Source organism: Candidatus Hydrogenedentota bacterium (assembly GCA_016791475.1).
Lineage (GTDB): Bacteria > Hydrogenedentota > Hydrogenedentia > Hydrogenedentales > JAEUWI01 > JAEUWI01.
In genome coordinates this window covers 57672-107858 of sequence record JAEUWI010000022.1, presented here as the reverse complement: position 1 = coordinate 107858, position 50187 = coordinate 57672, and the positions used below count along the sequence as shown (strand labels likewise).

General features: G+C 61.2%; 36 protein-coding genes (1 of these 36 cut by a window edge). 18 read left to right on the top strand and 18 right to left on the bottom strand.

The annotated features are described in order from the left end of the window. Window positions 1-781: PKD domain-containing protein (locus JNK74_13695; GenBank protein ID MBL7647236.1), on the top strand; the 781-nt coding region annotated here is incomplete at its 5' end. A gap of 83 nt (window positions 782-864) precedes the next feature. Here JNK74_13695 and JNK74_13690 read toward each other — a convergent pair. Both JNK74_13690 and JNK74_13685 read right to left on the bottom strand, forming a co-directional pair. Then, entirely contained in the window at window positions 865-2253 is a 1389-nt protein-coding gene (locus tag JNK74_13690; GenBank protein ID MBL7647235.1) for an RtcB family protein, read from the bottom strand. Window positions 2254-2329: 76 nt separating this feature from the next. Continuing rightward, the gene (locus JNK74_13685) at window positions 2330-3361 is read right to left on the bottom strand and encodes an RNA 3'-terminal phosphate cyclase (protein MBL7647234.1); all 1032 of its coding nucleotides are present in this window, start codon (window positions 3359-3361) and stop codon (window positions 2330-2332) included. 643 nt (window positions 3362-4004) lie between these two features. On the opposite strand from JNK74_13685, the gene JNK74_13680 reads away from it, so the two are divergent. Next, the gene (locus tag JNK74_13680; protein MBL7647233.1) at window positions 4005-5084 is read left to right on the top strand and encodes an SMP-30/gluconolactonase/LRE family protein; all 1080 of its coding nucleotides are present in this window, start codon (window positions 4005-4007) and stop codon (window positions 5082-5084) included. Beyond that, the gene (locus JNK74_13675; GenBank protein MBL7647232.1) at window positions 5084-6403 is read left to right on the top strand and encodes an HAD family phosphatase; all 1320 of its coding nucleotides are present in this window, start codon (window positions 5084-5086) and stop codon (window positions 6401-6403) included. Before JNK74_13680 ends, JNK74_13675 begins: the two co-directional genes overlap by 1 nt. A 6-nt stretch (window positions 6404-6409) precedes the next feature. Here JNK74_13675 and JNK74_13670 read toward each other — a convergent pair whose 3' ends face one another. Next, window positions 6410-7030: a hypothetical protein gene (locus tag JNK74_13670; protein MBL7647231.1), complete on the bottom strand. Its 621-nt coding sequence runs from the start codon at window positions 7028-7030 to the stop codon at window positions 6410-6412. A 289-nt stretch (window positions 7031-7319) separates the two neighbouring features. Beyond that, window positions 7320-7973 (bottom strand): MOSC domain-containing protein, encoded by a 654-nt coding sequence (locus JNK74_13665; protein ID MBL7647230.1) that lies wholly within the window; start codon window positions 7971-7973, stop codon window positions 7320-7322. Between the two features lie 295 nt (window positions 7974-8268). Between JNK74_13665 and JNK74_13660 the strand changes: the two genes are divergently transcribed. Beyond that, the gene (locus JNK74_13660; GenBank protein ID MBL7647229.1) at window positions 8269-8760 is read left to right on the top strand and encodes a hypothetical protein; all 492 of its coding nucleotides are present in this window, start codon (window positions 8269-8271) and stop codon (window positions 8758-8760) included. Window positions 8761-8942: 182 nt separating this feature from the next. Here JNK74_13660 and JNK74_13655 read toward each other — a convergent pair whose 3' ends face one another. After that, on the bottom strand, window positions 8943-10418 hold the full coding sequence (locus JNK74_13655) for an FHA domain-containing protein (protein MBL7647228.1): 1476 nt from the start codon (window positions 10416-10418) through the stop codon (window positions 8943-8945). Between the two features lie 108 nt (window positions 10419-10526). After that, entirely contained in the window at window positions 10527-13328 is a 2802-nt protein-coding gene (locus JNK74_13650) for a hypothetical protein (protein MBL7647227.1), read from the bottom strand. 186 nt (window positions 13329-13514) lie between these two features. Here JNK74_13650 and JNK74_13645 point away from each other — a divergent pair, with 186 nt between their 5' ends. From JNK74_13645 to JNK74_13635, 3 genes are all read left to right on the top strand, one after another. Then, on the top strand, window positions 13515-14069 hold the full coding sequence (locus tag JNK74_13645) for a hypothetical protein (protein MBL7647226.1): 555 nt from the start codon (window positions 13515-13517) through the stop codon (window positions 14067-14069). A gap of 57 nt (window positions 14070-14126) precedes the next feature. After that, a complete protein-coding gene (locus tag JNK74_13640) occupies window positions 14127-14987 on the top strand; it encodes a sugar phosphate isomerase/epimerase (GenBank protein MBL7647225.1) in 861 nt (286 codons plus the stop codon). Between the two features lie 114 nt (window positions 14988-15101). Next, window positions 15102-15641, top strand: a complete 540-nt coding sequence (locus JNK74_13635) for a hypothetical protein (GenBank protein ID MBL7647224.1) — start codon at window positions 15102-15104, stop codon at window positions 15639-15641. Between the two features lie 52 nt (window positions 15642-15693). Here the strand turns inward: JNK74_13635 and JNK74_13630 are convergent, their stop codons facing one another. Next, a complete protein-coding gene (locus JNK74_13630) occupies window positions 15694-17205 on the bottom strand; it encodes a hypothetical protein (protein ID MBL7647223.1) in 1512 nt (503 codons plus the stop codon). Window positions 17206-17473: 268 nt separating this feature from the next. On the opposite strand from JNK74_13630, the gene JNK74_13625 reads away from it, so the two are divergent. The 3 genes from JNK74_13625 (at window position 17474) to JNK74_13615 (ending at window position 24123) form a co-directional block, all read left to right on the top strand. Next, window positions 17474-18166, top strand: a complete 693-nt coding sequence (locus tag JNK74_13625) for a site-2 protease family protein (GenBank protein ID MBL7647222.1) — start codon at window positions 17474-17476, stop codon at window positions 18164-18166. A gap of 175 nt (window positions 18167-18341) precedes the next feature. Next, a complete protein-coding gene (locus JNK74_13620; GenBank protein MBL7647221.1) occupies window positions 18342-21053 on the top strand; it encodes a valine--tRNA ligase in 2712 nt (903 codons plus the stop codon). A 550-nt stretch (window positions 21054-21603) separates the two neighbouring features. Next, window positions 21604-24123 carry an SMP-30/gluconolactonase/LRE family protein gene (locus JNK74_13615; protein ID MBL7647220.1) on the top strand — a complete coding sequence of 840 codons (2520 nt, stop codon included), beginning with the start codon at window positions 21604-21606 and terminating at the stop codon, window positions 24121-24123. A 122-nt stretch (window positions 24124-24245) separates the two neighbouring features. Here JNK74_13615 and JNK74_13610 read toward each other — a convergent pair whose 3' ends face one another. Continuing rightward, window positions 24246-26285: a hypothetical protein gene (locus JNK74_13610; GenBank protein ID MBL7647219.1), complete on the bottom strand. Its 2040-nt coding sequence runs from the start codon at window positions 26283-26285 to the stop codon at window positions 24246-24248. 215 nt (window positions 26286-26500) lie between these two features. Between JNK74_13610 and JNK74_13605 the strand changes: the two genes are divergently transcribed. Beyond that, a complete protein-coding gene (locus JNK74_13605) occupies window positions 26501-26728 on the top strand; it encodes a hypothetical protein (GenBank protein ID MBL7647218.1) in 228 nt (75 codons plus the stop codon). Window positions 26729-27004: 276 nt separating this feature from the next. Here JNK74_13605 and JNK74_13600 read toward each other — a convergent pair whose 3' ends face one another. From JNK74_13600 to JNK74_13585, 4 genes are all read right to left on the bottom strand, one after another. After that, complete coding sequence (locus tag JNK74_13600) at window positions 27005-28471, bottom strand: DUF1501 domain-containing protein (protein MBL7647217.1); 1467 nt, start codon at window positions 28469-28471, stop codon at window positions 27005-27007. Between the two features lie 4 nt (window positions 28472-28475). Continuing rightward, entirely contained in the window at window positions 28476-30995 is a 2520-nt protein-coding gene (locus JNK74_13595; GenBank protein ID MBL7647216.1) for a PSD1 domain-containing protein, read from the bottom strand. A gap of 207 nt (window positions 30996-31202) precedes the next feature. Beyond that, window positions 31203-32147, bottom strand: coding sequence for a DUF1559 domain-containing protein (locus tag JNK74_13590; protein ID MBL7647215.1), 945 nt, complete (start codon window positions 32145-32147; stop codon window positions 31203-31205). Window positions 32148-32287: 140 nt separating this feature from the next. Then, complete coding sequence (locus JNK74_13585) at window positions 32288-32707, bottom strand: hypothetical protein (protein MBL7647214.1); 420 nt, start codon at window positions 32705-32707, stop codon at window positions 32288-32290. A 553-nt stretch (window positions 32708-33260) separates the two neighbouring features. Between JNK74_13585 and JNK74_13580 the strand changes: the two genes are divergently transcribed. Continuing rightward, entirely contained in the window at window positions 33261-35435 is a 2175-nt protein-coding gene (locus JNK74_13580) for a glutamine synthetase III (GenBank protein MBL7647213.1), read from the top strand. 268 nt (window positions 35436-35703) lie between these two features. Next, a complete protein-coding gene (locus JNK74_13575) occupies window positions 35704-36219 on the top strand; it encodes a hypothetical protein (protein MBL7647212.1) in 516 nt (171 codons plus the stop codon). 9 nt (window positions 36220-36228) lie between these two features. Here the strand turns inward: JNK74_13575 and JNK74_13570 are convergent, their stop codons facing one another. Together JNK74_13570 and solA are read right to left on the bottom strand one after the other, a co-directional pair. Beyond that, window positions 36229-36687 (bottom strand): TerB family tellurite resistance protein, encoded by a 459-nt coding sequence (locus JNK74_13570; protein MBL7647211.1) that lies wholly within the window; start codon window positions 36685-36687, stop codon window positions 36229-36231. A gap of 130 nt (window positions 36688-36817) precedes the next feature. After that, window positions 36818-37945, bottom strand: a complete 1128-nt coding sequence (solA, locus tag JNK74_13565) for an N-methyl-L-tryptophan oxidase (protein MBL7647210.1) — start codon at window positions 37943-37945, stop codon at window positions 36818-36820. A gap of 211 nt (window positions 37946-38156) precedes the next feature. Between solA and JNK74_13560 the strand changes: the two genes are divergently transcribed. Next, on the top strand, window positions 38157-38627 hold the full coding sequence (locus tag JNK74_13560; protein MBL7647209.1) for a hypothetical protein: 471 nt from the start codon (window positions 38157-38159) through the stop codon (window positions 38625-38627). On the opposite strand, the gene JNK74_13555 is transcribed toward JNK74_13560, so the two are convergent. The 4 genes from JNK74_13555 to JNK74_13540 form a co-directional block, all read right to left on the bottom strand. Then, window positions 38573-39367, bottom strand: coding sequence for a rhamnogalacturonan acetylesterase (locus JNK74_13555; protein ID MBL7647208.1), 795 nt, complete (start codon window positions 39365-39367; stop codon window positions 38573-38575). The genes JNK74_13560 and JNK74_13555 overlap by 55 nt on opposite strands. Before the next feature lie 197 nt (window positions 39368-39564). Continuing rightward, entirely contained in the window at window positions 39565-40320 is a 756-nt protein-coding gene (locus JNK74_13550) for an SGNH/GDSL hydrolase family protein (protein MBL7647207.1), read from the bottom strand. A gap of 139 nt (window positions 40321-40459) precedes the next feature. Then, window positions 40460-41407, bottom strand: coding sequence for a fumarylacetoacetate hydrolase family protein (locus JNK74_13545; protein ID MBL7647206.1), 948 nt, complete (start codon window positions 41405-41407; stop codon window positions 40460-40462). 10 nt (window positions 41408-41417) lie between these two features. Continuing rightward, window positions 41418-44123, bottom strand: coding sequence for a heparinase II/III family protein (locus JNK74_13540; GenBank protein ID MBL7647205.1), 2706 nt, complete (start codon window positions 44121-44123; stop codon window positions 41418-41420). A 277-nt stretch (window positions 44124-44400) separates the two neighbouring features. On the opposite strand from JNK74_13540, the gene JNK74_13535 reads away from it, so the two are divergent. The 4 genes from JNK74_13535 to JNK74_13520 all read left to right on the top strand — a co-directional run. Next, window positions 44401-46116, top strand: a complete 1716-nt coding sequence (locus tag JNK74_13535; protein ID MBL7647204.1) for a hypothetical protein — start codon at window positions 44401-44403, stop codon at window positions 46114-46116. A 111-nt stretch (window positions 46117-46227) separates the two neighbouring features. Continuing rightward, complete coding sequence (locus JNK74_13530; GenBank protein ID MBL7647203.1) at window positions 46228-47544, top strand: aspartate aminotransferase family protein; 1317 nt, start codon at window positions 46228-46230, stop codon at window positions 47542-47544. Next, the gene (locus JNK74_13525; GenBank protein ID MBL7647202.1) at window positions 47541-49016 is read left to right on the top strand and encodes a M81 family metallopeptidase; all 1476 of its coding nucleotides are present in this window, start codon (window positions 47541-47543) and stop codon (window positions 49014-49016) included. Before JNK74_13530 ends, JNK74_13525 begins: the two co-directional genes overlap by 4 nt. Window positions 49017-49321: 305 nt before the next feature. After that, window positions 49322-50187, top strand: partial view of a glycoside hydrolase family 99-like domain-containing protein gene (locus JNK74_13520; protein MBL7647201.1) — the 5' portion only. 331 nt of this gene lie beyond the right edge of the window; only the first 866 of its 1197 coding nucleotides appear in the window; it begins with the start codon at window positions 49322-49324; its stop codon lies beyond the right edge, outside the window.

Genomic DNA, 50187 nt, shown 5'->3' with positions numbered 1-50187 from the left:
CGAAGGCGAAGGCGAAGGCGAAGGCGAAATTCCTTTTATCGCGGAGTTTATTGCGGACGTCACCGAAGGTGACGCTCCGCTCACGGTACAGTTCACTGACTTGTCACAGGGCGGTGCCGAAGGTGTCCTCGGTTGGTTCTGGTCCTTTGGAGACGGCACCTTCAGCAGCGATCAGAATCCCATCCACACCTATGAATTTCCCGGTCGCTACACGGTGGCGCTGAGTATTTTGGGAGTGGGCGACCTGGACGATGTTGAGATAAAGTCGCGTTACATCGACGTGGGCGGCGATGGCGGTGAAGGGGAGGGCGAAGTTGAAATCGAGGAGGTCCTGGAAGTGTTGCTGGATCTCTTTGATCTGCTTGATGTCGATGAAAATGGCGTACTTTCATTCACTGAGGCTCTGACCGCGTTTCCCAGTTTGTCCGGCGTCGCCTTCAACGAGCTGGATACGGACAACGATGGGTTCCTGTCGGACGGGGAGCTCGAGGAGCAGGTCGATGGCGGTGAAGGTGAAGGCGAAGGCGAAGGCGAAGGCGAAGGCGAAGGCGAAGGTGAAGGTGAAGGTGAAGGTGAAGGTGAAGGTGAAGGTGAAGGTGAAGGTGAAGGCGAAGGCGAAGGCGAAGGCGAAGGTGAAGGTGAAGGTGAAGGTGAAGGTGAAGGGTGCAACTTCACGGTCACCGGTACGATAGGCAAGGTCCAGTCACGCATTGGAGACTTGTTCCTGCTGGGAATTGCGGCACTGACCCTCTCCGGGTGGAGCGCCCTCCGCAGGGAGTAGTCCTGCCGTGTAGATAAGCAGCGGGCCTGCGCGACGAACGATGTCGCGCAGGCCCTTTTCGTATTGTCCCTCGGCAAGTACCTTCAGTCTTCCGCAGGACCATCCTTGGCCATGCGCACCAGTTTGGGCTGAAACTGCGCCACCGGCTCCACCAGATCCGCCTGGGCGCGCATTACGCTTTGGATGTCCTTATACACTGCGGGGACCTCATCAATTCCCGCCGAGAGCAGGGTCACGCCCCGCTCGGCGAGAAAGGCGTGGGCGTCTTTCCATTTCAGCGTCTTGGCTGCCTGGGTCCGACTCATTACGCGACCCGCACCATGGGCCGCACTGTTAAGCGACTCCGGATGACCAAGACCGCGCACCACGTAGGCGGGCGTAGCCATGGAGCCCGGGATGATGCCCAGCACGCCCTTACCCGCGGGCGTCGCACCCTTGCGGTGAACAATAAGCTCCTCGCCATCGTGTACTTCTTTCCAGGCAAAGTTATGGTGATTCTCCACATCCAGCAACACTTGTGCGCCCAGCGCCGACACCAGGTGCCGGTGGATGCACGCGTGGTTTGCGGCGGCGTATTCGCCCATCAGATTCATCGCCGCCCAGTACTCCTGGCCGTCGTCCGTGTCCAGGTCCAGCCACGCGAGGTTCTTCAGTTCGCCCGGTAATTCAGGACGCCGTGCTTTGGCCCGCTTGCTGTATTCGTCGCAGACGGATGCGCCCGTACCCCGGCTTCCACTGTGGCTCAGGATGGCGAGATATTTGCCCGCCGGGATCCCGAGCGTGTCGTCACCGATACTAAAGATGCCGTACTCGACGAAATGGTTGCCTCCACCGCTGGTACCCAACTGGGACCAGGCCTTGTCCTTGTTGCGTTCTGTTATAACGGTTACGGACCAGTCGCGGTCCATCACATCGTGTTCCCGGCGTTTATCGAACTTGGCGCCGATCCCGAATTGCGTCTCGCGGAGGAGGACGTTTTTCAATTGTTCCTGCTTTGTATCCAGGCTGTCCACGGGCATGTCCAGCACGCTCAGCTTCACGCGGCAGGCAATATCCACGCCCACGGCATAGGGAATGACGGCGTTCCGTGTACCCAGCACGCCGCCGATGGGCAGCCCGTAACCCAGATGGGCATCCGGCATGAGCGCGCCGCGCACCGCCACGGGCAGCGCGCAGGCATTCCGCAACTGCTGCACCGACTGCGGTTCCAGATCATCGCCCCATTGACGCCACGGCGCGGGCTCATCCCGCGCTTCGAAGCGGTTCGACTCCCGGTACTGGATCAGGCCACAGGCCAGCGCGCCGCCCTGCGGATCGTTGCGGTGGCTTTCCGGGCTTTCCAGGATCGCTTTGATAAACTCTGGCAATGCTCGCTTCTTGATGCCGCCGGCAATCGCGGCACGCACCGCAAGCTGCGCCTCTTTCAACAGGGCTCTCGGTACCCCGAGTTCCAGAATTTCACGTGATTTCATGATTTCTTCCTCTTATGAGTTCCGCCAGTAGTCACAGCACTCATCGTCATCCGCAATAGTATGCTCATCAAGTTGCTCATTTCCCGGCCTGCATCCGCGTCACCGCTATCTCCCACACGTGCGCATCCACCTGTGTCGTCTCAAACTTCGCATCCACAAAAGCCTCAATCGTCCGCATGTTGGTCCGCGTATGTTCCGTCAGCGGCCCGGTGCGAAAGCGCCCGCCGCCGCCCACGGCCATGGGCAACAGCAACTGATCCGCCAGGTGCTCGCCCACGGGCGCGCCATGCTGGAGATAGCCTTGTGCTTCCCGCGCCGCACCCGTCGCGACGCGCTCCGCCGACACCGACTTCTCGCCGACGGCCGTGACCACTTCGACGATGTGCTCATGTTCGATTGTGATCAGCACGGCATTGCCCGGACCCTTTGCGGTATCGATCCGAGTGATTTGCCCGTCCTCGGGCAGCTTCAGCTTTCGGCGCACCACGGCCAGTTCACGTTCTGCAATCACATCGGGCAGCAAGGAGAGCAGACTCGCCGCCGTGACGCGAATCAAGGCACCACGGTCCAGCATTTCATAGGCTTTCAGCGCACGCGCAGGGGTTATCTCAACCGACAAACGCCCACCGCCCGCAGGGTAAAAGCCGGGTCGTTCACACGTAACCTCGACCCGCGCGCCCATGGCGCGCAACTGGGGCAGAAACGTATCCCTGATAAACTCAAACGGAGGCGCCATGGGATTGTGGGTTCCGCCCTCGATAGTCAGGAGCGACCCTTCGTCCGCCAGCAACAGCGGCATCAACAGCGTTTGGAGCACCAGCGTTGTGCTGCCCGCCGTTCCGATATCGAAGTGAAAGTCACCCGGTTGCACCGTGCCGGGCTGGAAGCGAAGTGACTGTGAGCCAAGCCCATTGCCCTCAACTTCGGCACCGCTGATGGCCGCCGCCGCCTCCACGCACATCATGTGCTGCCGCGCGAGTCCCGGCTTCTTCCGGCCCGCCCGAATCCGTTCCATGACGAAGGGTTTTCCGGTCAGGACCGACAGCGCGAGACTCGTGCGCAGCACCTGTCCACCGCCCTCACCCTGGGATCCGTCGATGTGGACCACCATGTCATCTTTTACGTCCATGTTCTTCTGCTTTCTTTCGAGAGACCGGAACCCTGATCGGGTTTCCCATTGGTCTTGGGTTGTCTGACTGAGAGCCAGAAGGGTGCCAACGCGCCCGTACCTTTCTAAGTGTCCGATTAAGGGGACCTTAGAGAGCGTGGGCGCGTTGCACATGTGGGGTTGATTTATCCAGGAAGATAGCAAATTATTCAACAGGATAGTTCGGGAAGCGTGTATGGGCAAGTGGTTTCAAGCGCAATGGCCTGGGTATCAACTGAAATTGAAAACACGCCTTCGGCTTGATTGCGTGAGGCATACTAACGTCGCGATGTGTCGCACGCAAAGGCGCTAAGGCGCAAAGGAAGTTGTAATGCAAGCTCAATCGGAACCTGCCTTGATTGCAGGGAGGAATCTCAGTCGCAGAACGCTACTTTCCCGCTCTCTTGTTAGTTCGCTTCACGGTCATCGTGGAAGAACGATTAAGTGCGGCCCGACGGCGTCCCACTTCTAAAGGCCGCCAACTTCATGCAACCTCCATGCCCAGGCTATCCCGTCTCGGACTTCCGATGTGCTACACTGCGCCTCGCCCCGCATCCCCTCTCGCGAGGCATTTTCTGTGTCTGTAATCATCCCCGAGATCACCATGAAGAAGTTCATCCAAGCCTGTGCACTGTTGCTTGTGCTCCTTCTCCTGTACCTCCTCCTGTGGCCCGTGCCCATCGATCCCGTCGCATGGGAACCGCCCGCAGCACCGGCCCTTGAAGGGGCCTACGCCGTCAATTCATCCCTTGCGTCCGTCGAGCGGCTCGGCGAGGGCGTGGGACCGAAACCCGAAGATATCGCCGTTGACAGCCAGGGCCGCATCTATGGCGGCTTCGAAGACGGCCGTATCATGCGCTGGGACGCCGACGCGCAGAATCCAGAGGTCTTTGCCAACACGGGAGGACGTCCCCTCGGTCTGCACTTCGATGCGAGTGAAAATCTCATCGTGTGCGACTCCTACAAAGGCCTTCTCCGCATTGATCCGGCTGGAATCATTGAAGTATTGGCAACGGAGCATGGCGGCGTGCCTTTCGGTTTCACCAACGACGTCGAAGTTGCCGCCGACGGCACGATCTACTTTTCCGATGCCTCGTCGAAATTCGGCCAGACGCAGTACATGGAAGATCTCATCGAGCACGGCGCCCATGGGCGGCTTCTGGCCTGGCACCCCGACACGAAGAGGACAGAATTGCTGCTCGATGGCCTCCATTTCGCCAACGGCGTCGCCGTGGATCCCGGCCAGCAGTTTGTCCTGGTGAATGAGACAGGTTCCTACCTTGTGCGCAAATACTGGATAGCAGGGGAGAAGAAGGGGCAGGACGAAGTTCTCATCGACAACCTCCCCGGATTCCCGGATGGAATCTCCACGGGCGCCAACGGCGTTTACTGGATTGCCATCGCCTCGCCGCGCAATCCCCTGATGGACAAGCTGGGTTCCAAGCCCTTCTTGCGCAAGGTGGTCATGCGCCTGCCCGCCTTTCTTCGCCCGAAGCCCTTGCGCCATGCCTTCGTTCTGGGTATCGATGCGGAGGGCAAGGTCGTCCACAACCTCCAGGATCCCGATGGTGCCTTCGCACCCATCACCAGCGTGCAGGAGCACGACGGCAAACTGTACTTCGGCAGTATTCTTGAATCCGCCTTCGGGCGCATCAACGTTCCCACCGTGAAGGATTCCGCCTGATGGGTCTCCTGCGTTATCTCTCCGAGGCCCAGGCCGAGCTGACCGCCATGGGCGAAGAATTCGCCTGCATCGAGAATGCGCCGGGTGTATTTCCGCCCCGCGAGATCGTGCCCCTCGGCGCGAAATTTTCCCACCTCGACGGGCCGCCCGCCGCGATCTTTCTGGACATGGACGGCACGACCACCTACACCGAGCCGCTCTTTCTCCACGATGTGGAAGAGGTCGTGCGTCGTGGCACCGGCTGGAAGACCAAAGCAGCGTGGGCGGGCATCAATCCCGAGCGGGACTATCCCAACATCGTGGGCTACAGTACCCAGCGCAATCTGGAGTACCTTTACGCGTCGGTGGGCCATGCCATTCGCCCCGACCTCTTTTTCGATGAGACGATGAAGGCGTTGGTTTTCCTGGCCGAGCGCGATGTGCCCGAGGATATTCGCACCCGCGTGGATACGATGACGCGCACCTTCGGCATGGAGACCTGGCCCCGCCATGCCGGCGATCCCGCGAGGCGCGCCGCCGAGGGCGACGCACTCATTCGCGAAGCGATGCTGCGTTATCCGAGTGTAGGCCAGGAAATGTTCGCCCAGTTCGGCCTGATGATTTTCTACGCGGATTACATCGATATCCTTGAGCGGGTGAACAGGGGAGAGGGTGCCGCCGTCTCGGAAATGATTTATGGCGACCCCGCCGTGCCCGCCATAAACGCCATGCCGGGCGTGGCCCTGCTGTGCGCCCTTGCCAAGGGCTGGCTGCCGGAATCCTGCGCCCCGGAACTCGCGCGCGCGGTGCGCAATGCCCACCCCGACATGTCTCTGGCGGACGAGCTCCCGGAGACGCTGGCCACACTTTGCCGCGCCTTTCGCGACAACCCCGTGCCCGTCGCCCTGGTTACCTCGTCAGGTTCATTCGAGACCAATCTCGTGCTTCAGGCGGTCTTCCGTGCTCTGCGCGAGGAAGTGGCTGGATGGGAAATCGACGGGGACGCGCGCGGCAGGATACGGGCTGGTTTTGAGTGCCATCGACGCTTCTTCGATACCATTGTCACGTGCGACGATGTTATCGAGGGCCGCACCAAGCCCTATCGCGATCCCTATACGCTGGCTCTGGCCCGACTCGGACTGGATGGTCGCCACGCGCCCCGCGTAATCGGGTTTGAAGATACGGAAGCCGGCATAACGGCGCAGCGGGGAGCGGGGATTGGCATTCCCTGTGCCGTACCCATCGAACACACCCTGAGTCAGGATTTCAGTGGCGCCGCATACGTCCTCAAGAACGGCGTGATCGAAGCTATCGTCCGGCACGGCCTTTTCATGCGCTGACGAGCTTTACTTGCCGCCGCAGGCCGTGCACTCCGTGTAGTGCGCTTCCTTTGCGTCACTGTAGGTGAGCCGCGTCGGTTTCACATTCTTGAGCATGGCGCAGTCCTCAGTCCAGTGGAATTCCATCAGGCGCTTCGAGCAGAAAACCATCTGGTCGGGGTCGATACTGCGCGATGGAAGCAATTGCGGGGTCGTTTCTTCGATAACCACGTCCACCGCTTCGGTGGTCTGGACACCTTCGCCGGATTCCGAAGCTTCCCCTTCCGGGGCCACGATGTCCATGGAGTCTTCCAGTTCGATTTCGGTGCGTTCCCCCTGGAGTGTGACGCTTCTGTCTTTGGCCCGCCGGCTTTCCTGGCTGTCATCCTTGGGATCGCCCTCCTGGGAGACGACATACCGCACATCGGTGCCCGCTCGCGAATTCGCGCTGCGCTTCACCTTGTAGATGTTCAGGCGCTCTTTCGTCGTGTTGTTGAAATTGCGCTTCGGTTGCTCTCGCCGACTGGGTTTAATGTAGTTTCCGTCCATTCGGTCGTAGCCGGTGCCCGCGTTCTGTGCCAGGCACGGAACGCCAATCACAAGACAGACAATCAGCACCGTCGCTCGAATCCACTTCAACGTGAACATCGCATCGCTCCTCAGCTTGCGGCCCCGGCAAACAGCCCCCCAACCCTGCAATTCGCTTGCACCGCGTTCCGGTTCAGCACATATCGTGCAAAAATCATGACAGAAGTACAACACCATTCTAGGTCTACAACCGCAGTATTGTCAATGGTTTTCCTCGCCAGCGCCGGAAAATATGCGCTTATCGCACGCGCCACCGCCTCAAGTGTTCGAAATGTGGACAGCTCTGCGGGCGCCTCCGCGCCGCGTGCCTGTCGACTCCACCGAAGCGCCGCGCGTCGGTGCCCTACGGTCACAGAGAGCTTTCCGCCCTCGCGGCGAGCGCCTCCAAGTCGTGTCGCCATACGGCGGCCAGCGCCGGATTGCTCAGGAGGCGTCGAATCGCCTGGACGTTTCTGTTGTCGAAGAAACGCGTATGGACCGCCTCCATGATCGTGATCCGTTCATGTCCGGTCGCTTCGATTTTGATCACGTCGCCCGCCTCGACTTCACCGGCTTCGAGCACGCGAAAATAGAAGCCCACCCGTCCGCTCTTGAGAAAGATTTTTGAAAAGCCGGGGTGCTTCATTCGCAGGTTCAACTTGAAGCAGGGAACCCGGGGCTGGCTCACTTCGAGCAGCACCGTGCCCACGCGCAGCCGGTCGCCGATACTCAGTTCGGACTCGAGGATTCCTTCGGTAGTAAGATTTTCGCCGAATTGCCCCGGCTCAAAATCATCGCGACCCAGCTCGCCCGACCAATGGGCATAGTGCTCCCAGGGATAGCCATAAACGGCTTTGTCTTCGCCGCCGTGATTGACCAGATCGGCCTGCCGGTCACCCGCGATCTGGACTGTCCCCACGGTCACGGGGCCCGCCACGGGCCGCTTGAAGATGCCCGTCTGAACCAGTTCGCCCTGATGCACGACTTGCGTGAGGCCCGACACATTTACCGATCGAAGTTTCATCTGCTGCATTCCTTACCTGAGCCACGGGCCATGCGCATCGCGCCCGCCACCTTAGCAAGTCGCCCCCGCATGGCGCAATTGCCCGCAACCGCTGTGGACGCCGCTGTCAACCCGCGATCTGGAATCTCCGTTCTTATGGCATAGGATGGGGCATATCGGGAGTTGGGCTGCGGCCAGTGTGATGTTTTTGCGTTCGGGTTGTAGGCTGAGCAGGCTGTGCTATGGCGCGAGTTCGCGCCGGAACTGGGAAGTAAAGGAAGCAATGAAACCACTTGGGAAGCGGATGCTCTCCGCTATGGGTTGTCTGTTACTCCTGGCGGGATGCCCGGAGTTCCTTTCCTCATTCGATATGACGGGAAGCTATGCTGGAAAGTGGGTGCTGCCCGGCGAGGGGGACGCCGCCGACGAAAAATGCCCCATCACACTCGACCTTGTGCATTATGCCCTTGCCGAAGACCCCGTCGACGCCACCGAAGTTGAGGGTTACGTCAATCTGGATTTTACCTGCTTCGAGACCCTCCAGACCTTGCTCAATCTCCAGGAGATCGAAGTCGGCGAAATTCGCGTGGTCGGTCGCATCGTCGTCGGCGGTAATTTCCTGCTTCGGTCGGAAGATATAATCGGCGGGTGCAATAGCGACCTCTGCATCAGCCTCGTGCTTACGGGCCAGGCCAAAGACATCGATGACGATGGTCAGGCCGACACACTTGCGGGAGAATGGACCGCCGTATTTCCCGTGCAGCTTTCCGGCACTTTCTCGGCGACCCTCGTCGAGGAGGACGAGTAGCGTCTCACCCCAGTTACCCCGTGTTTGTTCCGCATGACGCGAACAAAACGAGGAGGCAGCGTACCGCTCGCGGCGCGCTGCCTCCTTCCTAACTTTTCGGCGCAACCAGACAAGAACAGACACAACTGAACGGGGGCATCGGCGTTCATCGCCAGCATGAAAGTGTTGTTGCTTTGCGTCGGTTAGTGCTGTATTTCTATTCTGTTGCGACCGTACTCGATCGCGGATGCCAGCCCCTTCTCCAATTTCCCGTAGAGGGCCTTGCCGTCCGCACATCCCTCGGTCGTTGCCAGGCCGATACTGAGCGTGCTGCGGAATCGGGCTTCCTTGTGGGTGAACACATGGGCCTCCACACAGCGCCGGAGGTCCTCCAGAAGCAAATAGGCGGGTTCTGTTTGTTTTGATTCAAACAGCACGCCAATTCGTCCGTTTCCGAGATCGCCTGGAAGGTCTCCACGCCCGAGAGAGCGACCAAGAATGTCGCTCGCATCGCTCAAGACAATCACACTCGCGATCTGTCCATGACTCTGCTCTACTGCGGGCAAATGGTCAATTTCAATCAGGCACGCGGTGCGCAGGGGGGCCTCAGAGCCACCCACCGCGCGATCAAGCGCCTTAAACCAGCCATCGGCGGGCAGCAGTCCCGTACCCTTCTGGATACTGTAGAGTCGGTGCACATCCTGGTGGAATCGCGCCTCAACTTCGTCCAGCAGCACGAATTTGAAAAGCACATTGCCCAGTAGAATTCGGTCTCCGTGCCGCAGGATGGTCGTCGTCACCGGCACGTTGTTCACGAAAGTCCCGTTACTGCTTTTCAGATCGGTGATGACGAAGGTTTCCTGGCCGTATTCTTCATTTCGCGTGATGCGGGCGTGCTCCCTCGAAATAAGGGGTGAGGCGATGGTGGTATCGGCATCGGCCGAACGACCAAGAAGATACTCGTGGCCCTGGATTTCAATTTCCCGGCCCAACTCCCAGCCGTCGAGGCAGATCAGACTGGACCGCAGCGGTCCGGTAGAACGACGGGGCATGATGGCGGGGCCATCGAAGAGCTTGGTCGCGGTGGGATCGTCTTCTACCTCGGGCGGTGCCTCCGGACGGGACAGGCCCGCAGGCACTTCGGTCTTTCGGGCGGGTCCCGTGATGCCCAGGCTCTTCAGGCTGATTTCGGAGTTGCTCTTCTGTTCCTGCTCGCTTCGCAAAAGGCGACTGGCCACCAGGTCAAAGTCGGAAAGTGAACATAGAAAGGGCTTTAGCCGAAAGTCTGGACAGGCCTGCTGCACCGCCGCGAGCGCGGCATCATCCAATGGATTCACCATTGCGAGGGTCAGGTTTTTGCCGAGAATGTCGATGGGCATCAGACGGTGGCGCAGGCACAACTCGCGCGGTACGGTCTTGAGCACATCCTGGCTCACGTTGTAATCCGCCAGGTTGAGACGGGGCAGCTTGAGGTGCTTCACCAGGAAATTGGTCAGGTCGGTCTCCTTGAGAAAGCCGAGGCTGACGAGGCCCTTCACGAGGTGGCTGTTTTCATTTTCCTGAAGGGCGAGTGCGGCATGGATTTGTCCTGCGGACACAATGCCCTGCTTTACCAGCAACTGACCAAGTCGGCCGGCGCTCGGCGTGTCGTTCACGGGTACATTGGATGGTTCGGTCATGGATAGCAGAATTCGGGTGTCAAAGCTTCGCGCACACCGGGCGTGGCAGGTGAATCCGCCGCCCGGATCAGCGATTATAGTATCACTCAACGGGCCGGATGTACGAATTCAGCGCGCCACATCGGTGCGCGCCGCCGCGTCGGTGTCCAGGCTTCCGAGCAGGGTGGTCGCCTCCCAGCCCGCCTGGGCCGCCGCAAACTGCCCGCCCGCATCGCCCGGCACCGGATAGTGAAGTACGCCTCGGAAGCGCTGGGGATGCTCTCTTTTCATCGCGGCGTAGCGGGCCGCCGCCAGCGGGTCGGAGCGGACCACGCCCAGCGTGTCCACACCAAACTGGTCAAAAAAGCTGAGGCCCTCATCGATCCGCCAGAGGTCATACCACGACGCCCCCTCGATGTGAAGGTCCACCACCGTAATGTCCTTCGGAAGCTGCTGCGCGCCTTTCACCCCATCCAGTTCGATGGCCCGATCCAGCGGATTGAAGTGCTCGCCCCAGATGAAAACATCCGCCTTACGATCCAGATTGCGGACGATGTCCGTACCCTTTTGAACGGCGTCCGCGAGGATAAGGTCATTGGGCATGCCCCGCTCGATACAGCGGCTGTCCCGATTGAGATATCCCGCGCCGGAGTGCCCCAGGTGAATCGCCCTGGGTTTCAAATGGGTGTAGACCTCCGCCATCAGTTTCTCCAGCAGGAGCCAGGTGTTCGTATCCGACGGGCAGCACGCGGGCGTGTTGGCCTGGGAGAGATCCACCAGATCCGCCGTGATGAGCAGGGTATCCCCGGTCTGTACCGGCGCCTGGCCTTTGAGCTGCAGGACCGGGGGCGCGTAGGACTCAAAGACATAGTCACGGTCCTGGCGCAACACCGCATACCCCTTGGCCGTGCGCACGCGCGGTCGGCTCGACGCGCAGTCCAGAATGCGGTCATAGGGGAGATGGACCCGCCGGAGTTCGTCCACCACCGCGGGAAACTCCTCCACGTAGGTGCCCTCCAGCAAATTGGGATCGAGCCCCGCGACAACGCTGTCGGCCCCGAAGCTTTCGATCAGCGGAACAGGCTCTACGAAGCGCGCCCGGCAATAGGCGTAAGCGTCCACGAGCGTGGCCCGGACTTCGGCATCGTCCAGCGCCGTATAGTGGGAAGACGGCAGAAACACGTGATTGAAGCGGAGCTCCGCCAGGCCGTCAATCGCCGACTTGAACCCGTCGTCGAACTGTTCCAGCGGCAGCAGGGAGGCCCGGGTGCGATAGACCGGCGCATCGATGATTGTGCCGCCATCCAGTATCAGCGTCCGCTCTTCCGATTTCGAGGCGCCGGAAAGAAGTTGCAGCAGGGTGTCCAGGCCGTAATTCGCCCCGGCCGCCGTGCGCCCGGCGACGATGATGCCGTCCGCGGTCACTAGAATCGCATAGCCCTCGGGATCGGCGGGTACAGATTCCCGAATCGCCGCGGCCGCCTCCACAAACGCCGTTGCGCCACTCTCCAATTCCGGCGCGGGAACATTGAGAAATCCGGATTCCAGGGCCATCACCCGGACGCTTCCCTCGGCCTCGCCGCCCAAATCGGAAGTGAGCTCGGTCCAGCGCCGGATGAAGTGCGCGTCCAACGCGTCATCAAATATCGACTCGGCACAGTCAAGCGTCCAATGTCCCGTGATCGTTACAGGCGCGTGGCCACTTCTGCCCGCTTGACGTGGCCGCGGGAAAATTCGATCATAGGGCGATGCATTGTTCTGAAGGTTGATGGCAAACTGCAGCGCCTGGGTCAGGCCCGCTTTCAAGCGGTAATACGCGTAAGGCTCGCCGGCGAATCCGTTGAACTGGTCCCGTTGATGGACGCTGTCCAGAAGATTGCGGTAGGCCTCCGCGGCGAGCCCCGGGGGAAGGTCGGGTGGTTCTCCTGCGACCATGGCCTGCACGTCGGCCCGCAAGTTTCCCCGGTGAATCATGCCGGGAATAAGTATACGCCCGCGATAGGGCCAGAGCACCTTGGCCTCGAGCAGGTAGACTTCTTCGGAAAAATCCGCATAGGGCAGCAGGACCGGACGGCATAAGGGCGTCGTGAATGTGTGAACCGTGTCCCCATTGCGGTTCATGACCCGGATCTCCCCTTCGGGAAGGTCCCACAAATTGCCGAGGGTCAGCGGATCGCCCAGGGTTAACTCGAAGCCTTGTTCTCCCAAGCGAAAGTCAAAGCGCAATACCTTGCGAAGCCGGTCTATCGTTTCCTTTACCGCGCTGGCGTTGTCCACCGGGCGGATTGAGAAGCCCCAGCGGCCGGTGCCGTTGTCCAGTTTGATCAGAACCAGATTGCGGCCGGCTTTCAGCGGAAAACGAATGTAATGCTCGTCCGGGGTGAGGATTCTGGACGCGTGATAGCGAAAGATTTCTTCCCCATTGACCCAGATTCGCATACCATCGTCGCCTCCAACGCCGAAGAGGCGGTCCTCATCCTTCGTGGCGTTAATCCAGCACGCGGCGTAGCCCGTCTGAAATTCCGAGGGCGAAAGGTACTCGTCAAAATATACCCGCCCGCCCAACGTACTCACCGCATTCCAACGGCGCGTCTTCTGATCCGGACCGAGGACCTGCAGGTCCGCCTGGGGGGCAATCGCGGACTCGCCTCCGGATGGGGCGAGAAAATCCGTGAAAAAGCCGACGCAGGATCCATCATGAACACAGGCGCCCGTGCTGTCGGTATTGCCGGGATTGGGAAAGGGACCGCAGATGAGCCAGCCCCGAAGGAAGGCCCCGTCGTTCAGGTGATCCGCATCGTAAACCGGCGCTACGTCCGATCTTAACGGTACTCCAACCTCGTTCTCCGGTTCCGCCGCCATCGCCGGAATTGTGTACGCCAGAAGCAGCGCCAGTGCCGCAACGGTAGAGCTGGTTCGGCCGAAATGCATGGATGAAGGGTCTTCCCCATGGGGCTAAGGTTGCGTGGAGGCTCTCAGGGCTATATGATTGACTCACTGTATAGCGCGTGCCGTGGCCGCGTCAAGCAAAGTAAGGCCCGTGCTTCGCCCGATGGGCGTGGCAACGGGGAAGTTGCGCGTGCCCCCCTGCGCATCGGGGTCTGGTTGGGAGTCGTCATGATATTCATCTGTCCACATTGCGAGCAATCGCTCCAGATTCGCCCGCAGTTTGTCGGATTCCGGGGCTACTGCAAGAAGTGTGGCGGTCGAATTGCCCTCATCGGAGAACGGAACATGCTCACGGCCCAGCGGGCCCAGGCGCTGGAGCCTCGGGTGGTGGAAGTGGCCCATCCCATCGAAGGTCTGCCCCATTTGGTCGCGTCTTCGCTCGATGCCGCCCTGGAAAGCATTTCGGGCTGGGACGACGAAGTTGTGACCGACTTCGAGAGTGATTCGGAAATTGAAGCGCCTCCCACGGACGATCAGCTCAGGCGCCTCCGCGAACTCGGCGCGACCGAGGGGCAACTGCAACGGTTGAAGACCAAGGGCGACGCCATCCGCCTGATCGAAGTGCTCCAGCCGCCGCCGACGGAAGAACAGTTGGCAATTTTGCGGTCTTACGGCGTGTCGGAGGAAGAATTGAGCTACCTCACGACGCAGGGCGTGGCCCAGGCGATGATTGATGAGTACGAATCGGAAAACGACGCGGAAGAATACGAAAGTGACTATTGAGAACGCTCCGGCACGGCCCGGAGAATTGCAGCCTCGATTTGAAGGAGGAGTCTTTCCATGAATCCCTTGCGGTATGCGGTTCACGCCTATGCGTGGACGAATAGCTGGAGCAACGACACACTCGATATCATCGACCGCGCCCGATCGCTGGGCTTTGATCTGGTCGAAGTGCCGCTCATGGAAATTGAGAAGGTGGACGCGGCGGCCATCCGGGCCCGCGCGGCGGAGGCCGGCATGGCCCTGTGCACTTCCACGGCCTGCGCGGAGCATACCGACCCCACATCGGACGACCCCGCCGTCCGCGCAGCCGGGCTCGATTACCTTAAGAAATGCATCAAGGCCACGGCGGACATGGGAGGGACCGTGTTCACGGGCGTCACCTATTCCGCCATTGGCAGAAAGATCACGGGACGCCCCAACGAGGCCCATTGGGACCACGCGGCAACGGTGATGCGCGAAGCCGCGCGCTACGCCTCGGACCACGGTGTCACCCTGGGCATTGAAGCGATCAATCGTTACGAGACCTTTCTCATCAATACCGCCGAGCAGGCACTCGCCCTGCGGGACCGCATCGGCGAACCCAACGTCAAGGTACACCTCGACGCCTATCACATGAACATTGAGGAGCGTAACTTTTACGAACCCACCCGATTGGCGGTACCCCATCTCTGCCACTTCCACCTCAGCGAAAGCCATCGCGGCACGCCGGGGACGGGTACGGTGAACTGGGACGAGATCTACCGGGCCCTCGGCGAGTCTCGCTACGAAGGCATCGTGGGACTTGAGTCCTTCGAAAGCGTCTCACCCGCCATGGCTGCGGCGACCTGCATGTGGCGTTCCCTGGCCGAGTCCAGTGATCAACTCCTCGGCGATGGATTGAAATACCTCAAAACCCTCGAAGCCAGATATTATTCTTGAAACCAGACGCCCGCGGTCGGTCCTCTTTGGGAGCGGTCGTGTGGCAGGCCCCGGCGAAGGAGCCGTGGCGTATAGCATGCGTGGCCACGCCACGCCGGAAAGAGTGCGAAAAACATGCTTCAGTTCATATGTCCAGCGTGCAGGCAGGTGCTGCGCGTTGCGCCCAGGCATCTCGGCCAGCGCGGCCAGTGCAATAAGTGCGGCGTCAAGATTGCCCTCATCGGCGCGGCGAACGATCCCGCGCCTCAAATGGCGAGCCTTGTGGCCGAACTGCCCCAGGGCCCTTCCGGCACGCCGGCGACCGAGGCGCAGAAGGAATACCTGCGGCGCCTTGGCGATACGGAGTCCGACATTATTGGACTGGACAAGGATGCCGCCGCGGATCGGATCGACGCCCTGCGGACGCAGCATCGTAAACTTTCCCCGCCCACGCCCAAGCAACTGGCCCACTTGATTCGTCTTGGCGCATCCCACGATCAGATCGCCCAACTCATCAGCCAGGCCGATGCCTCCGCCCTCATCGAAGCCATGCACCTCCGTCCCACGCAGATGCAGATTGAACTGCTGCACAAACTCGGGGCGAACGGGGCGCAGATTGCACGTCTGAAAACCAAGGCGGACGCCTCGGAGCTGATCGAGCAACTGGGCCACTGACGGTGGGACAGGAGCGGTTCACTGGCTCGGCGGACGCTTACACTGAAGGGCATCAACGCCGCGTGTGGAGCAGGGCGAGCAGCACCAGACAGGCCCGCCCATCCACCGGCTTCGACAGGAGCCCTTCGCATAGCTGTTGCAATTCTTCATCGGTGAGCACCTCGGTGCCCAGGGCGTAGCGCTGGCGCGGATCGCCCCGGAAGGCCCAGAGCAGTTCCCCCGCGTACTGCGGCTGGCAGATCTCTTTCTTCGGCTTACCGCGCCCCACCTGATCGAGGGCCTTCTGCATACGCTCCTTGATGCTGCCCTTGAGACCTTCATTACGAAAGGTCCCGTCCTTCGCAAGGTTGACCGCCACCGGCTCCGCCAGGCGCGGCAGGAGCCAGTTCTCCAGCTCCTGCTCCAGAATACCGCCCAGAATAAAGTCCTCCGGCGGGGCCTGGGCACCGCTCTTGAGCAGACGGAGGTATTTGCGCGATTCCGGCCCAAAGGCATCCCAACCGGGGAGCCAGGCATCCAGCGTCTTTCCAACGCCATCCGCCAGCGTGAACGTGATGGCGGCCTCCGTTGGCGCGAGATCCATATCCACACCGCCGCCATGATGGCGGATCGCCCGCTTCATCACGGAAAGGTGAAAGCTTTCCTTAATCGTTGGCGCGGTCGTGTTGAAGGTGATCATCCCCGCCGCCTCCCGCTTCGACTCGTCGTACTCCACCAGCGTCTCCAAAACCCCGCCTTCGGGAGCCACCGCCACCGCCCAGTGAAAGAGTCCTCCGAAAAAAGCACCCATGCGCGCGCGGTTCAGCGGCAGGGGAGGGAAGCTGCCCTCGAACCCGTTTTTCTCCAGAATCCCGCCCTGGTGCAGCAGCGACTTGTGGGCCTCCACAGCCTCGCCGTAGACCCGGGCCAGGTCGGCCAGTTCCAGCGGCCCCCGATCTTCAATCAGCGAAAGCGCCCGCTCGGCGTCCTCCACCTGCGGTGATCGCCCCAGAAAAGCCGACAATCGTTCCGCGAGCTCCAGCGGCTCCGGCGGCATCCGCATGCCGTCGAGACGCAGCACCACCCCGTCTTCCGTCAAATCAATGCGCCCGCCCGAGGTCGCCAGCGTCCAGCAGTGGCTCAGCTCCGTCAAGGTCATGGGGAAGCGCCCGGCAAAGAGAAAGTGCTCGGGGATGCGTCCGGGGCCGTTGAAGGCGATGGCCATGCGCGACACCATGACGCTGTGTTCTTCCTGCTCGAAGATTTCCACCTCCAGCGTGGTGCCGGGCGCGCGCTCCATCGCTTTAAGCAGCGCACCGACACAAGCCGACATCCGCGCGGCGTCGCCCACGCGCTCATCCCGCACATGGGCCACATTAACCGAAAAGCTGCTCGGCGGAAAATGCATCACGAAGGACTGGAAGATATTCTCCAGCTTGTACAGCTCCAGGTTCGCGGGGGTAAAGAGGGTGGCGTAGTCGCGAAGCGCGGCAAGACTTAGCGTGTTCCGCCGCTCTACCGCATCGGCCAGGACCGGCTCGGCGGCGGCCTTGAATGCGTCAATCGAAAAGGCTGGGGTGGCCATGGGGTACTCCTTCTGCGCCAGCAGTGTACGAAAGCCGAAGGGAGGGGTCAACTGCCCGACGGACGGACCCGCGGTTCAAAAGCATACCCTGGGTGCCACCGCAATCGAGCGTTGCTCGATTGAGGTGGCACCCGGAGGTCGCCCAATGACAAAAGTGGTCGCCTTTTGATAATTTGGCCCTTTATTTTCTATACTATGGCCCCGGTTCCTGCAGGGCAGGATACAGGCAATGCCCAGGCGAAGACCGGCAATAGGAATTCCTCCCCCCATGAACAATATCGATTTCGGCATGGTGCTGATGCAGTATTTCTGCCTGCTCTTTTCCCTCTGCGCCCACGAAGCCGCCCACGCCGCCATGGCCAACTGGTGCGGCGATCCCTCCGCCCGCCTGCTGGGCCGCATGACCCTCGACCCGCGCAAGCATATCGACCCCATGGGAACGGTGGTCATGCCACTGCTCATGATGTTTTCCGGTATACCCTACCTCTTCGGATGGGCAAAGCCCGTGCCCTTCAATCCCCGCAACCTGCGTAATTATCGGCGTGATCCCGTGCTGATTGCCCTGGCCGGACCCGTTTCCAATGTGATCATTGCCGTCACCTGCGCGGTCCTATTGCGCATCATCTTTCTCCTGCTTACCAATAGTATTCAGGTTCCCGTCCTGGGAACGCTCCTGCTTATCGCGTTCTACATGATGACCGTCAATGTGGTCCTGGCCCTTTTCAACATGATCCCCCTGCCTCCCCTCGATGGGCATCATGTCCTCTACTACTTTTTGCCGCCCCGCGGCAAAGCCGTCCTCGAAAGCATCGGCCCATTCGGCATCATCATTGCCGTGATTTTCGTTTCCCAGTTCTGGCTCGGTGCGACGATGCCCGTGGCCATGGGCTTCCTCGTGAAGATCGCCGCCGCAGGCGTCCTTTCCGAGGCCGAGATTCAGAATATCCTCGCTTCCGTCTAGCTCGGCAACGGCTTTCCGGATCGAATAGTTCGCCGCCGCTTTGCTATAATCCCCCCTCCCCGAGCGCGCCGCCCCGCACGTCGAATGTCCGCGCGTGCACCCGCCCGGGAATCCCCAATGCGCATTGTCTAGCGTCTTGCACCGGCCTTCGCCGGGTGCGGAACAGGAGCCTTTCATGGAGTTGTCGAAGAACTATAAGCCCGAAGATGTCGAAACCCAGTGGCTCAAGGCCTGGGAAGACGAGGGCCTCTACAAATGGGACCCCACCCGGAGCCGCGAGGAGACCTTCGTGGTCGATACCCCGCCGCCCACGGTGAGCGGCTCCCTCCACGTCGGCCACCTCTTCAGCTACTCCCACCAGGACTTCATCGTGCGTTTCCAGCGGATGATGGGCAAGAACATTTTCTTTCCCATCGGCTGGGACGACAACGGCCTGCCCACCGAACGACGCGTGCAGAACCTGCTCAACGTGAAGTGCGAAGCCCACCTGCCCTACGACCCGGACTTCAAGGCGGAGCGCGGAAAAAAGGGCGACCCGAAGCCCATCAGCCGCAAGAATTTCGTTGAGCTGTGCGACGAAGTCATCGTGGACGACGAGAAGGCCTTCAAGCAGCTCTGGACGCGCCTCGGCATGAGCTACGACTGGGCGCAGGAATATGCGACCATCAACGAGCACTCCCGCCGCATTTCCCAGCTCAGTTTCCTCGAACTGCTGGCCTCTGGCGAGATCTATCAGGACGAGCGGCCCGTCATGTGGGACGTGGACTTCCAGACCGCTATCGCCCAGGCGGAACTGGAAGACAAAGAACGCCCCAGCGCCTACAACTTCCTCCGCTTCGGTGTGGAAGGCAGCGACGAGAAGCTGGTCATCGCCACCACGCGGCCGGAACTGCTCCCTGCGTGCGTCGCGGTGCTGGTCCACCCGGACGACGAGCGCTATGCCAGCTTCGTCGGCAAGAACGCCATTACGCCCCTTTTCGAAGTGCCCGTGCCCATCATGGCCGATCCGAAGGCGAACCCGGAAAAGGGCACCGGGGTGGTCATGGTCTGTACCTTCGGCGATCAGACCGACGTGGAGTGGTGGCGCGCCTACAGCCTGCCCACGCGCCAGATCATCGGGCGCGACGGTCACCTCATGTCCATGGAATTCGTTCATGTGGAAGGTGAGCCGTTGGAAGGGGTATTTCATCGGGAGACGCTTCGGGACGGGCGCGAATTGATTATCTGCTTCGGTGCGGAGCTGGAGAATTCAAAGCCGATGCATCCCCGCACGGTGCCCAGCCTCAATCCGGAGGCGGCCAATGCGGTCTACGCCGAAATGCAGGGCAAGTACACCAAACAGGCCCAGAAGCGCATCATCGAGATTGCCGAGGAGCGCGGCAATGTCCTCGACCGTCCCGCCGAGGCCATTACCCACGCGGTGAAGTTCTTCGAAAAGGGCGACCGCCCGCTGGAGCTCGTCCCCACGCGCCAGTGGTACACGAAAATCATGGATAAAAAGGACGCCCTCATCGCCCAGGGTCAGAAGATCCAGTGGCACCCGGACTACATGGCCAAGCGCTACGCCCACTGGGTCGAAGGCCTGAACCAGGATTGGTGCCTCAGCCGCCAGCGTTATTTCGGCGTGCCCATTCCCGTTTGGTACCGCATCGACGAGCACGGCGAAGTGCGCTATGACCAGCGCCTCCTGCCCGCCGCGGACCTGCTGCCCATCGACCCGCTGTCCGACACCCCCGCGGGCTTCACCGAGGCCCAGCGCAACCAGCCCGGCGGATTTACGGGCGATCCGGACGTACTCGACACCTGGGCCACCAGCTCGCTGTCGCCCCAGATTGCCTCCAAGTGGCTCCTCGATAAGGACCGCCACCAGAAGCTCTTCCCCATGGACATGCGGCCCCAGGGCCACGACATCATCCGCACCTGGGCCTTCTACACCATCGTGAAGGCCTACCTGCACGAAAAGGAAGTTCCCTGGCACAACGTCGTGCTCAGTGGCTGGATCCTCGATCCCGACCGCAAGAAAATGTCCAAGAGTCAGGGCAACGTCGTCACGCCCGAGCCCCTCATTGACCAGTTCGGCGCCGACGCCGTCCGCTACTGGGCCGCCCGCGCGCGACTCGGCGTGGACACGTCTTACGACGAGCAAGTCTTCAAGGTCGGTAAGAAGTTGGTCACCAAGCTCTTCAATGCGAGCAAATTCGTGCTTCAGCGCATCGAGGGTGTCGACGCGTCGCTCCTGACCGCCGACAAGGTCATCACGGAGCTGGACCGTGCCGTCATCGCCGAGTTGCGCCCCGTCATCGAAAAAGCCACGAAGGCCTTCGCCGAATTCGATTACGCCCAGGCCCTCAGCCTCGTGGAGGATTACTTCTGGCGGGTCTATTGCGATAACTACGTGGAAATGGCCAAGTCCCGTACCTACGACGAAGAGCTCACCCCCGAACGCCTCTCCGCCTGCGCGACGCTGCGCCTGACCCACCGCGCCCTCGTGCGCCTCTTCGCGCCCTTCGTCCCTTATATCACCGACGAAGTCTGGCACTGGGCCTACAGCGAAGACGCGGGCATGAACCGCTTCGTCCACAAAAGCCCCTGGCCGAGTTTGGACGAATTCAGCGCCATCCCCGCGCCGAAAGCGGCCAACACCTACGACGCAACCGTCGCCGCCGCCGACGCCGTCCGCAAGGCCAAAGCCGATGCCAACGTCAGCATGGCCGCGCCCGTGCAGAAGGCCAACTTCACCGTGGTTGCGGATGCCGTTGCGGCGGTCGAAGCGACGTTGGACGACATCCAGCGCATGCTGAAGATCGAGAGCGTGACCGTGAAGGCGGGCGAGGTGGAGAACGCGCTGGTTTCGGTCGAAACCACCATTCATCCGCCCGCGGAGTAAAACCGGAATTCCGTAGTATCGCATGCGTGCCGCCAACCCTTCGCGGGGTTGGCTGCACGTTTTTCTTTGGTCACTCGATCCTGCCTCTCCCAGATTTCTCTTCATGCGCTAAAGCTCTGGCCACCCATGAAGCACATGACGAGGACTCAGGTGTCCATGGCTGAATTGTAGTATGGGTTGGGCTGTTTTTTGGGAATCTACTCTGGAATGGTTGGGTGAAATCTAACAATTAGCATTAAACTTGAAAATTCGATTGACCAACGTGAAATTGCAGTGGTAAAATTTGGTCGCTCAAGTTGTTGAATTGGATTGCTTTGCAGTTATCCGGGGGGATGGCTGCGGAGTTTGATGGGTTTGCGTGGCGTGCGGGAATGTTCTCGGCCACGGATACCGGCATTAGACTATTCCGGGTGTGTCTTTGGTGAATATGGATCGCGTTCGCCAAATCACCCCCTTGGCAGTGGTGGCTGCCGTTAAGGGAGAACAGTTCTCTATGTATACGCCTGTATACTCGCACTGCCGTATCGTATTTCGGGGGCTCCGCTGGTGTTTGACAATAGTCGCCACCGTGTTTGCCGTGAGTTCCGCGTCGGCCCAGACCTACACGTATCTCTCCCAATGGGGCACTGCTGGAGCGGGTAACGGGCAGTTCAATACGCCCTACGGCCTCGCGACAGACACCTCGGGAAATGTGTTCGTCTGCGATGTCGCCAACAGTCGTGTCCAGAAGTTTAGTGCGACGGGTACCTTTGCCCTGCGTTTCGGCAACACGATCACACCCGCCACACTTCGTCTGAATGCTCCTGCGGCCATTGCGGTAGACAACTCGAGCGGCATTGTCTACGTGACGGACACGAACAACAACCGAGTTCAACGCTACAATAGCGCCGATGGAACGCAACCGGCGACGTCGCCTCGCTGGGGCGCCGCGGGCACGGGCAATGGACAGTTTAACAGACCCACCGGTATTGCCCTGGATGGATTGGGCAATGTTTACGTCGCCGACACCGGCAACAATCGCATCCAGCGCTTGAGTCTGACGGGCACTTATTCGCTCAAATGGGGCACGACCGGTACGGCGGATGGCCGGTTTAATACCCCCACGGGAATTGCGATTGACAGCAGTGGGAATGTTTATGTTGTGGATCGCGGCAACAACAGAATTCAGAAATTCTCGTCGACGGGTACCTTTATCGCGAAGTGGGGTTCCGCCGGCAGTGGCAACGGTCAGTTTAACTCGCCGCGTCACATTGCGATTGACGGTGCCGGCAACGTTTATGTGGCCGATACCGGCAACAATCGAATTCAAAAATTTACGTCGGCGGGCGTGTATTTGACCCAATGGGGCACGGCCGGAACCGGGAACGGTCAGTTCAGCCAGCCGCGCGGGGTCACCGTGGCAAGTACCGGCCTGGTCTATGTGGCGGATACCGGAAATAACCGGGTTCAGCGCTTTGGCCCCCTTCCCACAGCCCCTTCTGATCCCGGCGCCACCACGATCACGACAACCTCCATGACCTTTACCTGGGTCGACAATTCGAACGATGAATCGGGCTTCAAAGTCTACGTTGATGCCGGTGCGGGACCGCCGGTTACCTTGAGCACGACCACCACGGCCAATGCGACAACCTGGGAGGCCACCGGCCTGCAGGTCAACACGCAGTATGCGTTTCAGGTCGCCGCAACCAATTCCAATGGCGACAGCGCCAAGACCACCAATTTCCAGTCGTGGACCCGTGCCGCGACGCCGCTCGCGCCCCTCGTATCCAATCCGGGGACCACGACGCTGGACGTGGCTGTGGCCTCGGGCGACGGAAATCCCGCGATTACCACCTATGCGATCCGGAACACGGATAGCGGCCTTTATGTACAGGCGGACGGGACCCTGGGGGCGGCGCCGGTTTACCAGACGTCCGCGGCGTGGGGCACGAGGACGGTGACCGGGCTGGACGATCAGACGACCTATAATTTCGTGGCCATCGCCCGCAACGGTGCTTCGGTTTCAACCAGTGACGGACCTGCGGGTTCGGGAACTACGCTTGACGCGACACCACCCAACGTGATTTCACTCGTGCCTGCCCCGACCGGGCCGACGAATGCGGACAGCGTAGGATTTGAGGTCGAGTTTGATGAGTCCGTGCAGAACTTCAACGATGCCTCCGACGTCACAATAGTCCATACTGGCACAAGTCACAGTGGACTGACTATCGCTGGCGGCCCGACCATCTATACCGTCACGGTGAATGGCGTTGCCGGAGACGGCTCGTTCACCCTGGCGGTGAATACGGCGAGTGACGTAAAGGACCTTTCTTCAAATGCCCTCGTCTCCAGTCCGACAAGCGCTGCGGTGCTGATCGACAACACGGCCCCCAATGCCCTGGCGCTGGTGCCATCGACCACCGGACCGACCAACGCCCCGAGCGTGGATTTTACCGTAAGTTTCGACGAAGCGGTGCAGTATTTTGATGATGCGGGTGATGTGAATATAGTCTATTCGGGCACGGGGAGCACCGGTGTTTTCATTGTAGGTGGGCCTTTGGAGTATACGGTTTCGGTTTCGGGCATCACCGGCGACGGTTCGATCACGCTGGCGGTGAACACGGCCAGTGATGTGCAGGATCTCGCGGGCAACAGCCTTGCCACAAGTCTGGTCAGTCCCGCCGTGACCATTGACCAGGTCGGGCCCCAGATCGTTATCGGGTCGCCCACGCCCGACACAACCGCCGTGGGACCGGTCACCTTTTCCATCACGTATATGAACGCCGTCAGTACGAGTCTCGATATGAGCGACATTTCCGTCAATGCTACCGATACCGTCCTGGGCGTACTAACGCTGGGTGGAAGTGGGAATGCGTACACATTGACGGTTTCGGACATCTCCGGCGACGGTACCCTCTCGATATCCATCGCGGCAGGGACGGCCGTGGATGCGGCCGGGAATCTGGCTCCCGCTGCGGGGCCGAGCGCACTCCTGACGGTTGACAGTGTGCCCGCTCTATCACTGAATCTGGCCCTGCCGCTGGTGGGATTGATTGCGGCTTTAGGCACCTGGAAGCTGCGTCGCCGCTAGACGGTTGGTACAACGCACCATAGCAAAGCCGCCTGCGGGATCGCAGGCGGCTTTGTTGCTTGTGGCGCGTGATCCGAGGCATCGTCACGCGGCGGGATTCGGCCTGATATGGTGTCCGTCGCCTACTTCAAGAACCCATGATAGCGCGCCATCCAATAGGGCAGCAGGAAGAAGGTGCCTTCATGCTCGGTCCAGCCGTTGCCCTCTTCGGCATCGAGCTTGAAGGCGTCGCGATCCTGGCGGACGTGGGCGCGTTCGTCGATGGGTAGCGCCTTGCGGTCCACCCGGGACCAGCCGGCATTCTGCGCGTGGGGTGTGGGATCGAGTTCCACGTCCAGGCGGTGGCTGTTCTGCATGGGCCAGCCGAGGAGATAGAGGGGCATGCGTTGAAGCGTTTCGAGGGAGTCCGCGCCCGCCGCGTCGTAGGTGGAGAAGCGCTCCACATAATGCGGCGTGTAGGGCCCCGCTTCAGGAAAAGCGCCCTCAAACAACCCCTCCTTCGCCAGCTTGGTAAAGCGATCCGCGCCCGCCGCGTAGATGTAGTTCCAGAGCGCGTTTTTCTGCCTGCTGCAGAAGAGCCAGCAGTCTTCCAGACTCTGGCGGTAGAGCAGCCAGAGCTCCGGATCCTTCTCATAGTTCAGCAGGCCGTAGAAGCTCAGCAGGGCGAGGTTGTTGTCCCACGGCACCACATTCTCCGGCGGAAAGGTCGGTCGGGGCACCATGGCGTTGATGTGATAGTGGTGTTCGTCGCGCAGCATCGCGGCGACGTCACCATATTTCGAATCCCCCGTCACATGCTCCGCCACGTTCAGGAAGGAAAGCATCATCATCGAATTAAGGCCCACCTGCGCCCAGCCAAAGGGTGAGTACAGCGCGTCGGGACCAAACCAGGCCCAGCGGGTCGGTTTGCCGTCGTGGTCCACCAGCGCGAAGTCATTGCGGATGAGGTGATCGGTAATGTCGCGCACGACTTCCCGCGCGGCCTGTTTCTCGACGTCCGTCCTGGCCACGAGGTCATAGTAGATGGCGTAGAAGAAATAGTGGCCCGCGAGCTCGTCGGAACTGGTGTCCACTTTATACATGTACTTGCCGTCTTCACTCAGCGGGAAGCGGGGCGTGATCTGTTTCCAGAAGGCGTCGCCCTTCAGGTGGCGCGCATTGTATTCCGCGCCATACTGCTCGTTCACCGGGTCCTTCCAATCGGCGGGAATCAGCACGCGCGCCGGGAAGCCCTTCATCGATTCCGGCACGATATCCACCAGGCGCTTGCAGGCTTCGAAACTGCGCTGGGCCAGCGCCCGGGCCCGCTCGTCGCCGGTCGCCGCATATTTGAAGGCCATGGCCGCGCCATACATGGACGTGTAGAGGCCGTCGTTGTCCGTGATCTGCGGCTCGGCCGTGGATACATCGCCCTGAACTTTCAGGTCCCAATTCGTTATGTAGCCGTCGCGGTTGTGGCGCTTCTCAACCTGGTCGATGAAATAATCCGACTTCTTGTCCAGGGTCCACTGCTCGCGTTTGATGTGGTTGTAGCCCGTCTTCGTCGCTATCCACGCGGAACCGTCGTCCTCCACGACAATCCCCGTCACATGATCATCCAGCAGCCAGTTCCGGCCCGCGCGATAATTCCAGGTCGTGCCATCGAAGCGAATCGCGCCGTGGTCGGTCCCGAACCACACCGCACCGTCCTTGCCCGCGGCGGCGCACGTGAAGCGGTTCCAGGGCAGGCCCTCCGCGCCGGTATAAAGCGACCATTCCCCGCCATCCAGCACGCCCACGCCATTCTCCGCACCAAACCACAACCGGCCCTTGCTGTCATAAACCACCGCCGCCACCTGGCGCGGGGCCCACGAGTAGCGCGCATCCGCGGGGTAGACCTTCTCATACCCTTTGCCGTCGTCGCTCAGCAGGTAGAGTCCACGTTCCGCGCCGATGGCCGTCGCATGGTCGCTACCCGCTTTCGCCGCGACCGCCAGGATCGCCCCCCCATCATTCAGGTCGTCCGACGTGATGCTGTGCGCCTCCAGGGGAAACGCAACGCCGTCGGGTAACGCCTCCGCCGAGGTGTAGTACGAGGGAATCTCCTGCACATAAGGCGCCTGCGAGACTTCGAGGGTTTGCGCAAGGGCGGCGAGGGCAATCAAGGTGGCGGAAATCAACATGCTGAGTACTCCATTGGATTGAGCGGCCCGCACCAGCGCGGGGCCGCAAGACAGGCCCGACACCTGAGTTTTGCTGCAAAACGGTCCATAGTATACCGCATTCCGCAGCCTCGCGCGGGACCACGCGTCCAACGGGCTGTTGAACCCCACGCCCATGCATTGTAGGCTGTGAGCAACGGACAAACAGGGGCGCAGCCCAAAGGGAGCGAAATCTCATGGAAAAGAACTGGAAAATCGAGTTGTCGGACCAAGTCCAGATGTTTGTTTGGACAATAGGGCTCGTTGTCATCTTCGCGTTTATGATATGGGATCGGATTGACGGCGGGGGACGGAGCTTCGAGAAGGACGGGGTAACAGGCCTATTTTTCCTGACCAATCTCAATATCGTCTTGAACAGGATCTCCTTCCGCAACGCCATGCGGAAAAAAGATGCCGACACCTGACTTATACTCGTTCCCAAGGTCCCCTTGGGAATGCAGTCCCCGGAGCTCCGCTCCGCAAATCTCCCGCATCGACTCGAATTGAGAATAGGGGCCTACCGTTTTCGTCATTTCTCCCCTCCGGCGGTGATATAGGGGTAAAATCACCAACGCGGACTCAACACCCAGCCCGGGGGAACGCCAATGCGCTACGACCAGGCCAAGGTACGATTGACGACGTATCCCCAAACCGGATGAACCGTTATTACTTCCGCGCGAAACCCGGGATCTCGAATCGCGCTACACCAGAACCTCCCGCACCACCTTCCCATGCACATCGGTCAGTCGAAAGTTTCGCCCCTGAAACTTGTACGTCAACCGCTCGTGGTCGATGCCCAGTTGATGCAAAATCGTCGCCTGCAAATCGTGCACGTGGACGCCCATCTCGGCGGTGTTGATGCCGAGGTCGTCCGAGGCGCCGTAGGTCATGCCGGGTTTGACGCCGCCGCCCGCGAGCCAGCAGGTGAAGGCGTAAGGGTGATGGTCGCGGCCCCAACGCGGGCGGTCGTTCAGGTTGCCCTGGAGGAAGGGGGTGCGGCCGAATTCGCCGCTCCAGATGACGAGGGTATCCTCCAGCAGGCCGCGCTGCTTTAGATCGTGCACGAGGCCCGCCGCAGGCTGATCGGTGTCTTTGCACTGGGTGTAGAGTTCGGTGGTCAGGCTGTTGTGCTGGTCCCAGCCCGCGTGCATGACCTGCACGCAGCGCGTGCCCCGCTCGACGAGCCGCCGGGCCATGAGGCAGTTGTGGGCGAAAGTTCCGCGTTCGAGCACCTGGGGGCCGTAGAGGTTCAGCACGTGCTGCGGCTCTCGGGAGAGATCGGTCAGTTCCGGCACGGAGGTCTGCATGCGGAAGGCCATTTCGTATTGCGCGATGCGCGTCTCGATTTCCGGATCGCCAGATTCGCGGAGTTTGATTTCGTTGAGCGCGGCGATGTCGTCCAGCATGCCCCGCCGGGTTTGCTCGGTCATGCCCTCGGGGTTGGAGAGGTAGAGGACGGGATCGCCGCCGCCGCGGAATTTCACGCCTTGAAAGCGGGAGGGCAGGAAGCCGGAGCCCCAGTAAAAATCGTAGAAAATCTGCCCGCAGCTCGTGCCTTTGCTCACCGAGGTCATCACCACGTAGGCGGGCAGCTCGGCGCTGTCGTTGCCCAGACCGTAGGTGAGCCACGCGCCCAGGGCGGGACGGCCCGGCATCTCCGCGCCGCTCAGGCAGAAGGAGATTGCGGGCGCATGGTTCACCGCCTCCGTGTGCATGCTCTTGATGAAGCACACGTCGTCCACGATGCTCGTCGCGTGGGGCATGAGGTCACTGACCCACGCGCCGCACTCGCCATATTGCTTGAAGGGCTCGATGGGCGCGAGCAGCAATTTGCCCTGGGGCGCGCCCGTCATCGTGCTGAAGCGTTTGCCCTGGATGTACTCGTCGGGCACGGGCTTGCCGTGCATCTCCAGCAGGCGCGGTTTATAGTCGAACATGTCCACATGCGTCGGGCCGCCGTTGTGGAAGAGGTAAATGATGCTCTTCGCCCGCGCGAGGTGATGGGGGAGATCGGGCAGTCCAAGTTCCCGCGTGCCGTGGCGCGTGGCTGCAAAGACTTTCTCCCCATTCAGCAGCCCGGCAAGCGCCGCCGTACCCAGACCCGTGGCGCATTGGCCCAGGAAAGCCCGGCGCGTGGAGAGCAGCTTGTGTTCGTTCACAGGGTTCACGGCTTCACTCCTTCGTGAGCGCTTCGTCGGTGTTCAATATCGACAGGCAGAGCGCGGCGTAGGCGGCGTGTTCGGTGGGGGCAATGCCGGGCGTGGGCGTCGATTCACCCACCGCCAGATAGGCCCGCGCGGCCTCGGGATTGGTGGCAAATTCGCGACGCAGCCGCGCGATACTCTTCTCCAGCAACGTGATTTCCTCTTCACCTGCGGATCGTGTCAGCGCATAACGAAAGGCCGCGTCGATGCGACTCCGATCCGTCGCACCCGGCATCCGCAGCAACCGTTCCGCCATCGCCCGGGCCGCTTCCACATAGGTCGGGTCGTTCAGCGTCGCCAGGGCGTGCAGGGGCGTATTCGTGCGCGGCGCCTTCACGGAGCAGGTCTGCCGCGTGGAGGAATCGAAAAACATGGGCGGCGCCACAATCCGTCGCCAGTAGGTGTAAAGGCTGCGGCGGTAGAGATCCTCGCCTGTGCCGGGCTCGTACTTGAGATTCCCAAAGGAAAACTCCTGCCAAAGTCCGTCCGGTTGATAGGGCTTCACCGGAGGGCCGCCCACCGTGGACACGAGCAAACCGCGCGAGGCCAGCGCCTGATCGCGTATCATCCAGGAAGGCATGCGGAATCGCGCGCCCCGCGACAGGTATCGGTTCTCGGGATCAATCGCGAGTCTACGCTCGTCCACATCGGAAGATTGGCGATAGGTCGCGCTGGTGACCATCAGCCGGACCAGCGCCTTTACATCCCAGCCGTTCTCCACAAAGTCCACGGCCAGCCAGTCCAGCAATTCTGGGTGAGAAGGCTTTTCGCCCTGCGCGCCGAAGTTCTCCGTCGTCTTTACCAGCCCCTTTCCGAAAAAGTCCGCCCAGAAGCGATTAACCGTCACGCGCGCCATCAGCGGATGTCGCGGGTCCGTCAGCCAGCGCGCCAGGCCCAGCCGATTGCGCGGTGCGTCATCGGCCATGTCAAAGAGGAACTCGGGCACGGCGGTGGAGACCTCTTCGCCGGGCTGATTGTACAGGCCGGTCTTCAGCATGAAGGTCTTGCGCGTTTCCGCCATGTCTTCCATGACCATGACCTTGACGGTTTCGGCATCAAGCTTCTTGAGATCCTCCTTAGCTCGTTTGAGCCGCTCACTCACACTGCGATAGGCCGTGTCCGACTGAAGATACGCCTCCGCGATCTTTTTCTTCGTCTCCTCATCGCGCGTATCCCGCGGCGTTGCAAGCAATGAGGCCAGTTCCTTCTGAGCATCATCGGCAGGCGGGGATGAAGCGAGCCTGGCAAGGGTCGCAGTCTCCCAGTCTGCCTGCAGCGGCTCAAGTTCAGTTCGCCTCGCGCTTATTGGGCGCTCCAGCCCGGAAATCTCTGCTTGCAGCCGTGCAATCCGCGCCTCCGATTCCGCCGTGTTGAAGGCCAGGTTCGGCGGACGCTTCGGATCGCCCCCGGCACCGTCCACAGAGGTCTGATTGAAGAAGGCAAATAACTGGTAATAGTCTTTGTTCGTCAGCGGGTCATATTTATGGTCGTGGCAGCGGCAGCAATTGAACGTCAGCCCCATCCACACCGTGCCGACGGTTTCAAGCTGATCGAAAATGTACTCTATCCGGTTTTCCTCGGCGATGCGCCCGCCTTCGCCGTTGATCATGTGGTTACGGTTGAATGCCGTTGCAAGCTTCTGAGCGCCGGTCGCATCGGGCAGCAGATCGCCCGCCAATTGCTCGATTGTGAACTGGTCATAGGGCATGTTGCTGTTGAAGGCCTCGATCACCCAGTCGCGCCACGGGTGCATCGTTCGCTCATTGTCCCCCTGATAGCCGTTCGTGTCGGCATAGCGCGCTGCGTCGAGCCAGGGCCACGCCATCCGCTCGCCATAGTGGGGCGAAGCCAGCAGGCGCTCTACCAGGCGCTCATAGGCATCGGGCGAAGCATCCGCCATAAAGCGGGCCGTTTCTTCGGGTGTGGGGGGGAGGCCCGTCAGGTCCAGCGTCAAGCGGCGGATCAGGGTGGACCGCGAAGCCTCGGGGGATGGCGCCAGCCCCATTTCCTCCAGCCTGGATGCGATGAAAGAGTCAATTGGATTGCGCGCCCAGGTGTCGAATTTCGACATGGGAAGCGCGACCTTCGCAGGAGGAACGAAGGCCCAATGGGCGGACCAGTGCGCACCCTCCGTGATCCACTGGCGAAGAAGCGCCCTTTGCGCGTCGCTGAAATTCTTCTTCGCCTCGGGCGGCGGCATCTGCTCCGCCGGATCCGTAGATTCTATTCGTTTAATCAGCGCACTCGCATCGGGCTTCTCCGGCATCACCACGGCCATGTCGTCGACGGTGGCGAAGGCGCCCTCCTTCGTATCGAGGCGAAGATTGCCCTTGCGCGTCGCGGCATCGGGCCCGTGGCACTGAAAGCAGTTGTCGCTGAGAATCGGCCGGATATCGCGGTCGAAGTTGATCGCGGGCCCCGCCTGCGACGGCAGGCAAAGCAGCAGTGGCGCGGCGGCAAGTGCGGTATGAAGCAGCTTGGCAAGCATCGGGTTTACCCTGGTAACTTTTGTAGATCTGATCCGTTCACGCTCATCGTGACTATACTGATCTAACCGGGGCATCGTCCGCAACCATTGTACGGACCAAGGAGAGGGAAGCTGTCGAAATCTTCTCCAGCTCCGCAGGGGCCCAGGAAGAGAAACGCGGGCCGCAACAGCGGCCCGCGTCCATTCACTCAGGCTGCATTACTCAGATCAGGGATGGTGCCCTCCGCCCCCGGCGGCGCCCATCGTGCCGAAGTGCAGGTTGAAGCCCGCCTCGTTCATGGGGAAGGGGTTTGTCAGCCCGGTGCCGCCGGCCCACTTGATGAACGCCACATGGCCGTCCATATACAGCACATTGGCCCCGCCCGGCACATGGCTCAAGTGCTCGGGGTGGGGGGCGACGGTGTCGCTCATCAGCACAATCTGGGACTGTGCCTGGGCCGTGCCACCCGCATTGTTGATGTCCGTGATGAAGAAGCGCTCGATGCCTTCGCGAAGCCGACGAGCGGTACCCTGGCTTCCGATATCCCCAAAGGCGCCATGGAAGAAGAAGGCCCAATCCTTGTCCACATAGGCCTTCGCACCGTCGAATCCATCGTGCATGAACGCGTGCTCGAGTTCCTCGCCGAAAATGCCCACCGCTTCCGCAAAATGGGACATATTGTGTTCCAGATCTTCGTCTTCAAACATCGTCTGGCTCATCGCGAAACCGTTGTAGTAATAGGGGTGGGTCACCACCTCACAAGGCTCCACTCTGCCATTGTTCATCAGGGGCGAATGGGGGTAGATCATGTGATTCGTCTTGCCCTCGTCCCACAGTTCGAGCGCCGTGGTACCGGCCGGGTTACTCGGGCATACCAGCACGTCGAAATCCGTGAGGTACTCGGGGTACACCACGGAGGCGTCGAACATGGCGTTCCACACGAGCAACTCGTCGTTGCAATCGCGTACGCCCATCGGGGGGTAGCGTTCGCCCTTGCTCTCGTTCGCATACATCTTGAGCATCAGGCCGAGCTGCTTCAGGTTATTCTGGCAGCTCGCGCGGCGCGCCGCCTCCCGCGCGCGGGCCAGGGCCGGCAGCAGAATGGCGGCAAGAATGCCGATGATCGCAATTACCACCAGTAGTTCAATAAGGGTAAATCCCTTTCGGTTCATGGTATAGGCTCCTTCACCAGGGCGCGCGCCCTGGATGATTTCGTTGATACGTTGAAGTGCGCCGCGCGGCATGGGGCCGCCATCCGCGGCGTGAAGACACACTTCGGGCGTTGTTAATTCAGGGATCGGAGAAGGGAGTCTCAGGTGGGCGGCGCGCGATTCGGCGCGGCTGCCAAGGGCGCTTCCGGCGCAACCTGAACCAGGAGCGGAAGAGGCCGCGCATGGGCGGGCTCGGGGAGGGCCGCCATGACGAAGGCAAAAGGCGGGTCCGTGTGGGCGATAAGCAGATTACAGAACGCGCAGCCGGATTCCGAGGGCGTTATGGGCTCGCGCTCGTCGGTGGGGCAACTCTCTGTCGTTGCCGGCACTTTCGCGGCGCAGCAACTGCGCCTGGCCGGACTGATTGTCGCCGCGCCCTGGGGCGTGTGGCACTGCGCATCGATCGCCGCCTGCGTTGCGCACAGTCCAGGGACGAAGGCTCGGGCCGAAGCCAAGAGATAGAAGGCCACCAGGGCCCAGACGACAAGGGCAGTGCCCCAACCGGATCGTCGGGTGGGCAAGAACCTTGTATGTCCAACTGCATGCGCCATGATGAAGACACGCGTTCCGCTGCCATGGGTCGTCAACCCTCAATTCTATAACAGGTATTCGTCCACAGTCAATTGAAGCGCGATGTTTTCGGAGCGAGGCGACCTGTCCACGGGCGCAGCGTTGAGGCGCCGAGACTTTGGATCATTTTGCGGTTGCCCGCCGCATCTCCGAGGAGTATGATGTCGGCACTTTGTGCGGGGTGAAGGAAGCTTGGATCCTTCACTGCCCCAGCGCAAGACAGCCCGGCGCGCCTCGGTCGACGTCCCCGAGGTTTATGGTGGCGCGGCGGGCCGCCGCAAAAACCTACCGTACGGTCAGAAAATTTGCGCCTGTGGTACCGCCCGGTAGGTCCAAAATGGCACGCATTTTCATTCGTGCCATCCAGTATTACCCTAAGTGAATATGGGTCAGTTGCTAACCGAGTAGTAATACAATCGCCAGAAATCTGGCATGAAATTGGCTTACTAACCGGAGTTAATCTACCCCTAACCCTCAACAAGAACACGGTGCAATGGAGAAATTATGAGCGGGAATGCGGTACGGCTTGAAGCCATTTCGGAAATCATCAACATGCAGCCGGTTGGGAACACGGTTCCCTTCGCGGATGTGCCCACCAGCCAGATCTTCGGCGAGAATATCTTCAGCCTGGCGGTCATGCAGAAGCGCCTTCCGAAAGAGGTGTACAAGTCCCTCAAGAAGACCATCGAGAAGGGTACAAAGCTCGATCCGACAACGGCCAACGCCGTGGCGTCGGAAATGAAGTCCTGGGCGCTGGAGAAAGGCGCAACCCACTACGCCCACGTATTCTATCCCCTTACGGGCCTGACGGCGGAGAAGCATGACTCCTTCTATACGCCCGACGGCAAGGGCGGAACCCTCGTTGAATTCGAAGGTTCCACCCTCATCCAGGGCGAGCCGGACGGCTCCTCCTTTCCCAGCGGCGGTATCCGGCAGACCTTCGAGGCCCGTGGTTACACGATTTGGGACGTGACCAGCCCGGCGTACATCCTCGAAAACCCCAACGGCACGACCCTGTGTATCCCCACCGCCTTCGTGTCCTGGACGGGTGAGGCGCTGGACAAGAAGACCCCGGTGCTTCGCTCGATGCAGGCGCTGAACAAGCAGGCCCAGCGCGTGCTGAAGTTCTTCGGTACCGCCGGCGCCTTCGTGTCCTCCACCGCCGGCGCGGAGCAGGAATATTTCCTTATCGACCGGAACTTCTTCTACGCCCGCCCCGACTTGCTCAATGCCGGCCGCACGCTTTTCGGCGCCGCGCCGCCCAAGGGCCAGGAATTCGACGACCACTACTTCGGCGCGATCCCCGAGCGCGTGCTTGCGTGCATGTTCGAGGTGGAACGCGAGTGCTTCAAGCTCGGCATCCCCGTGAAGACCCGCCACAACGAAGTGGCCCCCGGCCAGTACGAGATTGCTCCGGTGTACGAGTTCGGCAACGTCGCCACCGACCACCAGCAGCTCATCATGGTAACCTTGAAAAAGGTTGCCGAGAAGTATGGCATGGTTTGCCTCCTTCACGAGAAGCCTTTCAAGGGCGTGAACGGCTCCGGCAAGCACCTGAACTTCTCCATGGGTTCGGCCGACGCCGGCAACCTCTTCGATCCCGGTGACACCCCGGCGGAAAACGCCCAGTTCCTCGTGTTCTGCGCAGCGATGATTCGGGCCGTCTACAAGTGGTCGCCCCTGCTTCGCGCCGTGGTGGCCAGTGCCTCCAATGACCACCGTCTCGGCGCCAACGAAGCGCCCCCCGCGATTCTCTCCATCTTCCTGGGCGACGAGCTCACGGAAGTGATCGAGTCCATCGCCACGGGCAAGCCCATGAAGTCGCGCGAGAAGGTGATGCACGTGGGCGCCGATGTGCTGCCGGAAATTCCCCGGCACTCCGGCGATCGCAACCGCACCAGCCCCATGGCCTTTACCGGCAACCGTTTCGAGTTCCGTGCCGTGGGTTCCGGCCAGTCCATCGCCGGTCCCCTGGTCGCCCTGAATACGATCATGGCCGAAGCACTCGACTATTGCGCCACGAAGCTTGAAGCGGCCGATACCAGCAGCCCGAAGAAGCTCGGCGCCGCGGTGGAAGAGCTGGTGAAAGAGGTCTACCTTGAATGCCAGACCATTGTGTTCAACGGCGACGGCTATTCCGAAGCGTGGCATCAGGAAGCGGCCAAGCGCGGCCTGCCCAATCTGAAGACCACGCCGGACGCGCTGCCCGCGCTGAAGGACAAGGCGGTGTACGACCTCTTCGAGAAATACGAAGTGCTTACGCCCCGCGAAACGGAAAGCCGCTATGAGGTCTATGCCGAGCAGTACATCAAGAGCATCAACGTCGAATCGAACCTGATGCTCGAGATTGCCCAGACGATGATCTTCCCGGCGGCCATCCGCTACCAGGGAGAGCTGGCCACCAGCCTCGCGAACCTGAAGGCCGTGGGCATCGAGACCGATGCCGACACCCTCAAGTACATCACCAAGCTCATCGCCGACCTCCAGGGCGCCCTCAAGACCCTCGGCACGGCCAAAGCGGGCGAGCCCCACGATCCGGAAGCGGGCTGCAACTACTGCCGCGACGTCATCATCCCCGCGATGGTGGCCCTGCGCTCGGTGGTGGACGAACTGGAGACCATCGTAGCCGATGATCACTGGCCCCTGCCGACCTACCAGGAAATGCTCTTCGTCCGCTAAGGGCCGGGAGTTAGACAGACACCAATTCGGGAGCCTGCGGCCAAACGCCGCAGGCTCCTTTGTGTTGGAATTCGGATCGTTTTACAGGGACGGCAGCGACAACAACGGCAAGTCTTTGAAGGTGCCTGCGGTTCCCGAAGTCTCTGATGTCCACATGCACTGCGGGGCCGCACTCGGGGATTAAAACCACTGCATCCGGCGACAGCAAAATGCTATACTCGGACTCTCACCTGACCGATTTCGTTTGTCGATTACTTAGGAGAATCCAGTGAAAAAACTCGCGATATTCATCGCCGCTTTATGTATCGTCGGTTGCCAGGGCCAGGGTGGCCAGGGCGTAGTGGAAACCGTCATGTCCGACTTTGGACTGGCCGAAAAGCCCGAAGGCTATGTCTCCGGCGCGGACAAGGTCTATGAGGGCCTCAACGCCGTGGGCGAGCAGGAAATGAAGCGCATGAATCAGGCCGAGCGGCTGGGCGTGGTGAAGGCGGAGGAGGACGGCCTGAGAGTGAACTATTACAAAGAAGTGAAGGAATACGTCTCCTACTATCCGCTGGATGCGCAGGCCTCCTCCAAAGCGGCCGATCGGGATCGGGGCTACGTGGCCTATCTCGAATACCGCTACCGCGTGCTCCAGGGGCCCCGCAAGGCCAACCGAACCGAGGCCCAGGCCGAGTCCGCCACGGTGGACACCGGTGAGGAGGGTCGCGAAACCTACCGTTACCGCTTTAACGCCGGTGGCACGTGGGACGGCGGCAAGGGCGAGCGCACGCAGGAGAAATAAGCGGGCGCTTTAATTCCCGCCGCGGATCTCCGCCAGGACCCGCATCTTCGCATCGATCATCACCGGGTGGCTCAAGTTCAGCAGATTGCGGAGCTTGGCCGCGAGGTGATCCTCGTGTCCGTCGAGATACTTGTCCGCGTAGAATATCCGCCAGATCTCTTCCACGATCCGCACTTTTTCCGCCACGGAAAAGGCCGTGTTAATCTCGCGGGTAAACTGGTGAAGGCTCGTGCTCTCGTCATGCACCGTCATGGCCTGTTCGAGCAGTTCTTCGGCCTCTTCGGGCGTCAACTCAAAACGCTGGCGCAAGACGGACAGAATGTGCCGCCGCTCGTCGTCGGAAAAATCATTGTCCGCCCGCGCGGCCTCCAGCATCAATACGCATGTCGCCATATGGACCGTATCCGGGGCTGCGGTGAGGGGCTCGGCGGGGCCTCCGCCAAAGAGGCTTGCAAATCGTTTCAGCATGGTTTCTCTCGCTTTTCGACGGTGACGCTTGATGCGGGCACGATACCATATTCGCGCGTTGACACGCGAGGGGACCGCATCCGCCCGGCGCGCGTAGTTTCATGAAGGTCCCGTCGCCGGTCCGGGCGGTCTATTTGTTGCCAAAGCGCCCCAATCCCAGAAATGCCGCGGGCTCGTCGGTCTTTCCTCCGGTACAGAAATCCGCCATGATTGCGCCAATCACGGGCGTAAACTTGAACCCATGCCCGCTGAAACCGGCCGCGATGAAAACGTTCTCATGAAGGGGGTGGCGATCTACGATAAAGTGCTCGTCGGGTGTCATCGTGTAGATGCAGGTCTTACCCGTCCACGAACCCAGTTCCAAGTCCAGGAGGTGACGCCCGGCGAAGTTCTGAACGGGGGCCACGTCTTCATGCGACACCGCACGGTCCACCACGGAAGGGTCGGCAAGAAATGCGCCGGGTTGGTGAAGCGCGACTTTGACGCCATCGCCATCGATGCGGGGAAAACCATAGAAAAAGCCGTCGTCAGTCTGGATCCCGAATACCGGCGCACCATGATCGACATCGTGGACCGTGGTGGTCGGCTGAAACCAGGCCAGAACCACGCGGTGGGGCGAGAGTGGGAGCGCCAGCTCGCGCAAGAGCGAGCCCGCCCAGGGGCCCGCGCTGATCACGAGGTTCGCGGCGGTGTACTCGCCCCCGGCGGTCGTCACCCGGATACCGTCGCCATCCTTCCGCCAGGACAACGCCCCTTCGTACGGACGCAACTCCGCGCCCCGGCTACGCGCCCCGGCAAGATGAGACGCAACGCAGTTCTCCACACAGAGGTAGCCGCCAAGGGGGTCGAAGAGAATATCCATATCCGGATCGGCCTTCAGCCCCGGGAATCTCGCAACGGCATCCCCCGCCGCGACGCTCTCCAGGGGAAGGCCATGGGTCGCCGCCGCGCGGCGCGTGCCCGACACAACCTCATCACCCGGCCGGCCCGCCACGAACATCCCGCACAGATTCATCGTCTCCGCCTCCGACTCGTCGCCCAGCTCGTACCAGTATGCGTAGGCCCGCTTCAACAGCGGCACATAGTCGGGGTGCTCGAAATAGGCCTGGCGGATGATGCGGGACGCGCCGTGGGAGCTGCCCCTAACATGGACGAGGTCAAACTGCTCCAGCCCCAGCACCCGCTGGCCGCGCCGCGCCAGGTGCCACGCCGTGGCGGCCCCCATGCCCCCAAGGCCAATGATAATGGTATCGTACATTGTGAAACTCCCCGGAACATGAATATTTCACGCCCGTCAATAGTACTTGCGGTAATGTAGCCCGCAGGCCGCGCCATGCTACCCCTTCGAACCGGTCAATTCAAACCGGCAACGGGCTTGCCGGCCTCCCTCCGCTGTGGTAGCATCGGCTGGGAGAGAGGCGGGTGGGCATTCATTCGCCGGGAGCATGGCTCCGGAAGGACGACAAGCAATGGTTGATTTAACCCTCGCCGATCCAGGGGGCGGGTATTTCTTTCTCGCGTTTATGACGACGATAGGTGTCGTGCTTGGCGGGGTGATCTTCGCGGTTGCCGCCTTGCCCGGCGCGCGACGACCCCCCTATCGCAATTTTGACGCCATGCCCCGCACGGGCGCGGTCTGCGGGCTGGGCGTGGCGCTGTTTCTTACCTACATCGCCTGGAACACGGCCTTTGGCGAATTCTACCGCATTGAAATTCGCGAAGGCGCCGTCCGCCTACACTACTACATGCCCGCAAGGACACCGGTGCTTCCCCTGGAGTCGATTACCGGCATGCGGAAGGCCATGACGATGGACAAGACTCATGCGTGGCGCATCGACCTGGAAACCACCGGCGGGGTCTACCACAGCACCAACATGAGCCGCCCTCAGTTGGAAGAGGCCTGGAAGACTCTGGCGGACTTTGTGAAGCCCCTGGCATAGCGGGCTTCGCGGTAGTCTTTCAGACAGGTTCGCAGGGGCAGGCGTTTGATCCCTTTCACCGCGAGGGCGCTTACTTCGCGCGCGCCTGACTCTTGCAGGTGGGTGTTGTCCTCCTTGCCCTCCGGGTAGTTCGGGTGTTCGCCCGGCGCAAGATTGAGGAAGAGCTTCGTGGTTTTCTCCGGTCCCAGGCGGGTAAAGCGTTTTCGCGTCAGCTTGTGCAGGTCGATCAATGGAACCCTCATCTCGCGCGCCAGCCGTCGCGTCGCATCCGGGTAATCGCCGTGGGTGTCGCCCATGCGCGTCGGCGAAATCCAGCGGTTGCGATTGATGGGCGTCAACAGGACCGGCCGCGCGCCCGCCGCGCGTGTCTCTTCCACATAGCGCCGCAAATGTTCCGGGAAGGTCGTGGCCGGATCGGTGAAGCGATTCCGCTCGTCCTTCTTCTGGTCGTTGTGGGCAAACTGGATGAACACCCAGTCCCCGGGTTTCAGCACCTCGCGAATCGGTGTCCAGGAGCCCTCCTCGTAAAAACTCTTCGAACTCCGGCCGCCTTTGGCGCGATCATCGACATGGACGCGCGCGGGGTCGAAGTGCTCCTGCAGCACCTGGGCCCAGCCATGGAGGGGGTACCGTTCAGGCGGATAGGCCGCAGCCGTGCTGTCGCCGATGACGTAGAGGGTCACGGTCTTGTCTTTCGGGCCGCCCGCTTCGGCTGCGGAGACGAATGTTGCGAGGCAGATCAGCAACAGTGCAGTCGTACGTGGCGTGTATCGGTAACCCAAGATTGAAATTCCTCGAATGGGGCAGTGAAGCAAGGTCCGTGCATTTCCGTAGTCAAAAAAAGAACTGACCACGGAATGGCACGGAATTACACGGAAATCGATTGTAGAACAGAATGATTTATCCGTGATGCCGGTGCCATCCGTGGTCACGGAAATCAACCAAGCTTCGTCACATCCAGCCACGTCTTCGCCATGAGGGCATGGCCCGCCATGGTGGGGTGGACCCCGTCTTTCGCCCAGTACTCCGGTGGGGTCGAAGCGCTCAGGGCTTCGTCAAACATGGACTGAAACGGCACAAAAAGCGCCCCGGCCGTTTTCGCCGCCGCCTTCGCCACCGCGCGCCGTTCGTCGAACTCCGGGAACCAGGTGTCGTCGATGGCGCCGCAACGCAGCACGAAAGGCTCGCAAATCACCAGGGTTGTCTCGGGCAGGGCCTCCCGCGTCCGTGCAAGCAGCGCATTGAGGCCCGTTTCGTAGATAGCCACAGTGCCATCGTACTTGCCCGCGCGCGCATGCCACATGTCATTCACGCCGATGAGAATACTCAGCAGTGCGGGCTTCAGGTCAATCGTATCGGTCTGCCAGCGCGCATCAAGATCGGGCACCTTGTGGCCGCTGATGCCGCGATTGTAGCACTGCAGCGTTTTGGCCGAATGGGCGCCCAGTAACTGGGAAGCGATCATGGCCGCGTATCCGTCACCAAAGGCGGCGAGTTGGTTCGGCGCGAGATTGTCCTTCGCGCGCCCCGCATCGGTGATGGAATCGCCCTGGAAAAGGATAACATCGTTCATCTTGAGCTTGGCCTTCTTGCCCGCCGCATGGCTGGGTGCAGTGGTAAGCGCGGTCGCGACCGCAGCTATGGCCGCGCCCTGAAACAAGCCGCGACGGCTGAGGGTGGGGGACTGGGACATGGGTGGTTTCTCCTTGGTATGGTCAGGGCCGGGGCCCGAAGATTTACATCGAGAGGACGAGGTGGACGCCGTGGACAAAGTGGACTCAAGAACAATTCGAGGAGCTCGTTTTTCGTTGTCAACTGTCAACTGTCAATTGCTATTCCGCCACCATCGTATTCTTCAGCGTGCCGATCTTCTCAATCGTCGCCTCCACTACCTGGCCGGGTTTCAGGAGCTTGCCGCTACTGAGGCCGATGCCCTCGCAGGTGCCGGTGGCGATGATGTCGCCCGGCTCCAGCGTTACCAGCCGCGACACGAACTCGATCACCGCCGCGACGGGGAAGATCATGCGGCCCGTGCTGCTGTGCTGCCGCTCTTCGCCATCCACCGTCAGGCGCAGATCGAGCACCTGGGGATCGGGAATCGCCTTGGCCGATGCCACCGCCGGACCCACGGGAAAGAACCCGTCGTGCCACTTGCCGTGCATCCAGTCGAAAAAGGTGTCCTTAGGCCTTTCCTTGCGCTCGGGGTTGGGCCTGTACTTGCGATCCGAAATATCGTTCACCACGGTATAGCCGGCCACATAGCCCAGGGCTTCGGCCTCGCTGACCCCCTTGGCTTTCTTGCCGATGATCACGCCCAACTCGCACTCGTAATCGATGAAGTCGGGGCTCACCTTGGGAATGACGATCTCGCCGTTCGGGTGATTCAGGGCCGTTCGCGGCTTGGAAAAGAGGTATGGGAAAGTCTCCTGACGTTCCACCGCGATCTCGCCGCTTTCCTGGATATGCAGCGCGTAGTTGCCCGCCAGCAGGAAAATCTTCGGATTCGGAGGAAGGGGATTCAGGAGCGTCACCGATGCCGGGTCCAGCTCCAACTGCGCGAGAGAATCGCCCGCCTCGGCGATCCACTTCGCCAGAGACTCGGCCTCCTGGGCGTGGCTGCCATGGGGCAGGAGCGCGAGAATGTCTTCATGGGGGAGCGATATCGACTGGTGCGTGCCATGGTTGTGGACGTCGACGGCATCCTGGATTGCGACGATGGCCTCGTCGTGGTAAAAGCCCAACTCGATTTTGTCGCTGCGTTGGAATCGGCAAATACGCACGGGTAACTCCTTAGTTTGTGGCCGTGGTGATGTACGGTAACTTGTTGGGATTCTCGAGGGTAAATGCACCCGATTTCAGGTAACTTCCCTGCGCGAGGCCCGCCCGAATCAAGCGGCCTTCGGCGCTGGTGCGAAGCCAGGCCACTTCGCCGTCGGTCTGTACGGGTTCGACACCGCGTTTCGCGAGACTGACGCCCGGGTGTGCGGGATCGCGAAGCCATACCATATCATAGCCGCCATCGGGATGCTCAATTCGCAATCCCACATGGTTCTCGGGCAGGTTCTCGTGCGATTCGTCGGCGACGGGTTCGCGGGTGGCCTTAACCTTTGGACCTTTACCGGCGTAAGGCTCGTACACCGCCACAAAGGTCGATTCCAGCGTCCCGTCAGCCGCGACGCGCTGCTCCACCAGCCGGGGCACCCATTGTTCCGTTGTTGCGTCGTAGCCCCCCGTGGCGATCCACGCCTCCGATGTTCCTGCGGAGGCCTCCCGCGTAAAGCTTGTATAGGCCAGGCCCAGCGCTGCCGGCTCGGGGAGGAGTTTGTTCTGGTCTTCCACCGTCCAGAGTCCGAGCCAGCCAGGCTTTGCACCAGCGTCCATCTGGAAATTGCGCGTCTGCGTCTCGTGACCGTAGTCCGGGGCGGGGGAGAGGTTTAGTCCGTAGGTCGCCAGCGGTCCGAAGTGGCTCTGGGTAAACTTCGTATGGTTTGTGCCGCCGGACACGCGAAAGACATCGATCACATAGAAGGTTTCGTCGTCCACGTCGACCAGCGCAACCGTACGCTCGTAGCGGTTGCCGTCGTTCAACTCCGGCGCGGATGCGCGAATCATCTGAAAGGGCGGCTCGTCCACATAGAGCGTCGTCTCGCCCGCTTTGCCCGGCTGGTTCTTGCCATCCACCACCACGGTGTTATGCGCGGCGGTCATGGTGTACCACCGCCCCCGGGGCGATTGCCAGCCGCCGAACTGTACCGGCGGATAGCCCATCTCCGGCATCAGGTCCAGCCCGTGGGCGAAAAGGCCCAGATTCATGCCGTCCTGATGGCCGTGGCCGCCGCCCGCGTCGTAGTCCAGCCACACCGCGCGTCGATTCGCGCCTGTGCCCGAGCGCAGTATCGCAAGGTGCCACGCCTCCTTATTCACGCTGCCGAGGGCGATTTCCTCGCCCTCTTTCTCAATGACCGAACCCAAGGCCGCCTGAAAGGCCTCGGGATTCTCGCCGAATATGTCGTGGGGCAGACCGTCGAGGGATTTGTTGTTTACGTGGTACAAGGTCTGCGCAAAGGCCACATCGCCCGTGGCGGCATAGAGGTCCCAGAGGAATTGAAAGGTCGATGGCATCAAGGGCCAGCCGCCCGCGCCGGGCTTGATGAACTGCATGCCCAGGTAGCCGCCCATGGGCATGGCATAGGAGCCCGTGTCGCCCGAAAGGGGATAATAGCGGTCCAGGCAAAGCGTGTCGATATGAAAACGATACGTGTCATGAATGCGCGGCTGACGCTTCAGAACGGCGGGCAGAAAGGCCGGGTCGGCCTTGGAAAACTCCGCCAGGAACTGCGCCAGGGACGAAACCGTGAAACTGGCGTAGCCCGAGAGTCCTTTCTCGCCCGTGACGCCGTCCACGGCGGTCGCCTGCTCCAGCATGGGATCGAGAATCGCCCACAGCGCCTCGTCGGGCTCCTGCAGCGCCTTGGTGATCACCGCCTTGCAGATTTCCGCGCGGGGATAGTTGGAGTAAATCTTCTCCGGATGGGCCAGCGCGTCGCGGAGGATGCGCGACTCGATATTGCGACGGATATCCGCTTCGGTTGTCTTGGGATTCTCCAGTTGGTACGTCGCCGCCTGCTTAGCCAGAAAGGCGATGATCTCCCCATCGTCCTTCAGCGCGGGAAATACCATGTCATAGGCCAGGGCCAGCTCCCGGGTCTCTTCACAGGTGTCGTGCCAGGTGGAAACGTAGCCGGCCGTGCCGGGCCCCTCATACATGATGCCCTGGGGCTTGAAGTCGAAGGTGGGGTAGAGGTCCGCAACACGATCCAGCATGACCAGGGCTTTGTGCGCATAGCTCGGGTCGCCCGTGAGCACATAGGCTGCGCTGAGGTTGTTTATGCCGCCGAGGACGACTTGCTTCCATTGGCCATAGATGAGGTAGGCCGCAATAAATCGCCAGCGGTCGCCTTTCTCGTTCACATAGCCGTGCCCATCGTCCACACCGAATGTGTGCAAGGGATCGGCAGGATCGGGGTGTTCCGTGTTGAAAAGCAACGCGCGATCCGCTTTGGTCTCGTCAAATACGCCGTGCGCGTCCAGCCCGGAATCGTAGTAGGCCTTGAAATCGTTCTTTGGGAACCATTCGCCGCTCGTGGGGTCCTGGGTCTTCCACGGGTGATTCATGGCGTCCATTTTCCACGTGTACATGGGCACCGGCTCGTTGGTGATGGGGGAGTAACCATTCGACCACACCATCCACGCCCGGGGAAGTGTCGCGCCGAACATGAGCTCCCAGAGTGCCTCGTCGCTCATGGCGTGCCACGGCGCGGCTGCGGCGACCACTTGCTCCCGAACCTTGGATGCCCATTGGCCCTCCACCACGTTTGCCCGAACCCGGGACACCACCTCCGGGGGATAGAGTGCGCTGGACTGTTTCAAGAGTTCCTGCGCCGGGGCGACGGCGGTGACGAGCAAGAGCAAGAGAACGGTGCTACACGTTTTCAATGTGATTTCCTTTCACCTTGGAGAACACCAGGGAGGAAAATAGTACCACCACGACGAAACGAAGGGCACGAAGAAATTTCTGAGTGGCCTGATTGGTCGATGTCCCAGGTGGACAAAGTGGAAAGTGTGGACTGAGTACGTTCTGTCGGTTCTTTCCGCCTCACCCGGTCCACAATCCCCTTGTAACTTGTATGCCACTTCAAAATCCACTAAGGTAATCCCCACGGCCCGACCGGCCCCCTTGTCGTACCCCCAACCACCGGAGATCGCCCCGTCCATGGATAAAGGACTCGCCGCCGCCGACTACATCATCCTGGCCGGCTTTTTCGCCGTCATGCTGGCCATCGGGATCATTTATGCCCGGCGCATGAAGAATCTCAGCGACTTTTTCAGCGGCGGGGGACAGGTGCCGTGGTGGCTTTCGGGCATTTCGCTCTACATGACGACCTTCAGCGCCTTCACCTTTGTGTCCTACTCGGCGCTGGCCTATCAGTACGGCTTTGTGGCGGTCAGCATCTGGTGGTTCTCCATTCCCGGCTGTCTTTTGAGTGCCTGGTATCTGGCTGGACGGTGGCGTCGCGCGGCGACCACGAGTCCGGTGGAGTACTTGGAGACGCGCTATAGCTCCACCGTACGCCAGGTCTTCAGTTGGTTCGGCGTGCCGCTGATCGTACTGGACGACGCGCTGAAGCTCTTCGTCATTGGCACCATGATCACGGCCAGTGTGGGCATCGAAGGCACGGAGCAGCGGGCCATCGCCATCGTGGGGTGCGGCACCATCATGCTGCTCTATACGCTCATGGGCGGGCTCTGGGCCGTGTTGATCACCGACTTCGTTCAGTTCATTGTGATGGCGGCGGCGGTGCTCGTGCTCGCGCCCCTGGCCGCCGTTAAGGCGGGGGGCGTGTTCCCCGTGCTGGCGAAGCTGCCCGAGGGTTATGGGAATATCACCAACGCCACCTACACCTGGCCCTGGCTGCTTTCCTTCGCGGTGATCCTTGCCCTGACCTTCGCCACGAAGTGGCCCTATGTCCAGCGTTACTACGCCGCCAACAGTGACCAGGATGCCCGCTGGGTGGGGTACACCGTGGCATTTTTCACCCTCATCGGCCCGCCCATTCTCTTCTGGCCCGCCATCTCCGCCACCCAGTTTCTCCCCGGTGTGGAAAACGCCAACGACATCTACCCGATGATCTGCCGCCTCCTCTTGCCCGCGGGGCTCATGGGCGTCGTCATCGCCGCCATGTTCTCCGCCACCATGTCCATGCTTTCCAGCGACTACAACGCCCTCTCCTCCGTAATCACCAACGACATCATCAAGCGTCTATTCCGGCCCCACGCTACGGATCGCGAGCTGGTGTTTCTGGCGCGAGCGAGCACCTTCGCCGTAGGCGGCGTGGCCATGGCCCTCGCGGTGGTGTTGGTCTACCAGGAGAGCCTGGAGAACCTGGTGGACTATATGGCCAAGCTCTTCGCCGTCTTGTTGCCGCCGGTGGCCCTGCCGATGGCTGCGGGACTGCTCAGCAATAGAGTCTCCGAGCGCGGCGCGCTGTCGGCCTTCGCGCTGGGTTCGGTCTGCGGCATCACGGCCTATGTTGTCGGTGGGGGAGAGGGGCTGGCCTGGCTGCGCTCCGTGCCGTGGCTCACATGGATCTCCATCCTGCCCACGGCCCTCGGACTCGTAGCGGGTAGCGGAATCTGGCCCGATTCCACCGCGAAACGCGCGCAGGTAGATGCCTTCCTCAACGGACTCATCGACCGCGCGCCGAAGGGCGGCACGCGGGATCGAAGTGTGGATGGCCAGTACGCCCTCTACATTATCGGCATGACGACTATCGCACTCGGCGTCGTAATGGCGGCCGCCGTGATGCTCACCGCGCCCTTGCGCGAGGGCTGGCTGTCGATTGCCGTTGGTGGGGTGTTCGTCCTCGGCGGAGGGGCGTCGGCGCTCCGCGCGAAGTGGCACATGAGTCGGCCCCGCGACGAGGGCTAAAGTGAGACTGTGGGGCATCGCTCATTGGTCCCTGCAGTCGCTGCTGTCCCCGCCGCCTCTGTATACTGTCTGCGTGGTCGCATACAACTAAGCCATCGGAAAGGACCGAAGTTGGATTTCAAGAACACCATCGCGTGGCATGAGCGCGCCAGCAGGGTTATTCCCGGCGGCGTAAACAGCGCCGTGCGTTCTACCGCCTTTCCCGTGCCGCACCACTACACCCACGCCAAGGACGCCCGGCTCTGGGATGTGGACGGCAATGAATACATCGACTACATCCTCGGCCAGGGGCCCATGCTCTTTGGCCACACGCCCGAGTGCGTGATCGAGGCCATCACGCGGCAGGCCGAGAAAGGCATCCTCTTCGCGGGACAGGGCGAGGATGAAGTTATTGCGGCCGAACTCCTCGTCGAGCACATCCCCTGTGCGGAGATGGTGCGTTTCAACTCCACCGGGTCGGAGTCGGTTCACGCGGCGATTCGCCTTGCCCGAAGCGCCACGGGACGCGACAAAGTCCTGCGTTTCGAAGGGCACTACCACGGCTGGCTCGACACCATCGCCTGGAACGGCCCGACAACGGATACGGACATCGGTCCGCGCGAGCATCCCGACGTGCGCCCCACGACCAGGGGGCAATTGGGTATGTACGCCGACAGCCTCCTCATTCGCCCGTGGAACGATCTACCCCTGCTCGAAGCAGCCTTCGCCCAGCACGGGGACCAGCTCGCCGCGGTTATCTGCGATCCCTTCGCCTCGGCTTCCGGGCTCATCCCCGGACACAAGAAATTCCTGGAACGCATGCGGGAGCTTTGCACGAAGCACGGCGTTGTCCTGATATTCGACGAAGTAATCACGGGCTTCCGCGTGCACCCCGGCGGTGCCCAGGCCTACTACGAAATTACACCGGATCTCGCCATTTTCGCGAAAGCACTTGGGGGCGGATTGCCCATCGCGGCTCTGGTGGGGCGCACTGATCTTATGATGGAAATCACGAAGGGCACGGTACATTCGGGTACCTACAACGCCAGCGCGCTCGTCATGGCGGGCACCCGTGCGGCCCTGGAACATCTCTACGCGGACCACGGTGCCGTGCTCACGCGCGCACACGACGCGGGGCGACGTCTCTCGGAAGAGCTGGAAGCCCTCGCCGAGGGTTATGGACTCTCCCTCCAGCTTCGCGGCGTTAACACCGTCTTCAGCACGTCTTTTGTTCCTTCCACGGCCGATCCCATCACCGACATGCGCTCCGCGCGCCAGGCCGACAGTGATATGCTCCGCACTTTCCGCATCGCCATGCAGGAGCAGGGCGTGCAGATTACCTCCTTCGGGATCTGGTTCGTCTCCACCGTCCACAGCGAACGTGATATCGATGAGACGCTGGAAGCCGCCCGCAACGCCCTTTCCCAACTCGCGGGACGCACCCGATGAGCAAGCGCGTCGGTATTCTCGGCTTCATGCACGAGTCCAACACCTTTGCCAACACGGTGACCACCCGCGCCCAGTTCGAAGAAGCCTTCCTTCACTTCGGGCCGGATCTGGTCACCGCCTGGAAAGACGCCCACCATGAACTCGGCGGCTTCATCGAAGGTTGCACCACCCACAGTCTCGAAATGGTTCCCCTTGCGGCCGCCTGGGCCACGCCCTCCGGGCCCGTCACACGCGAGGCCTACGAAAGCGTTTTGCGCGATCTATTGAACGCGGTCGAAGCCGCCCTGCCGCTCGATGGCATCCTCCTCGCCCTACACGGCGCCATGGTCTGCGAAAACATCGACGACGCCGACGGCGAGACCCTGGAGCGCCTGCGCGCGTTGGTTGGTCCCAATGTACCCATCGTAATGTCCCTCGACATGCACGGCAACATCTCCCCGCGCATGGCGGAGTTACCCGATGCCATTGTGGCCTACCGTACCTATCCCCACATCGACCAGCGCCAGCGTGGGGTGGACTGCGCGCGGATCATGGCCGGAATCCTCGACGGGAGTCTGTCGCCGCGCATGGCCCACGTGAAGCTCCCCCTGCTCATTCACATCGTACAGCAGTTCACGGGCAGCGGACCCATGGCGGAGCTCTACGCGGAACTCGAACGGATTGAGGAGCAACCGGGTATTGCAAGTGTTTCTCTGCTGCCCGGCTACATTTACGCGGACGTCCCTTTCATGGGCGTGTCCGTGATCGTCATTTCAGACCGGGATCAGGGCATGGCGGACCATTCTGCGCGTCACTTTGCCGCCACAATCTATGAGAAGCGTGATGCCCTCAACGCGGGCCTGCCCTCGGTGGAAGAGGCCGTGGCCGAGGCGGTCGCGACTCGGGGCACCGTCTGCCTCATGGATAGCGGCGACAACATCGGCGGGGGCGGTCCCGGCGATTCCACGATTCTCTTCGCCGCCCTGCGCGAAGCCGGGGCGCGGCACATCTGCGCCGTGCTCTATGACCCCGAAGCCGTGATAGAATGCACGCGGGCGGGGGAGGGGGGAGAGGTGTCGCTCGTGGTGGGTGCGAAGACCGATCACGAGCACGGCCAGCCCGTGGCGATCGAGGGCACCGTGATCCGCCTTCATGACGGGCATTATATCGAGGAGAGCCCCCGCCACGGCGGCACACGGGACTACGATCAGGGGAAAACCGCCGTCATTCTAACCATCGACGGCCACACGGTCGTGGTGAACAGTCTCCGCGTGATGCCCACCAGTCTGGAGCAACTCCTGAGCCTGGGCATCGATCCCCGCGCCCTGGGAAGCATCATCGTGAAGGGCGTAACCGCCCCCCGTGCCGCCTACGATCCGATAGCCACGAAAACCATCTGTGTGGATACCCCCGGCGTCACCCGCGCCGGTCCGGAGGCCTTCCAGTACCACAAACGGCCCCACCCGCTCTATCCGCTCGACACCCAAGTCTGACGCTGGTCATCCTGTGTCTCATAGCGTCCTGCCTCAGTAGTTCAAGATCAGGATGCAAAACCTCCTTCGTATTCGTCGACAGCTTTTTCTTACTTTATTTTCCAACGCAGTACCCATGGAATTGACTTTCGTTTCTCTGCTACGATCTGATCGCTTACTGATCGTCTTCCCTCTGCCTCGATTCGTCTCATTCGGCTCGGGGTGAACGTGGCCAATCGACAAAGCCCGCTTCTGCTGGGGCTTCCTTGCGCCGTCGTTCTGAGCGGGTTTCGGTGTAAGCGGAGGATTATCTCATGCGACTGCCTATGGTGCTGTCCGCTCTTGCCCTGGCAACCCTCATCGGCCATTCCACCGCGCAGGCGGGGGAGGCCATTACCGTGGCAAGCTACTACTTCCCCAACTACCATCCCGGAGACCCGCGCAATGTGGCCGAAAAGGGAGAGGGTTGGTCCGAGTGGGAACTGGTGAAAGACGCCCGGCCCCGCTTTCCCGGACACCCTCAGCCGAAGGTGCCGCTGTGGGGCTATGAAGATGAGTCGGACCCGGCGGTCATGGCGAAGAAGATCGACGCCGCGGCGGACCACGGCATAAGCGCGTTCATATTCGACTGGTACTACTACGAGGACGGCCCCTTTCTGAACCGCTGCCTCGATCGGGGCTACCTGGCCGCGCCCAACCGTGATCGCGTGAAATTCTCCCTGATGTGGGCGAATCATGACTGGTTCGACATCATGCCCTGCAAGCGCGATGCGCCCCGAGAGTTGCTCTATCCGGCGCGGATCAGCGCAGAGACCTTCGAACGGCTCTCCGCCCATGTGATCAAGGATTATTTCCTCCAACCCTCCTACTGGCGCATCGACGGGAAGCCCTACTTCTCCTTCTACGATCTGAGTGCGTTGATGGAAAACTTTGGATCGGTCGAAGCCACGCGTGCCGCGCTGGACGCTTTCCGCGCCAGGGCCGTTGACGCGGGCCTCCCGGGTCTTCACCTCAATGCTGTTGTCTGGGGCCAGCCGATTCTACCCGGAGAAAAGGCCCCGGCCGACCCGAAGGCCCTCGTTGCCGAGCTGGGCTTCGATTCGGTGACCTCGTATGTATGGGTCCACCATGTGCTTCTCCCCGATCAGAAAACCGACTATGCCTACGTCCGCGACCAGTACTTTGCCTACTG

Bases quoted from the DNA above. Each gene is read 5' to 3' on its own strand.
- JNK74_13690 (MBL7647235.1), bottom strand. From the start codon at position 2,253: ATGAAATCACGTGAAATTCTGGAACTCGGGGTACCGAGAGCCCTGTTG.
- JNK74_13680 (MBL7647233.1), top strand. From the start codon at position 4,005: ATGAAGAAGTTCATCCAAGCCTGTGCACTGTTGCTTGTGCTCCTTCTC.
- JNK74_13675 (MBL7647232.1), top strand. From the start codon at position 5,084: ATGGGTCTCCTGCGTTATCTCTCCGAGGCCCAGGCCGAGCTGACCGCC.
- JNK74_13670 (MBL7647231.1), bottom strand. From the start codon at position 7,030: ATGTTCACGTTGAAGTGGATTCGAGCGACGGTGCTGATTGTCTGTCTT.
- JNK74_13665 (MBL7647230.1), bottom strand. From the start codon at position 7,973: ATGAAACTTCGATCGGTAAATGTGTCGGGCCTCACGCAAGTCGTGCAT.
- JNK74_13660 (MBL7647229.1), top strand. From the start codon at position 8,269: ATGGGTTGTCTGTTACTCCTGGCGGGATGCCCGGAGTTCCTTTCCTCA.
- JNK74_13655 (MBL7647228.1), bottom strand. From the start codon at position 10,418: ATGACCGAACCATCCAATGTACCCGTGAACGACACGCCGAGCGCCGGC.
- JNK74_13650 (MBL7647227.1), bottom strand. From the start codon at position 13,328: ATGCATTTCGGCCGAACCAGCTCTACCGTTGCGGCACTGGCGCTGCTT.
- JNK74_13645 (MBL7647226.1), top strand. From the start codon at position 13,515: ATGATATTCATCTGTCCACATTGCGAGCAATCGCTCCAGATTCGCCCG.
- JNK74_13640 (MBL7647225.1), top strand. From the start codon at position 14,127: ATGAATCCCTTGCGGTATGCGGTTCACGCCTATGCGTGGACGAATAGC.
- JNK74_13635 (MBL7647224.1), top strand. From the start codon at position 15,102: ATGCTTCAGTTCATATGTCCAGCGTGCAGGCAGGTGCTGCGCGTTGCG.
- JNK74_13630 (MBL7647223.1), bottom strand. From the start codon at position 17,205: ATGGCCACCCCAGCCTTTTCGATTGACGCATTCAAGGCCGCCGCCGAG.
- JNK74_13625 (MBL7647222.1), top strand. From the start codon at position 17,474: ATGAACAATATCGATTTCGGCATGGTGCTGATGCAGTATTTCTGCCTG.
- JNK74_13620 (MBL7647221.1), top strand. From the start codon at position 18,342: ATGGAGTTGTCGAAGAACTATAAGCCCGAAGATGTCGAAACCCAGTGG.
- JNK74_13610 (MBL7647219.1), bottom strand. From the start codon at position 26,285: ATGTTGATTTCCGCCACCTTGATTGCCCTCGCCGCCCTTGCGCAAACC.
- JNK74_13605 (MBL7647218.1), top strand. From the start codon at position 26,501: ATGGAAAAGAACTGGAAAATCGAGTTGTCGGACCAAGTCCAGATGTTT.
- JNK74_13595 (MBL7647216.1), bottom strand. From the start codon at position 30,995: ATGCTTGCCAAGCTGCTTCATACCGCACTTGCCGCCGCGCCACTGCTG.
- JNK74_13590 (MBL7647215.1), bottom strand. From the start codon at position 32,147: ATGAACCGAAAGGGATTTACCCTTATTGAACTACTGGTGGTAATTGCG.
- JNK74_13580 (MBL7647213.1), top strand. From the start codon at position 33,261: ATGAGCGGGAATGCGGTACGGCTTGAAGCCATTTCGGAAATCATCAAC.
- JNK74_13570 (MBL7647211.1), bottom strand. From the start codon at position 36,687: ATGCTGAAACGATTTGCAAGCCTCTTTGGCGGAGGCCCCGCCGAGCCC.
- solA (MBL7647210.1), bottom strand. From the start codon at position 37,945: ATGTACGATACCATTATCATTGGCCTTGGGGGCATGGGGGCCGCCACG.
- JNK74_13560 (MBL7647209.1), top strand. From the start codon at position 38,157: ATGGTTGATTTAACCCTCGCCGATCCAGGGGGCGGGTATTTCTTTCTC.
- JNK74_13550 (MBL7647207.1), bottom strand. From the start codon at position 40,320: ATGTCCCAGTCCCCCACCCTCAGCCGTCGCGGCTTGTTTCAGGGCGCG.
- JNK74_13535 (MBL7647204.1), top strand. From the start codon at position 44,401: ATGGATAAAGGACTCGCCGCCGCCGACTACATCATCCTGGCCGGCTTT.
- JNK74_13525 (MBL7647202.1), top strand. From the start codon at position 47,541: ATGAGCAAGCGCGTCGGTATTCTCGGCTTCATGCACGAGTCCAACACC.